This window comes from Flavobacterium sp. ZB4P23, assembly GCF_003970375.1.
GTDB lineage: Bacteria > Bacteroidota > Bacteroidia > Flavobacteriales > Flavobacteriaceae > Flavobacterium.
Genome location: NZ_RYDK01000005.1, coordinates 57,672 through 107,077 on the forward strand (window position 1 = coordinate 57,672; position 49,406 = coordinate 107,077).

Sequence of the window (49,406 nt, forward strand, 5' to 3'; positions counted from 1 at the left end):
CACTTGGAATTGGAATTATTATCCGTCCTATTATTATGCTTGGAATCCATTTCCCGTTTTTAGATACATAAATAACATAAACATTAATTTGAATATCAACAACAATTATAACTATGTCAATAACCGTAGAAGTAATCGTGCAGTAGTTTTACACAATTCAAGACGTTCAAACGGATATGAAAGACAACATCCAAATGCGTCTTTTTCCAGAAGAAATAGTACTGTAAATAACCGCCATGAATTAGATCAAAGAAGAGTATCCAGAAATGAAACCGGTTATTCTAATAGAAGAGCAATAGTGCAAAGAGAATATTCTCAAAACAGAACAAGTCCTTCAAGACAAGCAGCACCGCAAAGAGCTGAATCTTCCAGAGAATATTCTCAAAACAGAACAAGTCCTTCAAGACAACCAGCACCGCAAAGAGCTGAATCATCCAGAGAATATTCTCAAAACAGAACAAGTCCTTCAAGACAACCAGCACCGCAAAGAGCTCAATCGTCCAGAGAATATTCTCAAAACAGAACAAGTCCTTCCAGGCAAGCAGCACCGCAAAGAGCGGAATCTCAAAACAGAGGCAACACATCAAGAGCATCAGGTCCTCAGAGAACGGAATCTCAAAGAGGCAATTCTTCTTCAAAAAATGAAAATAGAAGCTCCTAAAAATCTTAAATACAAAAAAAGAAACACGGCTCCCTAAACCGTGTTTCTTTTTTATCGGATAAAAAGCGCTAATTTATTTTAAAAGTGTAAATTTGAAAAGTTTTTTAAAAATTACACATGAGCGTATCGCACAAAGACCTGCACAGTAAATGGACATTAGGAGGTTTATTAATTTCATTAGGAATAATTTACGGTGACATAGGAACTTCACCATTGTATGTAATGAAAGCCATACTTGGCACCCACATTATTAATTCGGATATTGTCTTAGGTGGAATATCGTGTGTTTTTTGGACCCTTACACTGCAAACCACAATCAAATACGTACTAATCACGTTAAGCGCTGATAATCATGGCGAAGGCGGAATTTTTGCTTTATATGCTTTGGTCAAAAAAACAAAAATTCAGTGGTTGATTGTCCCGGCTATAATCGGAGGAAGTGCTTTATTAGCTGACGGAATCATAACTCCACCCATCTCCGTATCTTCAGCAGTTGAAGGAATAAGAACGTACTATCCAGAAATCAATACCATTCCAATTGTAATAAGTATTCTTTTTGTACTTTTTTCTATCCAGCAATTCGGCACCAAGTTAGTCGGTAAATTTTTTGCTCCAATGATGCTTATTTGGTTTGGGATGCTAGCGATACTTGGAATCGCACAAATTTCACAACACACCGAAGTTTTAAAAGCAATCAATCCTTACTACGCCTATCATTTATTGACCATCCATCCAGAAGGTTTTTTTGTTTTAGGTTTTGTATTTCTGTGTACAACAGGAGCTGAAGCATTATACTCAGACATGGGACATTGCGGACGAAAAAACATCCGAATTAGCTGGATTTTCGTAAAAACTGCATTAGTGTTGAATTATTTTGGACAAGCCGCCTATTTAATTCGCCACGAAGGAGAGACATTACAAACTTTAGGAGGAAAAAATGGAAACCCATTCTATCTCATCATGCCGGACTGGTTTCAGCCTATAGGAATTATAATTGCTACTCTAGCAGCTGTTATTGCCTCACAAGCCTTAATCAGCGGGTCATTTACATTGATAAATGAAGCAATGCGATTGAATTTTTGGCCAAAAGTAAAAATAAAATATCCTACAGAATTAAAAGGACAATTATACATTCCGTCTACAAACTGGTTATTATTTATTGGTTGCGTTGGAATTGTACTGCACTTTGAAGAATCCAGTAATATGGAGCATGCTTATGGACTGGCGATCATTTTGTGTATGATAATGACCACTATTTTACTGAATTTTTACCTGATAATGAAAAGAGTGAAATTATATTTTATAGTTCCATTGATTACTATTTATCTAATAATCGAATTTAGTTTCCTCGCAGCTAATGTTACGAAGTTTGCTGAAGGTGGCTATGTAACGCTTTTTATAGCAATCACTTTAATAGGTATAATGACTATTTGGTACCTGGCCAAAAAAATTAACAAAAGTTACACCAAAATTGTTAAAATTGAGGACTACAAAAAAGTACTAGTGGAGTTAAGTGCTGATTTATCCATTCCTAAATACGCAACACATTTAGTATATATGACTAATGCCGGTAGAATTGACGAGATCGAAGAAAAAGTAATGTATTCCATCTTACAAAAAAGACCCAAAAGAGCTGATATTTATTGGTTTGTTCACGTGAATATATTGACTGAACCTTATAAAACCGAATATAAAGTAACTGAAATTGTCAAAGATGATTTGTATCGTGTAGACTTTAATCTTGGTTTTAGAGAACCTACAAAAATAAATCTGATGTTTAGAGAGGTAATCCGGGATATGGTGCAAAAAGGAGAAGTAGATATAACCAGCCGCTACGAATCTTTGAATAAAAATAATATCATAGGTGATTTCAAATTTGTATTATCCGAAAAATTCCTTTCCAATGACAGTGATTTACGTTGGCACGAAAAAATAATTATGAACTCCTATTTCTTCATTAAAAAATTAAGTTTATCTGAAGAAAGAGCCTTTGGTTTGGATAGCAGTTCCGTAAAAGTGGAACAATTTCCAATGGTGCTCCATGCTCCTGAGAACATTGGACTGACAAGAGTAAAATAATTCTTTCTGTTTTTTTAATCCTCCAAGAAACACTGTAATAATACAGTGTTTTTTTATGTCGAAAAATTTAAAAACAACATTCATTATTTAAAATATAACATTCAATCAATTAATAGTACCTTTGCACCTCAATTATTTAAAATGAGATTACACAGAAATTTAGTTTACACAACAATAGACGCTTTGAACGCCATTTTTAACGAAGGAGAATATGCGGATAAAGTAGTTGCCCGATCTTTAAAAAAAGACAAACGTTGGGGAAGTTCTGATAGAAAGTTTGTTGCCGAAACCATCTACGAAATTGTGCGTTGGAAAAGATTATACGCAGAAATAGCCGAAGTAAAAGAGCCCTTTGACAGAGATAATCTTTGGAGAATGTTTTCTGTTTGGGCCGTATTAAGAGGCTATCCTATTCCGGATTGGCGACAGCTGGAAGGCACTCCAGAACGAAAAATAAAAGGACGTTTTGACGAACTTTCAAAAGTGAGAGCTTTAAAAGAATCTATTCCGGACTGGATGGACGAATTAGGAGTTAAGGAACTAGGCGAAAAAGTTTGGGCAACTGAAATTACAGCTCAAAACCAACCTGCTAAAGTGATCCTAAGAGTCAATACACTTAAAACTACCAGAGAAGCGCTACGTGCTATTTTGATGGATTTAAACATTGAAACAGAAACGTTAAAAAATCAACCAGATGCTTTGGTTTTAAAAGAAAGAGCTAATGTTTTCTTGACCGATGCTTTCAAACAAGGTTTCTTTGAAGTTCAGGATGCTAATTCACAATTAGTAGCCGCTTTTCTTGATGTTAAACCAGGAATGCGTGTTGTTGATACATGCGCCGGTGCAGGTGGAAAAACACTTCATATTGCTTCTTTGATGGAAAATAAAGGACAATTAATTGCTATGGATTTGTATGAAAGCAAATTAAAGCAATTAAAAATCAGAGCCAAAAGAGACGGCGCTTTCAATATTGAATACCGAATTATTGACTCTACAAAAATCATCAAAAAATTACACGAAAAAGCAGACCGTGTTTTGATTGACGCACCCTGTAGTGGTTTAGGCGTTCTGAAAAGAAATCCGGACGCTAAATGGAAATTGAAACCGGAATTCATCGATAACATCCGTAAGGTACAATCAGAAGTTTTAGAAAGCTATTCTAAAATTGTAAAACCCGGCGGAAAATTAGTGTATGCTACTTGTTCTATACTACCCTCCGAAAATCAAGATCAAATTGCTCGTTTCCTGACAACTGACATTGGAAAACAATTCAATTTTATTAAAGACCAAAAAATATTGGCTTCAGAGTCAGGTTTTGATGGATTTTATATGGCTTTATTAGAACGTAAAGAAAGCTCAGAACAGAAAGAAAAAAGAGTACAAAAAGAAATAATATAGTATCTAGATTTAAGATTCTAGAATTCAAAAAAAAATCCTCGAATAAATCGAGGATTTTTTTATGCGTTATCTGTTTTGTTTATTCTATTCTCTTTTAATATCCCTAATCATTCATTGAGATTAAAAACTCCTCGTTATTTTTCGTTTTCTTAAAACGATCGTTGATGAAATCCATTGCTTCCACTGGGTTCATATCCGAAAGGTATTTTCTCATGATCCACATTCTTTGCAATGTTTTTTGATCTAATAACATATCGTCACGTCTTGTACTAGAAGAAGTCAAATCGATAGCTGGGAAAATACGTTTATTAGCAATTTTTCTATCTAATTGCAATTCCATATTACCAGTACCTTTAAATTCTTCAAAAATAACTTCGTCCATTTTCGAGCCGGTTTCAGTCAATGCAGTAGCAATGATACTCAACGAACCCCCATTTTCTACATTACGGGCAGCTCCAAAGAAACGTTTTGGTTTTTGCAATGCATTTGCATCCACACCACCACTTAACACCTTACCTGAAGCAGGCTGAACCGTATTATACGCTCTGGCCAAACGTGTAATGGAATCCAATAGAATCACTACATCGTGACCACATTCAACCAATCTTTTTGCTTTCTCAAGAACGATATTCGCAATTTTAACATGCTCTTGTGGTTCTCTGTCAAATGTAGAAGCAATTACTTCACCACGCACACTACGTTGCATATCCGTAACCTCTTCCGGGCGTTCATCGATCAATAAAACAATCAAATATACTTCAGGATGATTGGCCGCAATAGCATTGGCAATTTCCTTCAACAACATGGTTTTACCTGTTTTTGGCTGCGCCACAATCATTCCGCGTTGTCCTTTTCCTATTGGTGAAAACAGATCGATAATTCGTGTTGAAATCGTACTTTGTTTTTCTGCCAATTTGAATTTTTCTGATGGAAAAACAGGCGTTAAATGTTCGAATGAAACTCTGTCGCGAACCACTTGAGGATCGTGTCCATTTATTTTTAAAACCCGAACTAATGGAAAAAATTTCTCTCCTTCTTTTGGTGGGCGAACTACACCTTTTACAGTATCTCCGGTTTTAAGACCGAACAATCTGATTTGAGAAGTCGACAAATAAATATCATCCGGCGACGCTAAATAGTTGTAATCCGAAGAACGCAAGAAACCATAGCCGTCCGGCATCATTTCCAGCACACCTTCGCTTTCTATAATTCCATCAAATTCAAAATCAGAAGCAGCAAAATTATTTTTTTTGTTTTTGAAGTTTGGATTTTGATTCCCATTTCCATTTTGACTTGGATTAGGATTTTGTTTGTGTAATTGGTTTGGATTTATTTTTTTAACCGGAGCTGAAACTTCTTCTTTCTCCTGTGTAGTTAAATCTACAACTGTATCAGTCTCTTTTGCTGTTTCTTTTCCTTCTTCCTTATCCTTTTTTAAAGCAATTTTTTTCTCGTACGCTGACTTATTAAACTTAATCACCTTTCCTATTTTTTTAGCTCCGGATTCAAGTTCCTGAACAGAAGAGGAATCGTCGTCTTTGTCAACTGGCAATATTTCAACAGAATGGTCTTCAACGGAAACAGAAGATGCTGTCAAATTTTCTTCGGTTTCAAAAAATGAATTTTTCATCGTTTTTTGAATAGCAACTTTTTTTACAGGCAGTATTCTGGTTCTTTTTGGTTTATCCTCTTCCAGATTACTATTGGTTTTTGTCTCTAATATTAAATCAACGTTAGCCTCTTGATGCGCTAAAATCTGACTGATTAAAGTCTCTTTTTTTACACCGTTAAATTTTATGGTTTTAGCTGATTTAGCTATTTCTTGAAGCTCAGAAAGCTTCATTTCTTTTAATGCAGAAATATTAAACATGAATGTTCTAGGAGTTTAATTAATTTTGAAAATAATGTAAAAGATAGGTAGTAAACATTAAAATGAATCAACCGCAGTATGAAGTGCTTACGGTATTATGATGCAATATTACGAATAAAATTTAATGATACAATAGTATTTATAAAAAAGAAAATATATTTTTGTGGTAGATATTTAACAAATGATACAAAGAATTCAAACCATTTATTTACTACTCGTATTTGTAGTAACTGGTATTTTACTGTTTTTTATTCCATTATGGACAATGGATACCGGTAAGGCATTTTATTTTATGCAAAGTCAAGTGTATACTATACTATTGGGATTGAGTACTACGTTGACTTTATTTAGTATTGTTTCCTATAAAAAAAGACAAAATCAGTTTGTTATTGGCAGATTGAATATCATATTAAATTTGATTTTATTAGGATTGTTTGTATATCGTTCACTAAATCTATCTGGAGAAACACCTGCTGTTTCGGAGAAAGGTATTGGGATGTTTCTTCCTGTAGCTGCTATCGTATTATTGGTTTTGGCCAATAAAGCAATCAAAAAGGATGAGGATCTTGTAAAATCTGTGGACAGATTGAGGTAAACCTATAAATTTTAGTTTATTAGTGCGAAGGAAACCCGAATGTAACAATTCGGGTTTTTTTATATCTGCAATGCAATAAAAACCTTATAATTTAAAATTTAGCTGAATATTTTTTATAAATTTGGATCTGATAATTACAACATGGCAGAAAAAATACGGATTCATCTTGCTGATGACCATCAAATTCTTATTGATGGAATTAGAACTTTATTACACACAATCCCTACATTTGAAGTAGTGGGATATTCCTTAAACGGCACTAATATTTATGAGGAAGTCACTAATAATAAAGCGGACATTCTTATTTTAGACATTAACATGCCGGAAAAAGACGGCATTGAGGTCCTCAAAGAATTTGCTAAAAAAGGATTTCCATGTAAGATTATCATTTTGTCCAGTTATGATGACTTACGAATAATAAAAGAGGTCATGAAGTTAGGCTGCAGCAGTTACTTAACTAAGAAATGTGCCGGAGAAAATATAGTTGAAGCCATTCTAGCGGTTACTAATGGTGAAGAATATTTTAGTAAATCTGTTAGAGAAAAAATATTCAGTACCGTAACTAAAGACAATCCAAAACTAAACAAACAAGTCCCAAGTCCAAATTCACTTTTAACCGAAAGAGAACTGGAAATCATAATCCTGATTTCATTAGAATATAGCGGCAAAGAAATCAGTGATCAATTATTTATTAGTGTTAATACCGTAGAGACCCATCGCAAAAACATAATGAAAAAACTCAGCGCAAAAAACTCTATAAGCCTAGTGAAATATGCCCTTAAAAATAAATTAATCAAATCCTGAATGAATTTAGATGAAACTTAAATGCTGTTTTTTTAATTAAAAAAAAGAAAACCAACCAATTTAATCCTGATTTAAAGTCAGTTTATTTTGAAAAATAAGGCGGATTTAAAAAACCAGAAATAACCAATCTATTCAATTATTTATGTCTCAGAAACAAATTGCTATAGTCTTAGTTTTACTATTGAACCTCACTGGTAGTTTTGTTTGTGCTCAAAAGAAAGAAACTTCAAAAAAGGAAGCTCTAACATTAGCAAAAGAAGCTAATCAGCATATGAAAGCTGGTAATTACGAGAAGTCCTTAATACAATCGAGACTTGCTTTGAGCCAAGCAATCAAAATCAAGGACAACAACCTGATAGCAAGAGCTTATAATACCATTGCTGCTAATTTTGATCAATTATCGGAATCTGACAAAGCTTTTTTCTACTACAACAAAGGACTGGAATACGCTAATAAAACTAATAATGATGTTTTAAAAAATTGGTTAAACAATAATTTAGGAAATATCTATTGCTTTGATAAAAAACAATATGAAAAAGGAATTTATTATTATAAAAAATCACTGCATTACAGCACTAAAACAAAAGATTCAGCACAAATTATATTTACAAAACTCAATTTGACGTGGGCCTATTTCGACAATGATCGCTATCAAGAAGGGCTTCCCTATTTAAACTACATCAACAAACACCACAAAAAACATGGAGACGAGTCTACAATTGTAGCTTTAAATATGCTCAACGGCATGTATCATAGCCATACAAACAACACTAAAAAAGCCCATTATTTTTTCCAAAAAGCAATTGAAAAAGGAATTAAAGGAACTGAAAAATCTGATTTATCATATTCCCACCTAGAGTTTTCTAAATTTTTATTGAAAAACAATGATTATAAAAATGCCTATAAAAATTTAGTCCGATATAATACAATTACTGAGGAACTAAACGACCAAGAAAAACACAATAAAGCGAATGTTGCTGGCATAAACCTTGAAATTGATGAGTACAAAAGAGAAATCGACAAGATCGAAACAGAATATAAAACAAAACAACTTTTTTTACTGCAAGAACAATCCAGAAATAAAAAAATTGTGATTGTACTAATTGCTGTTCTACTGCTATTTTTCATCCTTTTTTACTTCTATTCTCAAAACACACAACTAAAACAAAAAAACAAACTAAAGGACTTACAAAGCAAAGTTCAGGAAAACATGATCAACGCATCCATTAACGGACAAGAATTAGAACGAAAAAAAATTGCGGCATTTTTGCATGATAACATTAGTGCTTTACTTTCATCAGCAGGACTACATCTTCATGCGTATACCTCTAAAAATCAATATTCAGCACAAGAAATCATAAAAACTAAGGCTATTCTTGAAGAAGCACACGATCAAGTACGGGATTTATCCCACGAACTGATGCCTTCGCTTTTAGCCCGTTTTGGATTATTTGATGCATTAGACGATTTGTGTGAAAAAAACTCCAATTCCATTCTGTACTTTGAATACGCAAGTTCCGTAGATCGAAAAACCCGTTATGATGAAGATTTCGAAATTAAAATTTATTTCATAATTATGGAACTCCTCAACAATACCATAAAACATAGTCAGGCAACACGTTCAGAATTAAGCATTCACGAAGATAATGATTTTCTGAATGTCAATGTTATGGATAATGGCCAAGGTTTTGATTCTAGTAAATTTCATATCCTTGAAGGTTTTGGCATCAACCAAATCAAAGCACGAATCAATAATCTGAAAGGAACTATTGTCATAAACTCCAAAATAGGTTTCGGTACAACCATAAAAATAATAGTACCCATCACCTATCAAAAAAAAATAATCAGACCCGTTTTTCAATCTCAATAATTTCCAAATCTTTGATTTTATCTCCTTCAATCACAAAACGCAACATCGTTCGCACCTGATGAAAACCACTTTTTCCCGCCGCACCAGGATTCATGTGTAATAAATTATGTTTTTTATCGAATATGACTTTTAGAATGTGCGAATGTCCACAAATAAATAATTTTGGCGGATTGGCTTCCAACTCAGCTTTAATATTGGGATTGTATTTCCTCGGATAACCGCCAATATGCGTAATCCAAACATCAACGCCTTCACACATAAAACGGTTGTGTAACGGAAATTCCAGTCGCGCCGTTGCATCATCAATATTTCCATACACGCAGCGCAACGGTTTCAGCTTTTGTATCGCATCAGTCACGGCCAAATCGCCTATATCACCCGCATGCCAAACTTCGTCAGCCAATGCAACATATTTCAAAATGGTATCATCAATATGACTGTGCGTGTCAGAAAGCAAAAGTATTTTTTTCATATTTATAGTGTCATTAAGAGGTACGAAGTAATCTGAAGCAATTTGCTTCGCCAGTTCGCTTCGCTCGTGTCCAGCTATCCGTTTCAATCTTTATTGTTTTTAAAGAAAAAACAATAAAGGATTCCCACTGCAAATGTTTACATTCACTGAACTCCTATGAAAATAAAAGTTTAGTGAAGTAATCTGGGCTACGATTTTGTGGTAAAAATAAACATTCGAATTCCAAATAAAAAATCAAATCGAAACTTAACAAACTTTGCACCTTGGCAACTTCGTGGCAAAAAAATTAATAAGTATCTTTGTGGCTTCAAAAAAATTCACTTGAGATATTTTATCAAATTAGCATACAGCGGAACCCATTATCACGGCTGGCAATACCAACCCAATGCTGCCTCTGTTCAGGAAACGATGAACAAAGCGTTTTCGGTGCTATTGAACACAACCGTCAATCTTATGGGCGCCGGTAGAACGGATACCGGGGTTCACGCCAAAGAAATGTATGCCCATTTTGATTTTGAAACACCAATTGATATTCCAAGTTTACTGCACAAACTCAACTCCTACTTGCCCAAAGACATTGTTATTTATGACATTATACCAGTACACGATGAAGCGCACACTCGTTTTGATGCCACTAAAAGAACCTATGAATATCACATCAATACATTCAAAGATGTTTTTTTGCAAGAACAAAGTTGGTATTTCCATCAAAAATTAGATATTGATTTGATGAATGAAGCGGGGCAACTATTATTCAATCACACTGATTTTCAATGTTTTTCAAAAGTCAACACAGATGTAAATACCTTTGACTGCACTATTTTTGAAGCATATTGGACTCGAGGCACAGCTGAACAGGGCGCAGACAAACAAGAAAACGGCAATTTGATTTTTACCATTTCTGCCAACCGTTTTTTACGCAATATGGTTCGTTCCATTGTGGGAACATTAGTAAATATAGGATTACACAAGAGTACACTGGCTGATTTTACTGCCATCATAGAAAGTAAAAACCGAGATAAAGCTGGTTTTTCGGTTCCGGCACATGGTTTGTATTTAACCAAAATAGATTACGATTACATTACGCAATAGCCCTGATAGTAGTGAAAATCCTTTTATGTTTTTCTTTAAAAACATAAAAGATTGCAACGAATAGCAGGAAACAGCTCCAAAAAACATGAAAGCAAAAGCATTTGATACTAGATTATTCAAACGAATATTAAAATTTACTAAACCCTATCAATGGCGTTTTAACGGAGTGATTATTTTTGCCGTTTCGCTATCAGTATTTGCGGCATTGCGCCCGTATTTATTGAAACAAACTGTAGATGGTTACATTTCGACCCAAGACCAACAGGGATTATTATTGTATGTGATCCTGATGGGAATTGTACTATTGCTGGAGGTATTCTCGCAGTTTTACTTTGTGTATTGGGCAAACTGGCTCGGTCAGGATATTGTAAAAGACATTCGGACAAAACTGTTTCAACACATTTTGAGTTTCCGAATGAAATATTTTGATCACGTTCCCGTAGGTCAGCTCGTGACACGCTCGGTTTCGGATATAGAATCCATTGCTCGTATTTTCAGTCAGGGTTTGTTTATGATTATCAGTGACTTGATGAAAATGTTTGTAGTACTGATTTTCATGTTTTACATGAACTGGAAACTGACTTGGATCGTAATTATTGCAATGCCCATTTTGGTTTATTTTACCCGAATTTTTCAGCGTAAAATGCAAGTCGCTTTTGAAGAAGTGCGAAATCAAATCGCTAACATGAACTCGTTTGTTCAGGAACGTGTGACAGGAATGAAGATTGTACAACTCTTTAATCGTGAAAAAATCGAATACAACAAATTCAAAAATATCAATGACAAGCACAAAAAAGCGTGGATAAAAACCATTCTGTATAACTCCATATTTTTTCCTATTGCAGATATCATTTCGTCCTTAACCCTTGGTTTTATTGTACTATATGGCGGCATCAAGATCTTGAACGGAGATAATTTTACCACTTTTGGGGATTTATTTTCCTATACAATGTTCATTGGAATGTTGTTTAACCCGTTGCGCCAAATTGCTGATAAGTTCAACGAGATGCAACTGGGAATGATTGCGGCAAACCGTGTTTTTGACATTTTAGACACCGAAGATCAAATTCAGGATACCGGAATTATTGAAGCTCCAATTTTTAAAGGAGATATCGAATTCAAGAATGTCCGTTTTGGATATATTCCGGATGAAGAAGTAATAAAAGGAATCGATCTGGAGGTAAGTGCCGGTCAAACGATTGCCATCGTAGGGTCTACAGGTGCCGGAAAATCTACGATCATTAACTTACTGAATCGTTTTTACGAAATCAACAGTGGCTCTATTTACATCGATAATCACAATATTGAGAATTACACTTTAGGTTCCTTACGTAAACAAATTGCAGTAGTATTGCAGGATGTTTTCCTTTTTGCCGATACTATTTTCAACAACATCACCTTGAATAATCCTGAAATTAATCGGGAACAGGTTTTGGCTGCAGCCAAAAATATTGGCGTCCATGAATTCATTATGAGCTTACCGGATAATTATGATTTTGACGTGAAGGAACGCGGCGTTATGCTTTCTTCCGGTCAGCGTCAATTAATTGCTTTCTTGAGAGCGTATGTGAGTAATCCAAGTATTTTGATTCTGGATGAAGCTACTTCATCGATTGACACCTACTCTGAAGAATTGATTCAGCGTGCTACAGAAACCATTACTAAAGGCAGAACTTCAATTGTGATTGCGCACCGTTTGGCCACGATTGTCAATGCTGATAAAATTGTGGTAATGGACAAAGGATTGATTGTAGAACAAGGAACGCATCAGGAATTAATCAACCGCGAAAGTGGGTATTACAAGAATTTGTATGATTCTCAGTTTTCGGTAGCAAATTAGTTTTTGCTGCAAAGGAATAGCAGTTACAAAAACAAAGATCGATTTACACTTCTGCAATTTGTTTAAAACAAAGATGTTTTCTTGAAAATTAGTTAGTTTGCTACTTTATTAGTTTGAAACTTTCTCAAAACAGAATAAATCCTTAAATTCGCCCAATCAATTAAATAAGAAAAACACATAAAAATGAAATACGATATTATAGTTTTAGGAAGTGGTCCAGGTGGTTATGTTACAGCTATTAGAGCATCACAATTAGGCTTTAAAGTAGCCGTAATCGAAAAAGAAAATTTAGGTGGTGTGTGCTTGAATTGGGGCTGTATCCCGACGAAAGCGTTGCTGAAATCAGCTCAGGTTTTTGATTATCTAAAACACGCTTCTGATTACGGATTGACTATTTCATCATTTGATAAAGACTTCCCTGCTGTTGTACAACGCAGTCGCAGCGTAGCTGACGGAATGAGCAAAGGGGTTCAATTCTTGATGAAAAAAAATAAAATCGATGTGATTGATGGCTTTGGAAAACTAAAACCAGGAAAAAAAATTGATGTTACGGACAAAGACAATAAAATTACTGAATACAGTGCAGATCATATCATTATCGCTACTGGAGCACGTTCTCGTGAATTGCCAAACTTGCCTCAAGATGGTATAAAAGTAATAGGATATCGTCAAGCAATGACATTACCAACACAACCAAAATCAATGATTATCGTTGGTTCTGGAGCGATTGGAGTAGAGTTTGCACATTTCTACAACTCTATGGGAACCGAGGTAACTATTGTAGAATTTATGCCTAATGTAGTTCCTGTTGAAGACGAAGACATTTCGAAACAAATGGAGCGTTCTATGAAAAAAGCAGGTGTCAAAATTATGACCAGTTCCTCTGTTGAGAAAATTGATACCACTGGAGCAGGTGTTAAAGCGTATGTAAAAACAGCAAAAGGAGAAGAAGTGTTAGAAGCTGAGATTTTACTTTCGGCTGTTGGAATCAAAACAAACATTGAAAACATAGGATTAGAAGAAGTAGGAATCGCTACTGACAAAGATAAAATTTTGGTAAATGCTTACAACCAAACTAACATTCCGGGTTATTACGCTATTGGTGATGTTACGCCAGGACAAGCACTAGCACATGTAGCTTCTGCCGAAGGAATCAATTGTGTGGAGAAAATTGCAGGATTACACGTGGAACCTATCGATTACGGAAACGTACCGGGCTGTACCTATGCCACTCCTGAAATTGCTTCTGTAGGTTTGACTGAAAAACAAGCTAAAGAAAAAGGATACGAATTAAAAATTGGTAAATTCCCATTTTCAGCTTCCGGAAAAGCAAAAGCATCCGGTACACCAGATGGTTTTGTAAAAGTAATTTTTGATGCTAAATACGGAGAATGGTTAGGATGTCACATGATTGGAGCCGGAGTTACCGATATGATTGCTGAGGCAGTTGTAGCGCGTAAACTGGAAACTACAGGACACGAAATTTTAAAATCAATTCACCCACACCCAACCATGAGTGAGGCGGTTATGGAAGCGGTTGCTGATGCGTATGGTGAGGTAATACATTTATAGATTGTAAATTAACGATTTTTGATTTCAGATTTATTAATCCGATTTGTTCATACAAATCGGATTTTTTTTATGAAATCATTTCCAACACCAAACGATTATTTTGTGGGAATTTAACATATTAACATTTATTTACAAAGCAGGGTTATGAATCTATTCAATTCTGCTTTATATTTGTATTTCGAGGATTTTTACTCGTTTAATTCTGATTTTATTCCATTATAAATGAATACTGAAACCAACCGTTTTTCGAATACACTGCATGAAAACCAAAATAAAAGTTGGGTAAGAGCCATAGATTCCTCTAAAATCATCAATTGGATTGATGATTTGTTCAAAATATTATTTCCGGAGAAAGCTTTAGAAACGATCCAAATTGAATTGCTTTTGGACCAAAACAAAGCCTGTTTTATTGCTATCCTATCGGAAATTGTAAAAGACAAAACGTCCAATGAAATTCTAGATGATGCCGAATCTTTTTATCGCGCGCTTCCAAAACTTTATGATTCGATGCAAAAAGATGCACAAGCTATTCTGGATACGGATCCCGCTGCTGATTGCATTCAGGAAATTATCAATTCCTATCCCGGTTTTTTTGCTATAGAAGTTTACCGTATTGCTAACGCTATTGCTTCTCGTACCTCGTGTCTGCTGCCGCGAATTCTAACCGAATATGCTCATAGCAAAACCGGAATCGACATTCACCCCAGTGCCACAATTGATGTTCCATTCATGATTGATCACGGTACCGGAATTGTCATTGGCGAGACTACAATCATTGGGAAACACGTAAGCATTTATCAAGGAGTCACTTTGGGAGCATTGCAAGTAGAGAAAAATATGCAGGAAAAAAAACGCCATCCTACCGTAGAAGATCATGTAATTATTTATGCAAATGCCACTATTTTGGGCGGCAGCACCATCATAGGAAACCACAGTATTGTAGGCGGAAACACGTTTATCACCAAGAGTATGAATCCGTATTCCTTTGTTATGCAATCCAATAAAAATACGGTTCTGAATCAGCAGGAAATAAAAGATATTAATTTTTTCTCTATATAAATATTATGAAATACAATAACATACTCGAAACAATAGGCAACACCCCACATGTAAGAATCAATCGTTTATATGGTGCCAATCACAATGTATGGATCAAATTAGAACGTGCCAATCCCGGTGCCAGTATCAAGGACAGGATCGCTCTTGCCATGATTGAAGATGCCGAAACCAAAGGATTATTAAAAGCCGGAGGTACTATCATTGAAGCCACTTCCGGAAATACAGGAATTGGACTCGCGATGGTTGCGGCCGTAAAAGGCTATAAATTAATACTGGTAATGCCTGAATCAATGTCCATAGAAAGACGCCGACTCATGAGCCTTTATGGTGCCGAATTTGTCTTGACGCCCCGTGAAAAAGGGATGAAAGGCGCGCTGGAAAAAGCACAGGAATTAGTTACCGAAATACCTAATGCCTGGTCACCACTTCAGTTTGAAAATCCCGCCAACATCGAAATTCATAAAACAGCCACCGCACAGGAAATTATAAAAGCATTCCCTGACGGTCTGGATTATTTGATCACCGGCGTAGGAACCGGAGGGCACATCACGGGTTGTGCCGAAATATTGAAAAAACATTTCCCAAACCTGAAAGTATATGCAGTTGAACCTGAAGCTTCTCCCGTTATCAGCGGTGGCGCACCGGCTCCCCACCCTATTCAGGGAATTGGAGCAGGATTCATACCTGCCAACTTGCGTACTGATTTACTGGACGGAACCATCCAAGTAAGCAAAGACGATGCATTTGCCTATACCCAAAGAGCCGCAAAAGAAGAAGGCATGTTCATAGGAATATCCTCTGGAGCATCTCTGGCAGCGGTAGCAAAAAAACTACCAGAAATCCCAGAAAATGCTAAAATATTAACCTTTTGTTACGACACTGGCGAACATTATTTAAGCATCGAAGGCTTATTTGTATAAACAAAAATCTTCATTAAAATACAAACCGATTTGTGAAAACAAGTCGGTTTTTTTTAGGCTTTTCATTTTTATGGGCGTGTCTTTGTTGCAAAACTATTGTCCAAACAGATTGATCTTAAAATAATGTTTAGCATAATGCTCCTTTTGACTTTATGCCGTTTAAACTTCCGACTTACTTAGTTGGCTTTTGGGATAAAGCAGACAATAAAAATACGTAAGTTTTTGCAAACCACGAATTTGTAAAAAACAGAAAAAGTTCCCAGAAACGAAATAGCAAGAGCTAGCAAAATATTTTGAAGATAGACCAAAAAAGATAATGCCCTGACAACTACAAAATAAAAGATAAATATATCAGAAAACATTAAACGGAAGAAAGAGAAAAACATAAATATCAACTTCGTACGGATATTTAGGACGGATGATTAAAATACCAGACAAAAACAAAACTTAATTCAAGAACAATTGGGGAAACTTACTAGTGTCTCAAAAGCAAAGATTTCTATACTTGAAAGCAATACCAATAGCCCAACGATTGAAACAATATTTAAAGTGTTTAGCGCCTTAAAAGCGAATATCAATTTTAATATGACAATTTAAAAAAAAATTGTAATTAACTTATACAATTACTCTAAGTCCAGACTTTCAGACTAGAAACAAAAAAAGCCCCAATCTCTGGGGCTTTTCCTGTTTTATTCCTCTTCCTCCGTACTATGCGACTTTGAATAGCCTCTCCATTTCTCGATGCAGTCCTGTAAATCCTGCGGAAGTTCCGTATCAAAACGCAGCATCTCACCGGTTGTAGGATGAACAAAACCCAATGTTTTAGCGTGCAAAGCCTGTCTTGGCAATGCTTTGAAACAGTTGTCAATAAACTGTTTGTATTTTGTAAACGTAGTACCTTTTAAAATCAAATGACCGCCATACCGCTCATCATTAAATAAAGGATGTCCTATGTGCTTCAAGTGTGCCCGAATTTGGTGCGTTCTCCCGGTTTCCAGTTGGCATGAAATTAAAGTAACATAACCAAAACGCTCCAACACTTTGTAATGCGTCACGGCTGGCTTCCCTATTTCCGGATCAGCAAAAACCGCCATCTGCATGCGGTCTTTAAGGTGACGTGCCAAGTTTCCTTCAATCGTTCCTTTTTCTTCGACTACATTTCCCCAAACCAAAGCCACATACTCTCTTTCGGAAGTTTTAGCTTCAAATTGCTTGGCAAGATGTGTCATAGCCGCTTCGGTTTTAGCAATCACTAATAAACCAGAAGTGTCTTTGTCAATTCGATGCACTAATCCGGGACGTTCGCTGCTGTTCATTGGCAAATTATCAAAATGATACGCCAAAGCATGTACTAAAGTTCCGGTGTAATTTCCATGACCGGGATGCACTACCATTCCTGGCAATTTGTTGATCAATAACAAAGTATCGTCTTCATACACAATATCAAGCGGAATATTCTCCGGAATAATATGGTTTTCATAAGGAGGATGCGTAAGCATCACCCGAACTACATCATGGGCTTTTACCTTGTAATTCGACTTTACGGTGGCATCGTTTACAAAAATATTGCCATCGGTCGCCGCAATTTGTATTTTATTGCGAGTTGCATTTTGAATCAAACTCATCAAATATTTATCAATCCGCAAAGACGTTTGTCCTTTAGGAACTTCAAATCTAAAATGTTCAAATAACTCGTCTTCTAAATCTATTGTATCACTATTATTGTTCATCAACTGGTATTTCTTCTATTGGTGTTGCCAGTGTATCTGCAGCACTGGTCTCTTCATAACTCATTTTTCCGTCTCCTAAAACCAAGTCGATTTTGGAGGATTTTAAGACTCTGTCCCCTGCTTTCAGGTTTCTGCCTTTGAAACGCATTTCCAGCACCATGTCTTTTCCAAGATTGGGAACGTAGGTAATTTCTCCTTCTTCAAGTCCTAAAGCTTTCAATGTAGGTACTGCTTCGCGATACGTTTTATTGACTAAATCCGGAATACGAACCGATGAAAATCCCGAAGTATTTATTTTAATATATATTTTTCGTCCTACTTTTACTTTCGTACCGGGCGTTGGATCTTGCTTAACTACACTAAATTGCGGAAAATCACTTCTATAATCTACGCTGTCTAAAAGTACATAATCTAAATCCAGCTCATTCAGTTTTTCCTCGACTTGTTCTTCTGTCAACTTACGCAAATCCGGCACGGTAATTTCATGTCCATGATCTGTTGTAAAAGTCAACCAATGCATAAATAAATAACCCAAAGCGACAATAATGGCAAGTGCAATTAGTATTTGAACAAAGAAAACACGGCTGGTAAGATACTTACGTAAACTCATAAATTTATTTTTATATCTGGCAAAGATAAAGCTATTTCGTTTCAAAAAAAATGATAATTTTGTTTAGAATTCGTTTAGTCGGTCAATCGATTAAACGTTTAACCGATTAAACGTATATAATGAAAAACATTGCCATCATCATGGGCGGATATTCCAGCGAGTATAAAATCTCTCTTATCAGCGGAAACGTCGTATATCAATTTCTGGACAAAACAAAATACAACGGATTCCGAATCCATATTTTCAAAGAAAAATGGGTTTATGTTGATGCTGATGATGCCGAATTCACTATCGATAAAAATGATTTTTCAGTAACTGTTGATGGTAAAAAAATCACTTTTGACTGTGTGTTCAACGCCATCCATGGAACACCAGGCGAAGACGGATTAATGCAGGCCTATTTTGAATTATTGCATATTCCGCAAACTTCCTGCGATTATTACCAAGCAGCATTAACGTTCAACAAACGCGATTTATTATCAGTTTTAAAACCATACGGCATAAAAACAGCCACTTCCTATTACTTAAACAAAGGTGACCGTATCAATACGGACGAAATTGTAGCTAAAGTAGGTTTGCCCTGTTTTGTAAAACCCAACAAAGCCGGTTCTAGTTTTGGCATTTCCAAAGTAAAAACTGCTGCCGAATTGCCCATTGCAATAGAAGTTGCTTACAAAGAAGACAACGAAATTATCATAGAAAGCTTCTTGGATGGCACCGAAGTTTCTGTAGGAGTAATCAATTATAAAGGAAAAGTAACCGTATTACCAATAACTGAAATTGTTTCAGACAATGATTTCTTCGATTATGAAGCCAAATATTTGGGTAAATCACAGGAAATCACTCCAGCGAGAATCTCGGATGAAATGACTCAAAAAGTGAGTGAAATTGCTAAACGTGCATATGAAGTCCTGAAAATGAAAGGTTTTTCCCGAAGCGAATTTATATTGGTAAACGGAGAGCCACACATGTTGGAAATGAACACCATTCCGGGATTAACAAAGGAAAGTTTGATTCCGCAACAAGCCAAAGCCGCCGGAATTTCATTGGAAGATTTGTTTACAAATGCGATAGAACTGGCTTTGTAATAAATCACTTAATTCTTAAATACTAAACAAACGTGTCATTTAAACAAAGGAATACATTCAAATAATGTCATTCCTCCGCTGTCAGAATGACAAAACAGAAAAAATAAATGAGAAAAGCAATATTTCCAGGTTCATTTGACCCCATCACTTTAGGACATGAAGACATCATCAAAAGAAGCATTTCCTTATTTGATGAAATCGTTATTGCCATTGGTATCAATGCCGAAAAAAAATATATGTTTTCCCTCGAAGAAAGAAAACAATTCATTGAGGAAACCTTCAAAAACGAACCAAAAGTTTCCGTGATTACCTATGAAGGTTTGACGATTGATCTGTGCCACAAAATAAACGCTAATTTTATCCTTCGCGGTTTGCGCAATCCTGCTGATTTCGAATTTGAAAAAGCAATTGCGCACACGAATCGTCGGTTATCAAAAATTGAAACTGTGTTTTTATTGACCGCTGCAAAAACGTCGTACATCAGCTCCAGTATTGTACGAGATGTAATTCGCAACAACGGGCAATATGAAATGCTTGTTCCCGATGCAGTCCGAGTAAAATAATTTTAAAGCGATTTTGTCAAGTCGAGCGCAGTCGATACTAATGGATAGGTCTCGACTGCGCTCGACTTGACAAATAAACAGTCCCAATATAACTTGTAAAACGAGGCAATAATCCGTAATTTTGCCAAAAATAAAAGCCGTTAAACATGAGTATAGAAAGAGAATTAAGCAAACGCAGCGGGTCAAAATGTGAACTTTGTGGCGCAACTGAGAACCTGAAAGTGTACCAGGTATTGCCTACCAAAAAAGGAGGGATTGAGGAAAACATCATGGCTTGTAGCACCTGTATTGACCAAATTGAAAATCCGGATACCGTAGATTTAAATCATTGGAGATGTCTAAATGATAGCATGTGGAGTGAACATACTGCCGTACAAGTTGTCGCGTGGAGAATGTTAAGCCGTTTGCGTGGTTCTGGATGGCCTCAAGAATTATTAGACCAAATGTATTTAGACGAAGATACTTTGGCTTGGGCACAAGCAACAGGTGAAGGCGAAGAAGAGGAGAACAAAGTCATTCACCGTGACAGCAACGGCGTGATTCTTGAAATTGGAGATTCAGTAGTTTTAATCAAAGATTTGAAAGTAAAAGGTTCAAGCATGGTAGCTAAACAAGGAACTGCAGTGCGTAACATCAGACTGGATCATGAAAATGCCGAATATATTGAGGGTAAAGTAGACGGCCAGACTATTGTCATTATTACACAATACGTTAAGAAAATATAATGGTCAGTTGACAGTTTTTAATGATCAGTACCTGAGTTGATAAAAAAATTCAGTGGTCAGAAATAAGTGTAATCAGAGACTTCATTAAAGCAAAAAATCGTTAACAGTAAATTTAATTTACCTTTAACGATTTTTTTATTGTCAATTATTTTACGGATAGCTAACCCAGAAGCTTCAGGACTGAACACTTTTCAAAACTGAACACTAAAAAACTACTCCTCTTCTTTCTTAATCACTTTTCGAGCGACTTCGATTTTGAATTTCTTGCCTTTCATTTTTTCGTCTTTAATGGCTTGCAATAAGTCTTTCACTTTATTGAATTTCACCGCTGCAAATGAGATAAAATCTTTCACTTCAATTAATCCTAAATCGTCTTTTTCTAATTTCCCTTTTTGGGAAAAGAAACCTACGATATCAATTTTATTCAATTTATTTTTCTTTCCACCACTGATGTAAATCGTTTGAAATTCAGGTGGTTTTGGCAATGAAGTGGAATTCTCCACTTTCAAAGCTTCCATTCCGTAATCGATGTAATCCATTTTTTTCTCACTTTCATGAGCAATAATATACGCCGTACCAGAAGCTAGCATACGTGCTGTACGTCCGTTTCTATGGGTAAATTCGTCTTCTTTAGATGGCAAATGATAATGAATAACATGATTCATTTCAGGGATATCGAGTCCACGAGCAGCCAAGTCAGTTGTGATTAGATAACTTACACTTCCGTTTCTAAACTGGATTAAGGCCCGTTCTCTTTCGTCCTGATCCATTCCGCCATGATAATACGTGGCATAAATTCCTTTTTCGTTCAACGTATCGCTGATGCGCTCTGCAGCATCACGATGATTACAAAAAACAATTGCCGATTGTGATTTCAACGAACAAATCAAGTTGAATAAACTTCCTATTTTATCTTTTTCTTTCGAAACGACCATTTTCATCGAAAGATTCGTTTCGGCCACGTTTTCTGGAATAAAGTCCAAAATAGTCGGGTTTACGACTCTTGTATATCGTGGAATTTCAATATCGGAAGTGGCCGAAACCAAAACGCGTTTATTGAGTTTCGTTAATTTTCCAATTATAAAAGACATTTGTTCATGGAAACCCAATTGCAACGATTTATCAAACTCATCCAAAATCAAGGTTTGAATTTTATCCACACGGAAAGTGCCTCTGTCGATATGATCCGCGATTCTTCCCGGAGTTCCTATTAAAACTGCTGGAGGATTACTTAAATTTTTGATTTCGGTATCGATGGAGTGTCCGCCATAGCACACATTTACTTTATAATCGGTTCCCATTTTTTTCCAAACCTGCTCAATCTGCAATCCTAATTCGCGTGAAGGAACCAAAATTAAACATTGAACCGATTGAATTTCGGGTTGTAACATTTCTAAAATCGGCAACAAAAAAGCCAAAGTTTTTCCGGAACCTGTTGGCGAAAGTAATAAAATATTATTATCATTCAAGATTGCATCTTGTGCTACTTCCTGCATTTTGTTCAGGCTTTCGATGCCTAAATTCGAAAGTATATTATTGGAATGGTGTTTCTTATTCATTTTTTTTATTTGGACAAAGGTAATTTTTAATTCTCAGTTATGAATTTTGTATTTTCATTCTTTTTCAATCGGGTATTTCCTTTTCTTACATTCATACCTACAGCTGTCTAAAAAAAGCTACATTTGATATTCCATTTAAAAAACCGAAAAATGAGACTTTTCACATTCCTTTTTTTACTATTCTCCATCAGTGCTTTTGCACAAAAAAACAATAAATACGATACTTTTTTCGAAAAAGGTAATGGAAATCAATCGGCATCTTACCAAGAAACAATTGCGTACTTCAAACTTCTGGCGGATGATTTCCCTACTATCGAAATTCAAAAAATGGGTTTAACGGATAGTGGTGAGCCTTTGCACATGGTTATTTTTAATCCGGAACAGCAATTTGACTTTGGAACCATCCAAAAAAACAAAGCGGTAATTCTGCTTAATAACGGAATTCACGCGGGGGAACCGGACGGAATTGACGCTTCCATGCAACTGTTTAGAGATTTAGCGTTAGGCAAAATAAAAGTGCCAAAAAACACCATTATCGTTTGTATTCCGGTGTACAATATTGGCGGCGCTTTAAACAGAAACTCCACTTCAAGAGCCAATCAGGACGGACCTGAAATCTATGGTTTTCGTGGCAATGCCAGAAACTACGATTTGAATCGAGATTTTATCAAATCAGACACCCGTAACACGAAAAGCTTTGTAGAAATATTCCATAAAGTAAATGCAGATGTTTTTATTGACAATCACGTCAGCAATGGCGCGGATTACCAATACAAACTGACGTATATTATGACCCAACATAATAAACTAGGAACTATTTTAGGGAATTTTTTAAATACTGAAATGATGCCTGCTTTGGTCGAAGATTTACAAAAAAAGAATATCGAAACTACGCCTTATGTCAATGCTTTTCAGGACACACCAGACAAAGGTTTTGGTCAGTTTTTTGAGAGTCCACGATTTGCAACCGGTTATACTTCATTGTTCAACACCATTGGGTTTGTGGTAGAAACGCACATGCTAAAAAATTATGTGGATCGGGTGAAAGTAACTTACGAATACATGCGTTCCGCAATTGATTTTACAGATGCTAATTACAAAAAAATCAAACAACTGCGATTAAAAAATGAAGAGCAGTATAAACCACAACAATCGTACACGATAAAATGGGAAATTGACAGTACAAAAACGATTCCTTTTTCGTTTTTAGGCTATGAAGCCAGTTACAAAAAAAGCGACGTCACCTCCGGAAACCGTTTGTTTTATGACCAAACAAAACCGTACAAAAAAGATATTCCGTACAATAAGGAATTTAAATCGGTAAAAGAGATAATAATACCAGAAGCGTATATAATTCCGAGAGGATTTTGGCCTGTAATTGAATTATTAAAGAGCAATACGATCTCCTATCGCCAATTAAAAAAGGACACAATAATTGAAGTTGAAAGCTACAGGATTGCGGATTTCAAAACGGCAAGTTCCGCATACGAAGGTCATTATTTACACCGAAACACTTCGGTAACCGCTAAAATGGAGAAAGTGGCTTTCGCCAAAGGGGATTACGTTATTCCTACACAACAAAAGGGAATCAAATACCTATTGGAAACATTGGAACCAGAGGCCGTCGATTCTTTTTTCAATTGGAATTTTTTCGACACGATGCTACAACAAAAAGAAGGGTATTCCGATTATGTTTTTGAAGATTCTGCAACACAAATTTTGAAAGATAATCCAAAATTAAAAGCCGAATTTGATTTAAAAAAACAAAGTGACGTTACCTTTATCAATAATCCGGAAGCGCAACTGGACTGGATCTACAAACATTCCGTTTATTATGAAAAGGCACATTTACGCTATCCTGTGTATCGTGTTTTAAAATAAAAAAACGCTCGTTAAAATGTTTATTACACACAAATTTCACGAATTCCCACAGATTAATTCGTGGAAATTCGTGAAATTAGTGTTTAACTTACTATGCCAATTTAAAAATCAGTTCAAAACTGTTCAATCAGCTTATCTTTTGACAAAATGAAGTGCTATCTCAAGTGCTTTTCTTCTTCAAATAATAATTTTATATTTTCATAGGAATTTTTCAAAGCTTCCTTAATTTGCTCCGGATTCATCCAGGCTACTTTATCAATTCCTTCTTCTAATTGTCCATGAGGTGTTCCTTCAAAATCAGATTGCATTTCGAACCAATGTGTAATTTTTAGTTTGTACTTGCCGTTACGTCTAAAAACATGATACGTTTTTTGAAGTTTATGGGAAATTGTCAAGCCATTTACTCCGGTTTCCTCCTCTACTTCTCGCATAGCAGTATCCCCAATTTCCTCTCCTTTTTCGATTCCTCCTTTGGGTAAATCCCATTTTCCGTTTCTAAAAATGAATAAGACTTCTCCTTTTTTATTGTACACCAAGCCACCTCCTGCTTTAGTAACCGGGATTTTTGCTTTCAAAGTCTTCATAATCAAGCTTTCATCCGGATGGTATAAATAGGCTTTATTAATTTTATTTTGAAAGATTTTTACTATAAGTTGCTCTATATCAATGCTTTCTAGCAAAAATAATTGAAAATCGGTCTCCTTGGAGATATGATTTGTTAAAAAAAGTGGTTTGTCGTTAACAAAAACTTTATACATTTGTACTATGATTTTTAATAAAGATACAGCCGAAAAAACAGCCGAATTTCTTTTGCAAATAAATGCAATTAAATTGAATCCAAGAAATCCTTTTACATGGGCTTCTGGATGGAAATCGCCTATTTATTGTGACAACCGATTAATCCTCTCATTTCCAGCGGTACGAAATTATGTCCGGGATGAATTTTCTAAGAATATTCAGAAACAATTTGGTAAACCAGATGTTATTGCCGGTGTAGCCACTGGAGCAATAGGAATTGGTATGCTGGTTGCTGAAAGTTTAGGAGTCCCGTTTGTATATGTGCGTCCGGAACCTAAAAAACACGGGAGACTAAATCAAGTCGAAGGTTTTTTACAAAAAGGGCAAAATGTAATAGTGGTGGAAGATTTGATCAGTACCGGAAACAGTAGTTTACTTGCTGTGGAAGCGTTGCGCGAAGCAGGAGCCAATGTCAAGGGCATGGCCGCGATATTTACGTATGGTTTTGATGTAGCTGAAACTAATTTCAAGAGCGCACATGTGGATTTATACACTTTAAGCAATTATCAAAATTTATTAAATTTGGCTGTAGCCAAAAGATACATTACTGAAGAAGAAGAACAAACTTTAAGAGAATGGAATGTAAATCCGTCTACCTGGAACATTTAAGTTTAAAAAAATAAAAACAAAATCCTACAAAACATGAACTTAGAAAGTCCAAAAGTTACTGTACCCAAATCCGCTCAAGAATTATTTGGTTTATTAAGCGATGTAAAAAATTTTGAAAAACTAATGCCTGAAAACATTGCTAAATTTGAGGTTATTGGTGATGATGCATTTATTTTTGGATTAAAAGGCATGCCCGAAATCAAACTTAAAATGAAAGAAAAAGTAGCGCCTGTAAAAATTGTTTTGGGAGCTGCAAGTGACAAACTTCCATTTACTCTTATAGCAAATATTGAGGCTATAACAGAGCAATCCAGTGCTGTAAAACTTGATTTTGAAGGAGAATTTAACCCTATGATGGCCATGATCATAAAAGGACCAATTGGAAAATTTATAGAAACTTTAGCAGCCAATATGAATAAATTGTAAAAACTGTTTAAGTAGTAACAATATAATAATATTTTAAGTACATGACAAAAAGCTAATCAGATTGTTCTATAATAAATGTTTTTGTTATGTACTAAAAAACAATTGTTTAAAATAAAGTTGTTTTTCTAAAAACAGAAAGTTAAAATTGTTAATAACTATTTTTTTTTTAGAATAGGCTGAATAGTTACCAAAAAAAATAGCTAATGATTAGGTTTTTTAAACGCTTTGTCATTAGCTATTGTAATTTTGAGATACATTACTTTTATTATAATAATCTAAATATGTTTTGATAAATTACTCATAAAGAGATAATTACCGTTAATTGAATGAAATTTCTGATAGAAGAAAATTATGATTACTCACAATACCATTTTTGTCAAATAGGTTTAGCTTTATCAACGGCACTTTATTTTTGTAGAAAATTTCTATTAAGCCAATGTTATTTTGGATAATAACACCGCCAATTCTGTTTTTATTTGATTCAGTACTAGTCCATGTTTGGGTTATCCCGCTTGAGGTAACATCATACAATGGATACGTGTTTTTTGTATTCATTTTTGAAATCTCACCCCAGTGAACATCTCCCGAAATGAATACAACTCCGTTGGCTTTGGTTTTGTCTATTAAATCAACGAATTTTGTTTGTTCATGAGGCATATTTGTCCAAGATTCATACCCGTTGTACTCATGTCCAAATTGCAAACTTGAGGCAATGATTCGGATATTTGCTTTTTTCGACAATTCATTTTCTAGCCATTTCCATTGCTTGTCTCCAAGAATCGTACTGTCTTTTTTACTATATGGAATATAGTCATTTTTATAAACTGAATTTTTAGGCTCATTTTTTAATAAATTATCTCTAAAAGTTCTTGTGTCCAGCATTATTATCTGAAGTGTTTTATCACCTAGTTTTACATATTCGGAACCATAAATACCTTCATGGTTTCTTCTTTCAGAGTTTTGAGGAACTTCCCAAAAGTTCATAAAAATTTCTTTAGACTCTTTTTTAAAAGGGTAGTGCCTTCCTTTATCGTTTTCTCCAAAATCATGATCGTCCCAAACCGATAAAATTTTAGTTCTTTTTTTTAATTCTTGAAATTCAACTTTGGATGCTAATTTTTCATATTTATTTTTTAACAGATTCATGTCTCGCGTATCTCCATAAATATTATCACCAAGATAAATAAATAAATCAGGATTTAGTTTTACGGCATTTAGAAGCATAGGCTGATCTTTGTCTTGATGGGCACAAGAGCCAAATGCAATTTTGAAACTTTCATTAAGTGGTGCCCCTTGAGTCTCATTTTTTTGAGCACTACATAAAATACTGCTTGTTATTATAAATGATTGCAGTAGAATTAATAATCTATTGAAATTTGTCATTGTTTTTTTTTTAAAATCGGTTCTGTCATAAAACCTTAAAAGTTATCCCACCAAATTTTATTGTTAATGTTGTCTCCTCCGATTGCTTTCACTGCAGCACTATTATTTTCGGCATTTACGGATTGCTCTATACTTGGATACATTATTCTTCTAGGTATTTTACCCCCATTTTTAGCTCCAGGACCAGCTTGAATAAAGCTTGGTTTTCCAGTTCTTTTCCAATCTATCCAAGCTTCTACACCAGTGTGGTATAAAGCCAGCCATTTCTGTGTATACAACACATCATTGGTTGCGCTATAAGGTACCGTTGTGACTAAATAATTAGCAGGCATAGTGACACTCCATTGATTAAATGATGCTTCTACAGCAGTGTTGTAATACACCTGGGCAGTTCCGGTAGTAATTATATTTCGTTGACGGGCTTCGGCTAACAAGAAATTTAACTCACTATAAGTCATGAATATTGAAGTTATTTTAGTTTTTGTATAAAAATAATCTTCGGCTCTACGGGAATATTTCGTTGGTTCCCCAATTTGATCTAAAGCAAGACCTGGCTGAACCCCTTTATAATTATTGGTTCCAGCAATTGGATCGATCCATTCATTCAGACGCGGATCATTGTTCGTGATTAATGTATTTACGATATGGGTTGAAGGCATAACGATATTATAACCATACAATCGGTTTATTCCATCAGTCATAGGAGATATATTTGGAAAAACACCAGTGTACTTGTAATTTGCATTGTCTAAGTTTGACGCAAATAAGGGATAGGTTGCCGGGTTCGAAATGATTTCACTTAGTTTTGTATTTACAACTGTCTTATTAGAAACACGCATTAACAATCGTACATGAAGTGAATTGCAGAATTTTTTCCATTTCAACATGGATCCGTTAAACAATAAATCACCTTCTATTGATTTGCTCGTTTCGATTATGGAATTAGCAGTAGTTAAATTTTCAAATATTTTTGTATAAATCTGTTCTTGAGAATCATACACTGGTTTCAAAATTCCGTCTTCTCCTTTTGATGATTCCGAATAAGGGACATTGCCATACGTATCCGTAATTACACTTATTACATAGGATTCTAATATTAAAGATACGGCCTCATAATTTTTATTGTTCAATACAATGGCTTGTTTTTTAATATCATTGATGTCGTTAAGCCATTTATACATATTCCAGAAACGGCTGCTAGCTCCCCAATTATATATGTCTAGCTCATTGTATTCATAGTTCCCACCATATTGAGCCACAATATCTCCAAAGTCAAAAGCATTCGATACATTTTCATTTGCTAAATTAAAAATGACATTTGGTAATAATGTTTTAGGTTGGGCTGCTGTTGGCTGGTTTTTGTTGGTGTTAATTTCTTCGAATTGATCAGTACAAGAAATTGAAACACTTAATAATAGAACGAATATTAGAAATTTTTTCATGATTGTTTTTTTTTAGAATGAAACATTTAGTTTTACACCATAGCTTCTTGAAGATGGAAGTTGCATAACTTCAAATCCTGGTAATAATGTTCCTCCGCTTATAGATTGAGTTTCCGGATCGATATTAGGCACTTTTGTCCAAAGAGCCAGGTTGTTTCCTACTAAGCCAATGCTTATATTTTGCATATTTGCAGCTTTAATTAACTTTTGTGGAAATCTATAGTTCAAGCTTATTTCTCTCAATTTTACATAAGAAGCATCAAATGAATTTGCTTCAATATTATCACGACGAAAAGCATTTGAATAATACCAGTTTTCGGCACTAATGACTGTTGTATTTGGACTGTACGAACCATCTGAATTTTGTACCACACCATCACCAACAATTCCAGTTTCTCTGCCTGGTAATGAAACGTCTAATATGCCACTTTCCATTCCTATCGCATTTGTCATTGAATAAATTTTACCGCCGTGTCTTACATCAAATAAAGCATTAAGAGTGACATTTTTAAACCTTAAATTAGTAGAAAGACCCAGCATCCAGTCTGGATTGTAGTTTCCGATTTTTTTAATTTGAGTGTCTAAAATTGGAGAGCCAGTATTATCAAAAACAACTTGACCATCAGGACTTCTAAGATAACCTCTACCATACATGTCTCCCATTCTTTCCCCTACACGAGCTTCTACAGTTCCACCGTTAGGACCTTGTGCAATTATATAACTGCTAATTCCTTCTGTTAATTCTTTTACAACTCCTCTGTTTTGGCTAAAGTTAGCATTAATTGACCATTCTAGATTTTCACTTCTAACAGGTGTAAACCCTAAGCCTATTTCAATTCCTTTATTCTGAATTTTTCCTGCATTGATTACGTTTGATGTAGATCCGGTTGCTTGTGAAACATCTAAACCTACAATTTGATTTTTGGAGTTTGTAATGTAATAACTAGCATCTAGTGTTATTCTTCTGTTGAAAAACTGAGCTTCGACCCCTACTTCATAGGATGTTGCAATTTCAGGTTTCAAATTACTATTTAAAATAGTTCTTGGATTTGTTAATGTACCTGCTAAAGCTCCATTTTCATACGTTTTTACTAGACGATACGGATCAGTATCATTTCCTACAGATGCGGCATTTGCTCTAAATTTTAAAAAATCAATGTTTTTATTCATTTCAAACAATGATGTAGGTATAAAACTTAAAGATGCTGAAGGATAGAAATAAGAATTGTTATTTGCCGGAAGTGTAGAAGACCAGTCGTTTCTGGCGGTTAGATCTAAATAAAGATAGTTTTTATAGCCAATATTTGCCATTCCATACGTACTATTTATACGTTTCTTATAGATATTTCTGGATTGTATAGGCATTACATTAATATTTTGTAAATTGTAAATTCCGGGAATACTGATTCCTTGTCCTTCAATTTTACCTTCAGATGTGTATTGATTCATTCGGTTTGCACCTACAGAAAACTTTGTTGAAAAATCTCCAAAAGTACGATCGTAAGTAAGTAAAGCGTCTGAATTGTACTCCGTAAAAGTGATACTTTGTTCACGGTACATTCCTTGTGAATATCTGGAAGATCCAATAGGTCTTCGTGACCAGCGGAAATCATTGGAATTGTCCATTCCCATTCGAACCATTAAAGAAAGGGTTTCATTGAAATCATACGTTGAAGCGATATTACCAAATAGACGGTCTTTTTTAAAGGCATTAATGTTTTCATAAGCAATTTTAAAAGGATTGTCTCCCCAGCTGAACATCCTGTTTTGTTTGACGTCTTTAACAATCCAATAATCCTTAAGCCAGTCTAAATCAACATTGGTATGATTCCATAATAAATTATACATAAGCCCTTGACTTCCATATCCAGTTACAGGAGTATTGTCACTACGGCTTTTTGTATAAGTAGCTATCGTTATTACTTTCCATTTATCTGAAATTTTATGGTTTAAGTTCAAACTAATATTGTCTCTTTTTAAATTTGAATTTGGGACAATATCCTCACTTGTAGTTTTTCCGTAACTCAAACGAAAATTAGTTTTCTCATCTGAACCAGTTATGGATACTGAGTTAGAAATTGAATTTCCTTTTCTGAAAAAGTCATTTAAATCATATCTGAATTGGAAAGGAAGTGCTACTCCTTGACCAACAGAATAACCTGGACTTCCGTTTTGTAAAATAGACAATCCGGAATCTAATCTAGGACCTAAATTAGTATCTGCTCCTGGATCATAGGTTAATTTTGATCCTGCACCGTAAATCTCCTGTATTTCAGGTAATCTTAGCGCTTCACTTGTCATGAAAGAGGAAGAGATCGAAACACCAAGACCTTTATTTTTTTTACCTGATTTAGTAGTAATGACAATAACTCCATTTGCTGCTCTTGATCCATACAAGGCAGATGCCGCTGCACCTTTTAATACATTCACGCTTTCTACATCTTCTTGGTTTATTTCTGATGCCCCATTACCATAATCCGTTGGTAAATCACGTTGATTGGTTGAACTGCCACCAACTCCATACGTATTGTTATTTATCGGTATTCCGTCAACAACAAATAATGGACTGTTATTATTGATATTTAACGATTTATCGCCGCGAATCACCACTCGGGAAGAGCTTGTAATCCCATTTCCGGAACCTGTTATTTGAACACCGGCAACTTTTCCTGATAAATTGGAAACAAAATTAGTGGAGTTGACTTTATTGATATCATCTGATTTTAATTCTTGAGAAGCATATCCAAGAGCTCGTTTTTCTCTTCTGATACCTAAAGCAGTTACTACGACTTCTCCCAAAGCCAATGAATTATCATCCAATACCACATCTATTTTAGACGTTTCAGAAGTTAAAATTTCTTTAGTTTTAAAACCCATAAAAGAGAATACTAAAGTTTTTCCATTTTCAGTTTTAATGGAATAGTTTCCATCTAAATCTGATATTGAGCTCAATTTGGTCTCTTTAACCATAATAATAGCTCCTGGTAATGGAAGCCCCGACTGATCGGTTATTTTTCCAGTAATTGTTTTTGTTTGTCCATTAATTAAGTGAACAGAAAAAACAAATAAAAAAAACAATAATTTTTTTCCTAAGATTTTCATTTTTTGTGAAGTTTGATTTTTGAGGGCAAACTTACTCGTAAGATGTATGGCGTATGTTATGATACTTTTAACAAAATATATTCATTTATTAACAAAAAAATATACTGTTAAATAATTGATTTATGACTCTTTCGGTAGTGTGTGTTAAAATTTATTAAGGTCTTAAAATATTCATTTATATAGCTTTAAAGTGTCTTGTATTTTATTTTTTGATTGTAATTTTGTTTCTATCTCAACAGATAAAAACAAAAAAATATTTTAATTAAAGTTTAATTGTGGATTTGCTAACTTTATTCATACAATTGGATAACATTAGAACCTTTATCTTAACTTATGTAACAAGTACGTAAAATTTATAACCGAGCTTTTTTTATGAGAAATCTTTTAGTTGAGTTGTGAGAGACAACATCCAGATCAAAGAATTAGAAGTTATCACTCCGTAGTTGTATCATAAGTGAAAAAGTATGAATCTTTAGGGTCTGCTGAGAAACACACATTAATTTACACTTCAATTAGATATAGCAATATTTGAGAAACTAAGTGCCTCCATTTGATGCTTCTTTATTTGTAACATTCCGAAAGCATTTAAATTTGGATGTTATCAATCCAATCACGGAGAAAATTATTGCTATAAAAACTAAACAGGAACAGAAAAAGAGTGAACCCAAAGACGATTCGGATTCAGCAAGCAATGATGAAAATCCCAATAGAGGAAGTCATTTAATGGATTAACAGCATATTTTTAGTGCTCAACCTAGTCAAATTAGCAGGAGTGATACCCCTGTCTGATAGTTATGATATTCGAGAGTTTATCAAAAAGGGTAATGCTAGAAATTGACCAAAACCAAAACAGGTGTGATTTAAACGAAAATCATAACTATATCTTTTATGAAAATCTAGAATAAACGGGTCTCTGAGTTTTTCAGCAAACCCTATTTAGGAGTAAATTTTATTTTATGAATTTTCACATTTAATACAACATTTGAATTTCTTTGATGTCAAATTCAACGATACGATCATCTTCCAGAAGAACCAGAAGTTTCCCAGATACCGAAACGCCCTGAATAATTCCCATAAAGTTACCGTTATTATGAGCTGAAAAGGCCATGGGAATACCTTTTTTGTATAATGTGTTTGTGTATTTGTTCCAAGAAGTACTGGATTGCTGATTCCATAATGCTCTATTTTTTTCTAAGGATGTAACAATAGAAGAAAGAAGTGCTTCTTTATCAAATTCAGTTGCACAAATCACGGCCAAAGAAGAAGCTTTTGCTAAATTTTCGAAATTAGTTTGATTTACATTGAGTCCCAAACCTACAATAGAAACAATTGTTCCGTCGCTTTTGATGCTATTCTCTATCAAAATGCCACCTATTTTTTTATTGTATGACATAATGTCGTTAGGCCATTTGATACTAAGATCAGGAATCCTAAGCGATTCTAAAACCTCAATTACAGCAAGTGAAACCAAAATATTTAAGCTGAAAATCTGACAAATATCTACTAAAAAATCCTTAACCAAAATACTCATTATTAAGTTTTTACTTGGTTCAGAAACCCAAACAGCTCCCATTTGTCCTTTTCCTTTTGTTTGACTCTCAGCGGTAACAACAGTAAAGTTTTCGAGCTCTTGTTTGTTCGATAACCCTTTAAGGAATTCGTTTGTAGAATCTATGGCATCGAGTTTGATTACCTTACTATACGTTTTTTTGTGAAACATAATTTAATATTGTGTTAAGGTTCAAAAATAATCACAAAAAATGGTAACTTTACAAACTTATATTAAAAATAATTCATGGCGAAAAAGACTATAAATAATGACGTTCTATTAGCGAACATCATTAAAGGGATAGAAGAAGTAAAAGGGAATGATATCACTATCCTTGATTTAAGAGAAATAGACACTGCAGTTTGCGACTATTTTGTAATCTGTAATGGAAATTCAAACACGCAGGTAAATGCAATAGTCAACTCTATCCAAAAAACAGTTTCAAAAGAATTAAAAGACAAGCCTTGGCATGTTGAGGGAACTGATAATGCAGAATGGGTATTAATGGATTATGTGAATATAGTGGTTCATGTATTTCAAAAACATATTAGAGAGTACTACAACATCGAAAGTTTATGGGGCGATGCTAAAATAACAACTATAGAAAACAAATACTAAAGACACATAATCCGTAGTAATGGCTAAAGAAAATAATCCAAATCCGAATAAGTTTAAAGTAAGCCCTTGGCTAATTTACGCTGCAATATTATTAATTTTCTTATTTATAAGTTTTATAACTAATGGCTCCAGTCTTAATGAACCCGGACAATTAACCTCGTCTAAGTTTAACGACTACTTAGAGAAAGGTCAGATCGATAAAGTTGTTGTAAACAACAAAACCGAAGCTGAAGTTTTTCTGAATGCGGCAGCAATGAAAGATGCAGCACACAAAAAAGTTTCGAAAGATGTTTTTGACAGACCTAATAAAGGACCACATTACGTTTTTAACATTGGTAATGATCAAATATTTCAAAAAAAGCTGGAAGAAGCAGTTGCCAAAGGTAAATTAAACGATTTTAATTTCTTGGCAAAAAGTAATTGGTCAGATATCCTAATCAGTTTATTGCCAATTATAATTATTATAGCCGTTTGGATCTTTATCATGAGAAAAATGTCTGGTGGAGCCGGTGGTGGTGGTGGCCAAATTTTTAATATTGGAAAATCCAAAGCAAAACTATTTGACGAAAAAACAGATATTAAAACTACTTTCAAAGATGTTGCTGGTTTAGAAGGAGCGAAAGAAGAGATTCAAGAAATTGTTGAATTTTTGAAAAATCCTGAAAAATACACCAACCTGGGAGGAAAAATACCAAAAGGAGCTTTACTCGTAGGACCTCCAGGCACCGGTAAAACATTATTGGCTAAAGCCGTAGCTGGTGAAGCTCAAGTACCGTTCTTCTCTTTATCCGGTTCTGATTTTGTAGAAATGTTTGTAGGTGTGGGCGCATCACGTGTGCGTGATTTGTTCAAACAAGCCAAAGAAAAATCTCCTGCAATCATTTTCATTGATGAAATTGATGCCGTAGGTAGAGCCAGAGGAAAAAGCAACATGTCCGGAGGAAATGACGAACGTGAAAATACATTAAACCAATTACTGACAGAGATGGATGGTTTTGGAACAAATTCAAATGTAATAGTTCTAGCCGCTACAAACAGAGCAGATGTACTGGATAAAGCTTTAATGCGTGCCGGACGTTTTGACAGACAAATTTTTGTTGACTTACCCGATATTCGTGAACGTGCAGAAATATTCAAAGTACACCTACAGCCATTGAAAAAAGTGGAAGGACTAGACACTGACTTCTTAGCCAAACAAACTCCAGGATTTTCAGGCGCAGACATTGCTAATGTGTGCAATGAAGCCGCTTTGATTGCAGCGAGACATAACAAAACAGCAGTTGACAAACAAGATTTCCTTGATGCAGTTGATCGAATTGTAGGAGGTCTGGAAAAGAAAAATAAAATTGTAACACCTGATGAAAAAAGAGCAATCGCTATTCATGAAGCAGGTCACGCTACAGTTAGTTGGATGCTTGAGCACGCAGCACCACTAATAAAAGTAACAATTGTTCCTAGAGGACAAAGCTTAGGTGCCGCTTGGTATTTGCCGGAAGAACGCTTAATTGTACGTCCTGACCAAATGCTTGACGAAATGTGCGCTACTATGGGTGGAAGAGCTGCTGAAAAAGTAACTTTCAATAGAATTTCGACAGGAGCGCTAAGTGATTTAGAAAAAGTAACCAAACAAGCTCGTGCAATGGTAACGGTTTATGGTTTGAATGAAAAAATAGGAAATGTTACCTATTATGATTCAACTGGACAAAGCGAATATAATTTATCTAAACCGTATTCTGAAGAAACGGCTAAAGTTATTGATGAAGAAATATCATTACTAATTGAAGGCCAATACCAAAGAGCCATTCAGATTTTAGAGGATAACAAAGACAAACTGAATCAGCTCGCAAATATTTTGATCGAAAAAGAAGTTATTTTTAAAGATGATTTAGAAGCTATATTCGGAAAAAGAACATTTGATAAAAATCTTGAAGAAGTAGTGTCTTAGAAACATCTAAATATTTAATTATTTTTAAAATCTTAATTCAAAAACTACTTTTGAATTAAGATTTTTTTATCTTTGAACGTTTTCAAGTAATAAATTAAAGCAGTTGACAGCGATATGAGTCTTTTTAGAAAAATTTTTGGTTCAATTAATCCGGCTTCTGAGGAAGATAAAGAAAGTGAATTTAGTAAAACCAATGCTGATAGCACGATCTCTATAGATGAAAAATTTATCAGTAATTTTAAAAAAAATGGAGGTAAGTTTTTATACTGTGAAAATCCAGAGGAAGTAAAAGAACACTTTGAAAATATTCTTGAAGAGAATGACTGGTTCGAAAGTGAAGTTTTATGCTATGAACCAGAACTTTTCAGTATGCTTGAGGATAATAAATTAAGTTTCTCTAAACCAAAAAATCCTTCATTTTTACTGGCCAGTTGTGAAAATTTAATTTCTGAAGAAGGATCTATATTGTTTTCTTCAAAACAAATTAAGCAAGACAAACCAAACGAATTACCCACAAACATTATAATTTTAGCAAATACAAGTCAAATTCTTGAAGCCAAAAGCGATGGACTTAGCGCTATAAAAAAGAAATATGAAAGGGACTACCCTACTAATATTACTACTATAAAATATTTCGAAAAAGCCAAAGAAGAAGACTTCACGCAATACGGAAGTTCTGCAAAAAATCTTTATTTATTGCTTTTAGAAGATCTGTAAGATGAATGAAACTCTAAAACGAGGTATATCGGGAGCTGTTTATATCCTATTATTACTTGCTTCTATTTTATACTCTACTGAAAGCTTTTTTATTCTTTTTGGTATTTTTCTACTTATTGCCATTTATGAATTTTGTAATTTAATTCAAATACATAAAATTTTACCGGTTCTTTTTGGTGCAACCTTGTATACAGCTGTTACTTTAGTAAGCCATTATAATAAAATCACTACGGATACCCTCAATCAGCTATTTAATTCTAATTTAGAAATTTCAATAAACATACAGCAACTAGATGTTGTTTTATTGGTTATAGCGTTAGTTGTATCTATAAAATGTATCCTTTTCTTATTTTATGATAACATTCAAAAAATAAGCACTTCATCAAAATACTTGTATTTACTAGGTTACATCATATTGCCTTTTGTATTTATTACTAAAATTTCATTTGGAATAAATGACTATAATCCCAAAATTATAATTGGATTATTCATCTTAATATGGACTAATGATACCTTTGCTTATATTGTTGGGAAATCAATAGGCCGAACCAAATTATTTGAAAAAATATCGCCCAAAAAAACAATTGAAGGGTTCTTAGGCGGAATCATTTTTGCTATTTTAGCCGGTTATTTGATCTCAAAGTACTACATAAAAGCCAACCCTGAATTTAGTGAACGATCCATACTAATCTGGACTTCAATAGCTGTTATTGTTGGAATTGCAGGTACTATAGGAGACTTAATTGAATCTAAATTCAAACGAATTGCCGATGTCAAAGACAGCGGAAAAATAATGCCTGGTCACGGAGGCATCCTAGATCGACTAGATAGTGTTATATTTGTAGCACCAATTATATTTTTATTTTATCAAATTTTAAACTATGTTTCATAAAGAAGGAACCCAATCTATTTTATTAGGCACTATTTTTACTGCCGTTGTGCTCTTATTGTCTGATAATTTCATAGACACCATCTGGCTCAAAATGGCCATACAAATAGCAGCGCTGTTGCTTTTGATCATCATACTGCAATTTTTCAGAAATCCAAAAAGAACCGTAATCATCACTGAAAACCAAATTCTTGCGCCAGTAGACGGTAAAGTTGTGGTTATTGAAGAAGTGTATGAAAGCGAATATTTTAAAGACAAACGTTTACAAATATCCATCTTCATGTCGCCCATTAATGTGCATGTCACCCGTTATGGATTGAGCGGAATTGTAAAATTCAGCAAATACCATCCTGGGAAATTTTTAGTAGCATGGCACCCAAAAGCAAGCGAGGAAAACGAAAGAACTACAATTGTCATCGAAAATAAAACCTTTGGTGAAGTACTATACCGTCAAATTGCCGGAGCCTTAGCCCGAAGAATCGTAAATTACGCTGAAGAAGGAATGCAGGTTATTCAGGGAACTGATGCCGGTTTTATCAAATTTGGCTCACGAGTAGATCTCTTTTTACCATTAGGAACAGAAGTTAATGTTGAATTGAATCAAAAGGCAATTGGAGGTAAAACTATTATTGCTACCAAAAGATAATGAATGAAAAAGAATTAGAGCTACAATTTCTGGAAGCTGTAAAAATAGCTTCATCGATGACACAGGCATCTTTACCGCAAGATGTTCAATTGCGACTTTATGCCTTTTACAAACAAGCTACTTTTGGAACTTTAGATCTAAAACAAACTTCTACTTACCATTTGAGAGATGCTTTTAAAACCAATGCATGGATGCAAATCAGCCACCTTACCTCAGATGAGGCCAAAAAACAATACATAGAAACTATTTATTCTTTGTTAAAAAAATAGTATTATTATGAAAAAATTATATTTTTTAATTCCAGTTATACTGCTACTGATTGGCATAATTTCTTGTAATAAAAAAAAATTTACCGAAGTCGTTGAAGTTCCCTTACCTACGACCGAAGAGAAAGTATTAACCGGAATTCCGGAGGACGTAAAGGCTAATGAAGGTTCTTTTCAACTGGAAAAACTTCCTTACGGGTACAATGCATTAGCCCCAAACATATCAGCTACTACTTTAGAAATCCATTATTCCAAACATTATTTGACTTACACTAACAATTTGAACAAGGCTATTTTAGAAACTCCACTTGAAAATCTGACAATTGAGGAAGTATTAAGTAAATTAGATCCAAATGACCCCACACTTCGCAACAATGCAGGAGGTTTTTACAATCATTCTTTGTATTGGAAATGCATGACGCCAAAAGGGGGAGGTCAACCATCAAATGCATTGGCTGAAGCAATTACCAGAGATTTTGGTTCATTTGAAAACTTTACCACAGCGTTCAAAGTTGAAGCGACAAAACAATTTGGCTCCGGTTGGGCATGGTTGATTCTAGATAAATCCGGAAAATTACAAGTAACCAGCACACCTAATCAGGATAATCCCTTGATGCGTAATGCAGTTGTTCCCGGAACTCCAATATTAGCTTTAGATGTATGGGAACACGCTTATTATTTAGACTACCAATACCGAAGAAAAAATTATATTGATGCTTTTTTTAATGTAATTAATTGGAAAAAAATAGAAGAAAATTATGATGCTGTAACAAAAAAATAGTATTCGTTTGAGCTAAAAAAAAGCTGATATAAATTTATATCAGCTTTTTTTTATCCTTTTGCTAACTAAAAATCCTTTACAATTGATAAATAAACGATTCTGAAGGTGCTATTGTAATTTTCGCGTTTCCTTCACCATTGAATACTTTCAGCTCAACATAACTTTTATGGTATAATTGATCCGTAAGTGTATAATTTCCGTCTTTCAAATTCCATTTTTGGATTACATCTGAAGGGATTTTTAACTCGAAATTGCTAGTAGTAAGCCAGGAAAAATTAGTGATAACGATTAATTTTTGCGTATCAGACCAGCGTGTGAATGCATAAATTCCAGAATCGTATCCTTGAGTCATATGGCGATTCACCGTTTGTATTTCTTGGTATTTCCCCATTAAAGCAGTACTATTCAAAGAGAAATTCAATAATTTTTTATAAAAATCTCGCAAGTCCTTTTCATCCTGCGTTAACTGACCACCATCAAATTTTCCTCCGTTCATCCAGCGTTGGTGATTAGGAACACCTATATAATCAAAGATTGACGTTCTGGAATGGGTACCAAATCCAGCATTTTCATTTCCAGCCTCTCCTACTTCCTGTCCAAAATAAACCATCGTAGGCGACGTACTTATGGTTGTAGAAACCACCATCAAAGGCTTCCCTTTTTGTGGCGTTCCCGCAAATTCCGGACTTGCTAAACGTTGTTCATCATGATTGTCCAGAAAATGCAACAGGTGATGCTCAATATCTGAAATACCGTTTTGGATGTCAGATAATCCATCAGGCAATGCTTTTCCTTGAATGATATCTTTCAATTTATCATACGTTTCTACTTTATCATACAAATAATCCATTTTACCCAGATGAATATAATTTCTATATTCTTTAGGATTGTAGACTTCGGCTAATAAAAAAGCATTCGGATTATTTACTTTAATGGCTGAATTCATATAACTCCAAAATTCATACGGCACCATTTCGGCCATGTCAAATCGAAAACCATCGACTCCTTTTGCCGTCCAATACAAGGCAATGTCTTTGAATTTATCCCAAGAGTTTGGAACATCTTTTCCTTTCCAAAAATCGAAATGTTCCTGATAGGATTTGGAATCAAAACCAGTAGGAAGTTCCGGAAAATCTTTGGAGCCATCCGGACGAATACCGTAATTTACTTTGATGGTTTCATACCAGTCATTTCGATCTGGTTTTGCCATACGAGAACCATTACCAGTCCATTTTGCTGGACTTTCTACAAATTTTCCATCAATTAATGGATTCTTTTCTCCATTTAATGGCTTGTCTGTGTCAGGGATTTCAAAGTGTGTATTTGGAATATAATAAAAATTATTGTCTCTTTTGTATTCAACGGTCGTGTCATCATCTGCACCAAAATCTTTGACACCAACCGGATTACTTTTTCCTTCATACTTTCGCGCAATGTGATTGGGAACAATATCGATAATCACCTTTAATCCAGCTTGGTGAGTTCGCGCAACTAAAGCTTCAAATTCCTGCAAACGATTTTCAGGATTTACAGCCAAATCTGGATTCACATTGTAGTAATCTTTTACGGCATAAGGAGAACCGGCTCGTCCTTTGACCACTTCCGGATCATCATTAGAAATTCCAATAGCGGAATAATCCCGAATCACAGCATGATGCGGAACTCCAGTGTACCAAATATAAGTAACTCCCAAATCCTTTATTTCCTTTAAGGCCGTATTTGTAAAATCGTTGAACTTCCCTACTCCATTTTCTTCAATGGTTCCCCAAGGCTTGTTGTTCGTATTTTTATTCCCAAATAATCGGGTAAAAACCTGATACACCACTTCTTTTTTATGGGAAACTGACTCCTTTTGTTCCGTATTCATTTTTAACTCTTTCGTTTTACAGGCTGTCGCCAAAAGCACTACGCTTATACCGGCAACAATAATTGTTTTTTTCATCATATAAAATTATTTATGCTGATTTTAATTCTTTTGATACTAAAATGAATATCAATTTTTAAATTTAATATTTTTTAAATATAAAGAACTCTATATTGTTTGAAATTATATAATCATCTCTCCATTAGAACAAACTACAACGAAGGAGTTGCCGCATTTGTTGATAACTTTAAAAAGGAAAAGTCATCGTTTATCATGCACTTTTGACTAATTATAAATAAATCCTAATATGGATTAGGATTGTATCCTTTTTCATAAATTTGACAAAAATTAAATCCATTGAAAAAATCGTTTTTTTTCCTTCGTTATTGTTTCATACTGTTCACTGCTAATTTAGTTTTGGCGCAAGCTCCAAAAAAAATTATTGTAGAAAACTCAGATTTTGCCGATGTAAATCAGGTAGAAATACCGGATGCATTATTGCTGATTGGGAACGTACGTGTCAATCATGATGGCGTGATAATGACTTGTAATAAAGCGTATTATTTTCAAAAAGAAAACTACATCAAGGCTTTTGGCAATGTTCAAATGGTGCAAGGTGACACTTTATTCCTAAACAGTAAATATGCGGAATACAATGGAAATGTAAAAAAAGCCTATGCTTCCGGAGATGCCGTAATGAGTTCCCCTGATGCGACTTTGGTAACAGAGATTATTAATTTTGACCGAAACACTCAAGAAGTATTTTACGATACGCCAGGAACAATTACCAATAAAGACAATACGCTAAAAAGCAATTCAGGAAGATATTATGTGAAACAAAAGAAATTCCAATTCCTTACAGCTGTTACTATTACTAATCCAACCTATGTAATTAAATCAAATCACTTGGATTATTTCAGTAATTCCGGGCATTCGTATCTTTTTGGACCATCCACAATTACCAGTAAAGCCAATTATATATATACCGAAAAAGGATTTTATGATACCAAAAAAAATCTGGCTCATTTCCTGAATAAATCGTACATCAAATACGATGATCGGGTGATTAAAGGCGACAGTTTGTACTATGATCGAAACCGGGAATTTGCATCGGCAACGCGAAACGTAAAAATAACGGATTCCATCAATCGCGGAATTATAAAAGGGCATTATGCTGAAGTGTATAAAAAACTGGATTCTATGTACGTAACCAAAAGAGCTGTTGCCGTGAATTTTGTCGAAAATGACTCGGTTTACATCCATGGAAAAAAATTAATGGTTACTGGAAAAGAAGGAAACCGAATTATCAGAGCGTTTAACAATGTCCGGTTTTTCAAAACTGATATGAGCGGAAAATGTGATTCGATTCATTCAAGTTCTAAAACAGCGTTGACCAAAATGATTGGAAATCCGATACTTTGGAACGCAGAAAACCAAATCACAGGAGATGTCATGCATCTCATAGGAGACAACAATACCCAAAAACTAGATTCGCTCAAAGTACTCAACAACACGTTTATAGTCTCCAAAGACACGATAGGAACTGGATACAATCAAGTCAAGGGTCAAAATCTCTATGGGAAATTTAAAGAAGGAAAACTCCATGATGTTGATATTATAAAGAATGCCGAAGTCATTTATTACATGCGCAACGAAGCTCAGGAACTCATTGGTATTAATAAGAATGTAAGCAGCAAAATCAACCTTATTTTAGAAGAAAATGCGATAGAAACTATCACGTTTTTCCAGCAAGTGGATGGCGATATTTATCCAGAGAAAGAGTTGCCAGAAAATGCACGTATTCTAAGAGGACTGCTTTGGCGAGGAGAGGAACGAATAAAATCCAAGGACGATATTTTTCCTGCCGAAGAAAATGAAGACAACGATAAAATAGATAAAGCAACTAAAGCGGCAGAGGCCAAAGAGGATATTCCTATGAAAATCCGAAAAGAAACCCTGAATTACGATAAGAAGAAGAAGAAGAAGTAAGTCAGCAGTGAGCAGTCCCGACACTTCGGGAGCAGTATTCAATCACCGTTCTGTCAATTTAACAAATAAAAGATTAAACAAATAACCGTGAATCCAGATTTCTTAAAATACCAAGCGCAAACCTCACCATATCCATTGGGCATGGAAGTCTCACATGCTATAGGTTCTTATATTTACGATACGAACGCTAAGAAATACTTGGATTTTGTGGCGGGAGTTTCCGCATGCACATTGGGACACCAACATCCTAGAGTCAATCAAGCCATAAAGGATCAGTTAGACAAATATTCTCATGTTATGGTCTATGGCGAATATTCACAAAGTCCGGCGGTTCAGTATTGCAAATTGTTAGCCTCGCTCCTGCCCGCACCTTTAGATAAAACTTATTTGGTCAATTCAGGAACCGAAGCCATTGAAGGTGCTTTAAAACTAGCTAGAAGAACTACCGGAAGAAGCCAATTGATTTCGTGTCATAACGCATACCATGGCAATACAATGGGTGCTATGAGCGTCATGGGATTTGAAGAACGCAAACAAATTTTTCGTCCATTGATACCTGATGTTGATTTTATTACCTTCAACAACGAAGCCGATTTACAAAAAATAACCACTAAAACGGCTGGAATTATTCTGGAAACCATTCAAGGTGGTGCCGGATTTATTCAGCCAAACGATGATTATCTCAAAAAAGTACGCGAGCGTTGCACAGAAGTGGGCGCAATGATGATTCTCGATGAAATCCAACCAGGCTTTGGGAGAACCGGAAAACTCTTTGGATTCCAAAATTATGATGTTGTTCCTGATATCGTAGTTATGGGAAAAGGAATGGGAGGTGGCATGCCTGTAGGTGCTTTTACGGCTTCATCAGCAATGATGGATTTGTTGAGCGATAATCCAAAACTGGGTCATATCACGACTTTTGGAGGCCACCCTGTCATTGCGTCAGCCTGCTTGGCTACTTTGCAGGAAATTACCGAGACCAATCTCATGGATGAGGCGATAGAGAAAGAAAAGCTATTCAGATCACTTTTGGTACATCCTTTGATACAGGATATAAGAGGAAAAGGATTGATGCTGGCTGCAATGACCCAAAGTGCCGATATAACAAACGAAGTGATTCTTAAATGTCAAGACAAAGGACTCATTTTATTCTGGTTATTATTTGAAGATTGCGCCATAAGAATTACGCCACCGCTTACCATTTCTGAACAAGAGATACGAGAAGGTTGCAGCATCATATTAGAAGTAATGGATGGAATAATGATTGAAGAAAAATGATTAACGATTTTTGATAGCAGAAGTTGTACTATTGGATACATATTGAAATACCTATTCAAAACAATTAAAAAAATTGGGAGCTATTCCTGCTATCCGTTTTAATCTTTTACTTTTTGTCAGCAAAAAGCAAAAGGATTTCCACTCTTATCAGGGCTAGGGCATACGTTTAAACTACCTCTTTTTTTGTTAATTAAATTGTTCACAACAATTCCAACTTTCCCTCGCAGTACACGCACGATTCCCTAAATTTATTTAGGCCAAATTAAAAACACACAGTATGCAATTAAGCAACGAAGAAGAAGACTATAACTTATCATTGTCTAAATTTGAGTCCATGTTGAAAACCAACAAAGTACTCTTTTTTGACTCCGAAGAATTTGAAGAAATTATTCTTCATTACCTCGATATGGGTAAGGCCGCTTTAGCAAAAAAAGCACTCAAACTGGCATTAGAACAGCACCCAAAATCTACCGGACTAAAATTAGTTCAGGTGGAAATGCTAGTTTATGACGACAAACTCGAACTAGCCGAAAAGCTATTGAACGAGTTGTATGCCATTGAACCAACCAATGAAGAAATTTACATTCAAAAAGCCAATATCTGCTCCAAAAGAGACCAACACGAAAAGGCGGTTGAATTATTACAAACCGCGTTAAAATACACAGATGATTATGCTGATGTCTATAATTTAATAGGCATGGAATATCTTTTTATGGACAATCTTGAACTGGCAAAAGAAAGCTTCATCAAGTGTTTAGAAGAAGATCTGGAAGACCAATCCGCTTTGTATAACGTAGTGTATTGTTTTGAATTTTTAGATCAAAACCAAGAAGCGATTACTTATTTAAATAAATACATTGACAAAAATCCATACAGCGAAATTGCCTGGCACCAACTGGGCCGTTTGCATTATGGTGTAAAAGAATATGAAAATGCGATTCGTGCCTTTGATTACGCTACTTTAATTGATGATGAATTCCTTGGTGCTTTCATGGAAAAAGCAAAAGCTTTTGAACGATTAAAAAAATACGAGAAAGCCATAGAAAGTTATAGCAGAACTATTGAATTAGATGATGCAACTTCGTATGCGTTACTTCGAATGGGAAAATGTTATGAAAGATTAGGGAACAAAGCTTTAGCCTTAAAATATTTCAATCAAACAGTGCATGAAGATCCACTCTTAGATAAAGGTTGGATTGCCATCACGGATTTTTATGTACGTCAAAAAAATTACCAAAAAGCATTATTTTATGTCAATAAAGCATTAGCGATTGACAACCAAAATCGCTTGTATTGGAAACGCTTTGCGACTATCAATAAGCAAATGAACTTCTTTGAAGAAGCTGAATTTGGATACAGGAAAGCAGTTGAATTTGGCGATACTGAACTTGACACCTGGTTATTCTGGGTGGATATTCTACAATTTTTAGGAGAATTCGAAAGTGCCATTCAAACCTTATTACAAGCTTCAGAATATTTTCCGGAAGAAAATGAAGTTGAATACCGCTTAGCAGGATTGTATTTTATGCTAACAGATAATACAAAAGCAAAATTCCATTTAAGCAATGCCTTACGATTAAATTTTGATAATTACATCCTTTTAGAAGATTTATTTCCAGTAGTTTGGGCCAAAAAAATGGTGCAAAACTACATTGCAAAACATAAAAAAAAATAATGACAGAAACAGTTAGAAAACGTTTTGGGTTACTGGGTCGCAATATTAGTTATTCTTTTTCTAAAGGATATTTTACCGATAAATTTAACAATGAAAATTTTACTGGTTGCACCTATGAAAATTTTGATATTCCAGAAATAACAGCACTTCCAGAGATACTAAAAAACACTTTAAATTTAAAAGGGTTAAGTATAACTATTCCATACAAGGAGACCGTCATTCCGTTTCTGGATAAATTATCTAAAAAAGCGGAATTAATTGGCGCTGTAAATACCATCAAAATCACCAAAAAAGGAACGTTGAAAGGGTATAATACCGATTATTATGGTTTCAAAAAATCATTAGAACCCCTGTTGCAACCGCACCACAAAAAAGCCTTGATTTTAGGCACAGGAGGAGCTTCTAAAGGAGTTGCTTTTGCTTTGGATGAACTGGACATTCCTTATACTTTTGTGTCGAGAGAAGCTAAAGAAAATGCGATTGAGTATAACCGAATCAACGCAACAACATTCGACAATTACCAAATCATCATCAACTCGACTCCAGTAGGAACAAGTCCAAATGTGGATGCGTTTCCATTGATCCCGTATGAGTTTTTCACAGGAAAGCACATTGCATTTGACTTGATTTACAATCCTGCAGAAACACAATTCCTAAAAAAAGCCAAACAGCAAGGAGCACAAATCAAAAATGGTTTGGATATGCTTATTTTTCAAGCAGAGAAAGCGTGGAAAATCTGGAATAAATAACTAAGAAGGTTATTTCTTGTCAAATCGAGCGTAATCAAGATTATTGTTTTAACTCTCGCTTAAACTAAATAATTAGTATTAAAATTTCTTTAGGTCGTCTCGTTTTAAAACAGCATCAAACTGTTTTAAAACGAGACGCTTTTTTTATATCAGCAATTTAAAAGGCAGATTGAGGTTTCCCGTAAAATAACTGATTATTAAATATGTTAATTTGATTGATAATCAAATATTTACAATTAATTTAACGGCTTAAATTATGATCAAAAGAACAATTCTTATCGAAAATAAATCCTCAATCACGACAAAAAACCAACAGCTAATACTAAAATCAGAAATAAGAGAAAGTACCATTCCAATAGAAGACATTGGTTTTCTGGTACTCGATCATGCTGAAATTTATCTGAGTATTCCTGCTATGAACTTAATTGTAGAAAATAATACTGCTATTATTATTTGTGGCAGCAACCACTTACCCAATGGAATGTTACTCAACCTCAACAGCCATCACATTCAGCAGGAAATATTCAAAAATCAAATCGAAGCTTCAATTCCTCTGAAAAAACAACTATGGCAACAAACTATTATTGAAAAAATTAAAAATCAAGGGGAATTGTTAGCAAAAATAACTGAAAATAAAAATACGTTTGAGTTTCTGGCTAGCAAAGTATTAAGCGGTGACACCACAAATATGGAAGGCGTTGCTGCACAACAATATTGGAAAAATTTTCCGTTACCTAATCATGAAAAAAATGGCATAAAAAGAGAACGTTATGGTGATTATCCCAACAATTTTTTAAACTACGGGTATGCTATTTTAAGAGCCGCTACAGCTAGAGCACTTTCCGGAAGCGGATTATTGAATACACTTGGTATTCATCATAAAAGTAAATACAATGCTTTTGCACTTGCTGATGATATTATGGAACCTTTTCGTCCCATTGTTGACGAAAAAGTTTTTGATATTATGAACCGGTATCAAGAACAAGAACTAAACACCGCAATAAAAGCGGAACTATTACAAATGCTGACACAAACTGTTTATTTCAAAGAAGAAAAAAGCCCTTTAATGGTAGGATTGCAAAAAACGGCTAGTTCGCTCCAGCACTGTTTTACAGGTCACCGAAAAAAAATTAAATATCCTAAATTATGGAACTTAACGGATACCGAATAATGTGGCTGTTCGTGTTTTTCGATTTGCCTACAGAAACTAAAAAAGACAAAAGGAATGCCTCTCAGTTTCGAGGAAATCTCTTAAAAGATGGCTTTAGCATGATGCAATTTTCAGTTTATATTAGGCATTGTGCGAGTGGAGAAAGTGCTGATGTTCATGAAAAACGCATTAACCGACTCGTTCCTTCGTTAGGAAAAGTTAGTGTTTTACGTATTACCGACAAACAATTTGGAATGATTATCAACTATTTAGGAAAAGCCAAACAGGAAAATAGTAATGCCCCAACACAGTTGGAATTGTTTTAAACAATAATTTTATTTTTCAAAAAGCGCATCTGTATTCCACCTCTCAGGATTTGTTTCGATATAATTATAAATTCTTTCATAAGACCCATCGTTTCTAATTATATGATCATGAAAAGAACCCTGCCAGGCAAAATCAGACAAACCGGCTAAATGAATTTGTTTTGATGAGGTCGTTTTATAAGCACCAATTAGTTCCGATACTGATTTTATTTTTATTTCACAATCAGATATCAAATTACTATCAATTTCCAAAATTGCGTGGACATGATTCGGCATTACTATAAAAGAATGTAAAATAACATACGCATACTGATTATCCAACCAATTCCATTGTTTTTGTGCAATAGAACCATATTCATTCCATTCCATATACGGATTCATTGGCTCGTGTACGGACAGGTCGCGACCTGTTCCTGCCGTATTAACATTCCCAAAACAACATTTTCTATCTTGCACACAAATCGTAACGAAATATAAATTATTTTGCGAATAATCATATCCCAGCATTCTATTTCGCTTTCTATTTTTCATTATTTTTTCTTTTTCATAATTAGTACGGACAGGTCGCGACCTGTCCCTGCCCTATTCACATTCCCAAAACAACATTTCCTATCCTACACACAAATCGTAAAAAAATATAAATTATTTTGCGACTAATCTCTAACGTACGGACAGGTCGCGACCTGTCCCTGCCCTATTCCTGCCCTATTCACATTCCCTAAACAACATTTCCTATCCTACACACAAATCGTAAAAAAATATAAATTATTTTGCGACTAATCTCTAACGTACGGACAGGTCGCGACCTGTCCCTGC

43 protein-coding genes and 1 pseudogene (1 of these 44 only partly in view) are annotated in these 49,406 nt (G+C 34.8%); 32 read left to right on the top strand and 12 right to left on the bottom strand.

All coding sequences use genetic code 11. From position 1 onward, the window contains the following. The 3 genes from EKL99_RS09500 to EKL99_RS09510 all read left to right on the top strand — a co-directional run. Positions 1–661, top strand: partial view of a hypothetical protein gene (locus EKL99_RS09500; RefSeq protein WP_126460623.1) — the 3' portion only. It extends 485 nt beyond the left edge of the window; 661 of the gene's 1,146 nt are visible here — the last part of the coding sequence; its start codon lies off the left edge, out of view; the stop codon is at positions 659–661. A 117-nt stretch (positions 662–778) separates the two neighbouring features. Then, positions 779–2,740, top strand: a complete 1,962-nt coding sequence (locus EKL99_RS09505) for a KUP/HAK/KT family potassium transporter (RefSeq protein WP_126460620.1) — start codon at positions 779–781, stop codon at positions 2,738–2,740. 141 nt (positions 2,741–2,881) lie between these two features. Further along, positions 2,882–4,138 carry an RsmB/NOP family class I SAM-dependent RNA methyltransferase gene (locus EKL99_RS09510; protein WP_126576844.1) on the top strand — a complete coding sequence of 419 codons (1,257 nt, stop codon included), beginning with the start codon at positions 2,882–2,884 and terminating at the stop codon, positions 4,136–4,138. A gap of 103 nt (positions 4,139–4,241) precedes the next feature. Here EKL99_RS09510 and rho read toward each other — a convergent pair whose 3' ends face one another. Beyond that, a complete protein-coding gene (gene rho / locus EKL99_RS09515; protein WP_126576845.1) occupies positions 4,242–6,008 on the bottom strand; it encodes a transcription termination factor Rho in 1,767 nt (588 codons plus the stop codon). Positions 6,009–6,189: 181 nt separating this feature from the next. Here rho and EKL99_RS09520 point away from each other — a divergent pair, with 181 nt between their 5' ends. The 3 genes from EKL99_RS09520 to EKL99_RS09530 all read left to right on the top strand — a co-directional run bounded on the left by EKL99_RS09520 (position 6,190) and on the right by EKL99_RS09530 (position 9,277). After that, a complete protein-coding gene (locus EKL99_RS09520; RefSeq protein ID WP_126460610.1) occupies positions 6,190–6,603 on the top strand; it encodes a DUF4293 domain-containing protein in 414 nt (137 codons plus the stop codon). Between the two features lie 141 nt (positions 6,604–6,744). Continuing rightward, a complete protein-coding gene (locus EKL99_RS09525; RefSeq protein WP_126460607.1) occupies positions 6,745–7,407 on the top strand; it encodes a response regulator transcription factor in 663 nt (220 codons plus the stop codon). 142 nt (positions 7,408–7,549) lie between these two features. After that, complete coding sequence (locus tag EKL99_RS09530) at positions 7,550–9,277, top strand: tetratricopeptide repeat-containing sensor histidine kinase (RefSeq protein ID WP_126561722.1); 1,728 nt, start codon at positions 7,550–7,552, stop codon at positions 9,275–9,277. Here the strand turns inward: EKL99_RS09530 and EKL99_RS09535 are convergent. Further along, entirely contained in the window at positions 9,252–9,749 is a 498-nt protein-coding gene (locus EKL99_RS09535; RefSeq protein ID WP_126460601.1) for a metallophosphoesterase, read from the bottom strand. The two genes, EKL99_RS09530 and EKL99_RS09535, sit on opposite strands and share 26 nt — an antisense overlap. 321 nt (positions 9,750–10,070) lie before the next feature. On the opposite strand from EKL99_RS09535, the gene truA reads away from it, so the two are divergent. The 6 genes and pseudogenes from truA to EKL99_RS14675 form a co-directional block, all read left to right on the top strand. Continuing rightward, positions 10,071–10,841 (top strand): tRNA pseudouridine(38-40) synthase TruA, encoded by a 771-nt coding sequence (gene truA / locus EKL99_RS09540; protein WP_126576846.1) that lies wholly within the window; start codon positions 10,071–10,073, stop codon positions 10,839–10,841. Between the two features lie 85 nt (positions 10,842–10,926). Continuing rightward, positions 10,927–12,681 (top strand): ABC transporter ATP-binding protein, encoded by a 1,755-nt coding sequence (locus EKL99_RS09545; RefSeq protein ID WP_126556232.1) that lies wholly within the window; start codon positions 10,927–10,929, stop codon positions 12,679–12,681. Positions 12,682–12,864: 183 nt separating this feature from the next. After that, on the top strand, positions 12,865–14,253 hold the full coding sequence (gene lpdA / locus EKL99_RS09550; protein ID WP_126556235.1) for a dihydrolipoyl dehydrogenase: 1,389 nt from the start codon (positions 12,865–12,867) through the stop codon (positions 14,251–14,253). Between the two features lie 222 nt (positions 14,254–14,475). After that, positions 14,476–15,312, top strand: coding sequence for a serine O-acetyltransferase (locus tag EKL99_RS09555; protein ID WP_126576847.1), 837 nt, complete (start codon positions 14,476–14,478; stop codon positions 15,310–15,312). Positions 15,313–15,317: 5 nt separating this feature from the next. Continuing rightward, entirely contained in the window at positions 15,318–16,232 is a 915-nt protein-coding gene (cysK, locus tag EKL99_RS09560) for a cysteine synthase A (RefSeq protein WP_126576848.1), read from the top strand. A gap of 444 nt (positions 16,233–16,676) precedes the next feature. Next, a pseudogene (locus EKL99_RS14675) lies at positions 16,677–16,829 on the top strand (helix-turn-helix domain-containing protein); the annotation flags it as partial. Between the two features lie 92 nt (positions 16,830–16,921). Here EKL99_RS14675 and EKL99_RS09570 read toward each other — a convergent pair. Next, positions 16,922–17,962, bottom strand: coding sequence for an RluA family pseudouridine synthase (locus EKL99_RS09570; protein WP_126554455.1), 1,041 nt, complete (start codon positions 17,960–17,962; stop codon positions 16,922–16,924). After that, the gene (locus EKL99_RS09575) at positions 17,952–18,572 is read right to left on the bottom strand and encodes a PASTA domain-containing protein (RefSeq protein ID WP_126460585.1); all 621 of its coding nucleotides are present in this window, start codon (positions 18,570–18,572) and stop codon (positions 17,952–17,954) included. The genes EKL99_RS09570 and EKL99_RS09575 overlap by 11 nt, the downstream gene beginning before the upstream one ends. A 119-nt stretch (positions 18,573–18,691) precedes the next feature. Here EKL99_RS09575 and EKL99_RS09580 point away from each other — a divergent pair, with 119 nt between their 5' ends. The 3 genes from EKL99_RS09580 to EKL99_RS09590 all read left to right on the top strand — a co-directional run bounded on the left by EKL99_RS09580 (position 18,692) and on the right by EKL99_RS09590 (position 20,948). Further along, positions 18,692–19,660, top strand: a complete 969-nt coding sequence (locus EKL99_RS09580; protein ID WP_126576849.1) for a D-alanine--D-alanine ligase — start codon at positions 18,692–18,694, stop codon at positions 19,658–19,660. Between the two features lie 107 nt (positions 19,661–19,767). Beyond that, positions 19,768–20,223, top strand: coding sequence for a pantetheine-phosphate adenylyltransferase (gene coaD / locus EKL99_RS09585; protein WP_126554451.1), 456 nt, complete (start codon positions 19,768–19,770; stop codon positions 20,221–20,223). A gap of 146 nt (positions 20,224–20,369) precedes the next feature. Continuing rightward, positions 20,370–20,948, top strand: coding sequence for an alkylphosphonate utilization protein (locus tag EKL99_RS09590; protein ID WP_126460579.1), 579 nt, complete (start codon positions 20,370–20,372; stop codon positions 20,946–20,948). 212 nt (positions 20,949–21,160) lie between these two features. Here the strand turns inward: EKL99_RS09590 and EKL99_RS09595 are convergent, their stop codons facing one another. Continuing rightward, positions 21,161–22,507 carry a DEAD/DEAH box helicase gene (locus EKL99_RS09595; RefSeq protein ID WP_126563939.1) on the bottom strand — a complete coding sequence of 449 codons (1,347 nt, stop codon included), beginning with the start codon at positions 22,505–22,507 and terminating at the stop codon, positions 21,161–21,163. Between the two features lie 150 nt (positions 22,508–22,657). Here EKL99_RS09595 and EKL99_RS09600 point away from each other — a divergent pair, with 150 nt between their 5' ends. Continuing rightward, a complete protein-coding gene (locus EKL99_RS09600) occupies positions 22,658–24,388 on the top strand; it encodes a M14 family metallopeptidase (protein WP_126563938.1) in 1,731 nt (576 codons plus the stop codon). Between the two features lie 155 nt (positions 24,389–24,543). Here EKL99_RS09600 and EKL99_RS09605 read toward each other — a convergent pair whose 3' ends face one another. Next, positions 24,544–25,146: an NUDIX hydrolase gene (locus EKL99_RS09605; protein WP_126460572.1), complete on the bottom strand. Its 603-nt coding sequence runs from the start codon at positions 25,144–25,146 to the stop codon at positions 24,544–24,546. A gap of 7 nt (positions 25,147–25,153) precedes the next feature. Between EKL99_RS09605 and pyrE the strand changes: the two genes are divergently transcribed. Continuing rightward, on the top strand, positions 25,154–25,795 hold the full coding sequence (pyrE, locus tag EKL99_RS09610; RefSeq protein WP_126460569.1) for an orotate phosphoribosyltransferase: 642 nt from the start codon (positions 25,154–25,156) through the stop codon (positions 25,793–25,795). A gap of 33 nt (positions 25,796–25,828) precedes the next feature. After that, complete coding sequence (locus EKL99_RS09615; protein WP_126576850.1) at positions 25,829–26,221, top strand: SRPBCC family protein; 393 nt, start codon at positions 25,829–25,831, stop codon at positions 26,219–26,221. Positions 26,222–26,539: 318 nt separating this feature from the next. Here the strand turns inward: EKL99_RS09615 and EKL99_RS09620 are convergent, their stop codons facing one another. Genes EKL99_RS09620 through EKL99_RS09630 form a run of 3 tightly spaced genes read right to left on the bottom strand, consistent with a single transcriptional unit; the run spans position 26,540 to position 32,148 of the window. After that, positions 26,540–27,604, bottom strand: a complete 1,065-nt coding sequence (locus EKL99_RS09620) for an alkaline phosphatase D family protein (protein WP_126576851.1) — start codon at positions 27,602–27,604, stop codon at positions 26,540–26,542. A gap of 35 nt (positions 27,605–27,639) precedes the next feature. Then, complete coding sequence (locus EKL99_RS09625) at positions 27,640–29,046, bottom strand: SusD/RagB family nutrient-binding outer membrane lipoprotein (protein WP_126576852.1); 1,407 nt, start codon at positions 29,044–29,046, stop codon at positions 27,640–27,642. 12 nt (positions 29,047–29,058) lie between these two features. Further along, the gene (locus EKL99_RS09630; RefSeq protein WP_126561713.1) at positions 29,059–32,148 is read right to left on the bottom strand and encodes a SusC/RagA family TonB-linked outer membrane protein; all 3,090 of its coding nucleotides are present in this window, start codon (positions 32,146–32,148) and stop codon (positions 29,059–29,061) included. A 591-nt stretch (positions 32,149–32,739) separates the two neighbouring features. Between EKL99_RS09630 and EKL99_RS14440 the strand changes: the two genes are divergently transcribed. Beyond that, complete coding sequence (locus EKL99_RS14440; protein WP_156063267.1) at positions 32,740–32,880, top strand: hypothetical protein; 141 nt, start codon at positions 32,740–32,742, stop codon at positions 32,878–32,880. Between the two features lie 238 nt (positions 32,881–33,118). Here the strand turns inward: EKL99_RS14440 and EKL99_RS09635 are convergent, their stop codons facing one another. Further along, positions 33,119–33,868 carry a biotin--[acetyl-CoA-carboxylase] ligase gene (locus EKL99_RS09635; RefSeq protein ID WP_126576853.1) on the bottom strand — a complete coding sequence of 250 codons (750 nt, stop codon included), beginning with the start codon at positions 33,866–33,868 and terminating at the stop codon, positions 33,119–33,121. A gap of 75 nt (positions 33,869–33,943) precedes the next feature. Here EKL99_RS09635 and rsfS point away from each other — a divergent pair, with 75 nt between their 5' ends. From rsfS to EKL99_RS09670, 7 genes are all read left to right on the top strand, one after another. Next, positions 33,944–34,315 (top strand): ribosome silencing factor, encoded by a 372-nt coding sequence (gene rsfS / locus EKL99_RS09640; RefSeq protein WP_126455820.1) that lies wholly within the window; start codon positions 33,944–33,946, stop codon positions 34,313–34,315. A 19-nt stretch (positions 34,316–34,334) separates the two neighbouring features. Further along, the gene (gene ftsH, locus EKL99_RS09645) at positions 34,335–36,260 is read left to right on the top strand and encodes an ATP-dependent zinc metalloprotease FtsH (RefSeq protein ID WP_126455818.1); all 1,926 of its coding nucleotides are present in this window, start codon (positions 34,335–34,337) and stop codon (positions 36,258–36,260) included. A gap of 114 nt (positions 36,261–36,374) precedes the next feature. Beyond that, on the top strand, positions 36,375–36,977 hold the full coding sequence (locus EKL99_RS09650) for an LUD domain-containing protein (protein WP_126460560.1): 603 nt from the start codon (positions 36,375–36,377) through the stop codon (positions 36,975–36,977). Between the two features lies 1 nt (position 36,978). After that, the gene (locus EKL99_RS09655; protein ID WP_126576854.1) at positions 36,979–37,869 is read left to right on the top strand and encodes a phosphatidate cytidylyltransferase; all 891 of its coding nucleotides are present in this window, start codon (positions 36,979–36,981) and stop codon (positions 37,867–37,869) included. Continuing rightward, positions 37,859–38,512, top strand: coding sequence for a phosphatidylserine decarboxylase family protein (locus EKL99_RS09660; protein WP_126460552.1), 654 nt, complete (start codon positions 37,859–37,861; stop codon positions 38,510–38,512). The genes EKL99_RS09655 and EKL99_RS09660 overlap by 11 nt, the downstream gene beginning before the upstream one ends. Further along, positions 38,512–38,781 (top strand): acyl-CoA-binding protein, encoded by a 270-nt coding sequence (locus EKL99_RS09665; RefSeq protein WP_126460549.1) that lies wholly within the window; start codon positions 38,512–38,514, stop codon positions 38,779–38,781. The genes EKL99_RS09660 and EKL99_RS09665 overlap by 1 nt, the downstream gene beginning before the upstream one ends. A gap of 7 nt (positions 38,782–38,788) precedes the next feature. Further along, complete coding sequence (locus EKL99_RS09670) at positions 38,789–39,559, top strand: superoxide dismutase (protein ID WP_126576855.1); 771 nt, start codon at positions 38,789–38,791, stop codon at positions 39,557–39,559. A 76-nt stretch (positions 39,560–39,635) separates the two neighbouring features. On the opposite strand, the gene EKL99_RS09675 is transcribed toward EKL99_RS09670, so the two are convergent. Then, positions 39,636–41,504: an alpha-amylase family protein gene (locus tag EKL99_RS09675; RefSeq protein ID WP_126576856.1), complete on the bottom strand. Its 1,869-nt coding sequence runs from the start codon at positions 41,502–41,504 to the stop codon at positions 39,636–39,638. 276 nt (positions 41,505–41,780) lie between these two features. Here EKL99_RS09675 and EKL99_RS09680 point away from each other — a divergent pair, with 276 nt between their 5' ends. The 6 genes from EKL99_RS09680 to cas2 all read left to right on the top strand — a co-directional run bounded on the left by EKL99_RS09680 (position 41,781) and on the right by cas2 (position 48,590). After that, entirely contained in the window at positions 41,781–43,412 is a 1,632-nt protein-coding gene (locus tag EKL99_RS09680) for an OstA-like protein (protein ID WP_126576857.1), read from the top strand. Positions 43,413–43,499: 87 nt separating this feature from the next. Continuing rightward, entirely contained in the window at positions 43,500–44,690 is a 1,191-nt protein-coding gene (locus EKL99_RS09685; protein ID WP_126576858.1) for an aspartate aminotransferase family protein, read from the top strand. A gap of 277 nt (positions 44,691–44,967) precedes the next feature. Continuing rightward, entirely contained in the window at positions 44,968–46,365 is a 1,398-nt protein-coding gene (locus EKL99_RS09690) for a tetratricopeptide repeat protein (RefSeq protein WP_126460534.1), read from the top strand. Beyond that, positions 46,365–47,114 (top strand): shikimate dehydrogenase, encoded by a 750-nt coding sequence (locus EKL99_RS09695; RefSeq protein ID WP_126460530.1) that lies wholly within the window; start codon positions 46,365–46,367, stop codon positions 47,112–47,114. Before EKL99_RS09690 ends, EKL99_RS09695 begins: the two co-directional genes overlap by 1 nt. Before the next feature lie 256 nt (positions 47,115–47,370). Then, positions 47,371–48,285, top strand: coding sequence for a type II CRISPR-associated endonuclease Cas1 (cas1, locus tag EKL99_RS09700; protein WP_126460527.1), 915 nt, complete (start codon positions 47,371–47,373; stop codon positions 48,283–48,285). Next, positions 48,261–48,590, top strand: a complete 330-nt coding sequence (gene cas2, locus EKL99_RS09705; protein WP_126455227.1) for a CRISPR-associated endonuclease Cas2 — start codon at positions 48,261–48,263, stop codon at positions 48,588–48,590. Before cas1 ends, cas2 begins: the two co-directional genes overlap by 25 nt. Before the next feature lie 9 nt (positions 48,591–48,599). Here the strand turns inward: cas2 and EKL99_RS09710 are convergent, their stop codons facing one another. Continuing rightward, entirely contained in the window at positions 48,600–49,121 is a 522-nt protein-coding gene (locus tag EKL99_RS09710; protein WP_126576859.1) for a transposase, read from the bottom strand. Between the last annotated feature and the right edge of the window lie 285 nt (positions 49,122–49,406).

Bases quoted from the DNA above. Each gene is read 5' to 3' on its own strand.
- EKL99_RS09505 (WP_126460620.1), top strand. From the start codon at position 779: ATGAGCGTATCGCACAAAGACCTGCACAGTAAATGGACATTAGGAGGT.
- EKL99_RS09510 (WP_126576844.1), top strand. From the start codon at position 2,882: ATGAGATTACACAGAAATTTAGTTTACACAACAATAGACGCTTTGAAC.
- rho (WP_126576845.1), bottom strand. From the start codon at position 6,008: ATGTTTAATATTTCTGCATTAAAAGAAATGAAGCTTTCTGAGCTTCAA.
- EKL99_RS09520 (WP_126460610.1), top strand. From the start codon at position 6,190: ATGATACAAAGAATTCAAACCATTTATTTACTACTCGTATTTGTAGTA.
- EKL99_RS09525 (WP_126460607.1), top strand. From the start codon at position 6,745: ATGGCAGAAAAAATACGGATTCATCTTGCTGATGACCATCAAATTCTT.
- EKL99_RS09530 (WP_126561722.1), top strand. From the start codon at position 7,550: ATGTCTCAGAAACAAATTGCTATAGTCTTAGTTTTACTATTGAACCTC.
- EKL99_RS09535 (WP_126460601.1), bottom strand. From the start codon at position 9,749: ATGAAAAAAATACTTTTGCTTTCTGACACGCACAGTCATATTGATGAT.
- EKL99_RS09545 (WP_126556232.1), top strand. From the start codon at position 10,927: ATGAAAGCAAAAGCATTTGATACTAGATTATTCAAACGAATATTAAAA.
- lpdA (WP_126556235.1), top strand. From the start codon at position 12,865: ATGAAATACGATATTATAGTTTTAGGAAGTGGTCCAGGTGGTTATGTT.
- EKL99_RS09555 (WP_126576847.1), top strand. From the start codon at position 14,476: ATGAATACTGAAACCAACCGTTTTTCGAATACACTGCATGAAAACCAA.
- cysK (WP_126576848.1), top strand. From the start codon at position 15,318: ATGAAATACAATAACATACTCGAAACAATAGGCAACACCCCACATGTA.
- EKL99_RS09570 (WP_126554455.1), bottom strand. From the start codon at position 17,962: ATGAACAATAATAGTGATACAATAGATTTAGAAGACGAGTTATTTGAA.
- EKL99_RS09575 (WP_126460585.1), bottom strand. From the start codon at position 18,572: ATGAGTTTACGTAAGTATCTTACCAGCCGTGTTTTCTTTGTTCAAATA.
- EKL99_RS09580 (WP_126576849.1), top strand. From the start codon at position 18,692: ATGAAAAACATTGCCATCATCATGGGCGGATATTCCAGCGAGTATAAA.
- coaD (WP_126554451.1), top strand. From the start codon at position 19,768: ATGAGAAAAGCAATATTTCCAGGTTCATTTGACCCCATCACTTTAGGA.
- EKL99_RS09590 (WP_126460579.1), top strand. From the start codon at position 20,370: ATGAGTATAGAAAGAGAATTAAGCAAACGCAGCGGGTCAAAATGTGAA.
- EKL99_RS09595 (WP_126563939.1), bottom strand. From the start codon at position 22,507: ATGAATAAGAAACACCATTCCAATAATATACTTTCGAATTTAGGCATC.
- EKL99_RS09600 (WP_126563938.1), top strand. From the start codon at position 22,658: ATGAGACTTTTCACATTCCTTTTTTTACTATTCTCCATCAGTGCTTTT.
- EKL99_RS09605 (WP_126460572.1), bottom strand. From the start codon at position 25,146: ATGTATAAAGTTTTTGTTAACGACAAACCACTTTTTTTAACAAATCAT.
- pyrE (WP_126460569.1), top strand. From the start codon at position 25,154: ATGATTTTTAATAAAGATACAGCCGAAAAAACAGCCGAATTTCTTTTG.
- EKL99_RS09615 (WP_126576850.1), top strand. From the start codon at position 25,829: ATGAACTTAGAAAGTCCAAAAGTTACTGTACCCAAATCCGCTCAAGAA.
- EKL99_RS09620 (WP_126576851.1), bottom strand. From the start codon at position 27,604: ATGACAAATTTCAATAGATTATTAATTCTACTGCAATCATTTATAATA.
- EKL99_RS09625 (WP_126576852.1), bottom strand. From the start codon at position 29,046: ATGAAAAAATTTCTAATATTCGTTCTATTATTAAGTGTTTCAATTTCT.
- EKL99_RS09630 (WP_126561713.1), bottom strand. From the start codon at position 32,148: ATGAAAATCTTAGGAAAAAAATTATTGTTTTTTTTATTTGTTTTTTCT.
- EKL99_RS09635 (WP_126576853.1), bottom strand. From the start codon at position 33,868: ATGTTTCACAAAAAAACGTATAGTAAGGTAATCAAACTCGATGCCATA.
- rsfS (WP_126455820.1), top strand. From the start codon at position 33,944: ATGGCGAAAAAGACTATAAATAATGACGTTCTATTAGCGAACATCATT.
- ftsH (WP_126455818.1), top strand. From the start codon at position 34,335: ATGGCTAAAGAAAATAATCCAAATCCGAATAAGTTTAAAGTAAGCCCT.
- EKL99_RS09650 (WP_126460560.1), top strand. From the start codon at position 36,375: ATGAGTCTTTTTAGAAAAATTTTTGGTTCAATTAATCCGGCTTCTGAG.
- EKL99_RS09655 (WP_126576854.1), top strand. From the start codon at position 36,979: ATGAATGAAACTCTAAAACGAGGTATATCGGGAGCTGTTTATATCCTA.
- EKL99_RS09660 (WP_126460552.1), top strand. From the start codon at position 37,859: ATGTTTCATAAAGAAGGAACCCAATCTATTTTATTAGGCACTATTTTT.
- EKL99_RS09665 (WP_126460549.1), top strand. From the start codon at position 38,512: ATGAATGAAAAAGAATTAGAGCTACAATTTCTGGAAGCTGTAAAAATA.
- EKL99_RS09670 (WP_126576855.1), top strand. From the start codon at position 38,789: ATGAAAAAATTATATTTTTTAATTCCAGTTATACTGCTACTGATTGGC.
- EKL99_RS09675 (WP_126576856.1), bottom strand. From the start codon at position 41,504: ATGATGAAAAAAACAATTATTGTTGCCGGTATAAGCGTAGTGCTTTTG.
- EKL99_RS09690 (WP_126460534.1), top strand. From the start codon at position 44,968: ATGCAATTAAGCAACGAAGAAGAAGACTATAACTTATCATTGTCTAAA.
- EKL99_RS09695 (WP_126460530.1), top strand. From the start codon at position 46,365: ATGACAGAAACAGTTAGAAAACGTTTTGGGTTACTGGGTCGCAATATT.
- cas1 (WP_126460527.1), top strand. From the start codon at position 47,371: ATGATCAAAAGAACAATTCTTATCGAAAATAAATCCTCAATCACGACA.
- cas2 (WP_126455227.1), top strand. From the start codon at position 48,261: ATGGAACTTAACGGATACCGAATAATGTGGCTGTTCGTGTTTTTCGAT.
- EKL99_RS09710 (WP_126576859.1), bottom strand. From the start codon at position 49,121: ATGAAAAATAGAAAGCGAAATAGAATGCTGGGATATGATTATTCGCAA.